The 55,755-nt window shown below is 67.6% G+C and carries 57 protein-coding genes, 1 rRNA gene and 1 riboswitch (1 of these 59 only partly in view); of the genes, 39 read left to right on the top strand and 19 right to left on the bottom strand.

All coding sequences use genetic code 11. The features are described 5' to 3' along the window. Positions 1-146, bottom strand: the 5' end (the start) of a protein-coding gene (locus tag F784_RS23220; protein WP_019587422.1) for a DUF6328 family protein. 313 nt of this gene lie to the left of the window's left edge; the window shows 146 of its 459 coding nt (coding positions 1-146); it begins with the start codon at positions 144-146; its stop codon lies beyond the left edge, outside the window. 85 nt (positions 147-231) lie between these two features. Between F784_RS23220 and F784_RS0114345 the strand changes: the two genes are divergently transcribed. Both F784_RS0114345 and F784_RS0114340 read left to right on the top strand, forming a co-directional pair. Then, the gene (locus F784_RS0114345; RefSeq protein WP_019587421.1) at positions 232-1,005 is read left to right on the top strand and encodes a Dps family protein; all 774 of its coding nucleotides are present in this window, start codon (positions 232-234) and stop codon (positions 1,003-1,005) included. 59 nt (positions 1,006-1,064) lie between these two features. Then, the gene (locus tag F784_RS0114340) at positions 1,065-1,556 is read left to right on the top strand and encodes a DUF4385 domain-containing protein (protein ID WP_019587420.1); all 492 of its coding nucleotides are present in this window, start codon (positions 1,065-1,067) and stop codon (positions 1,554-1,556) included. Positions 1,557-1,641: 85 nt separating this feature from the next. Here the strand turns inward: F784_RS0114340 and F784_RS0114335 are convergent, their stop codons facing one another. Then, positions 1,642-2,232 (bottom strand): molybdenum cofactor guanylyltransferase, encoded by a 591-nt coding sequence (locus tag F784_RS0114335; RefSeq protein WP_019587419.1) that lies wholly within the window; start codon positions 2,230-2,232, stop codon positions 1,642-1,644. A gap of 3 nt (positions 2,233-2,235) precedes the next feature. After that, positions 2,236-3,657: an aldehyde dehydrogenase family protein gene (locus F784_RS0114330; RefSeq protein ID WP_019587418.1), complete on the bottom strand. Its 1,422-nt coding sequence runs from the start codon at positions 3,655-3,657 to the stop codon at positions 2,236-2,238. A gap of 205 nt (positions 3,658-3,862) precedes the next feature. On the opposite strand from F784_RS0114330, the gene F784_RS0114325 reads away from it, so the two are divergent. The 3 genes from F784_RS0114325 to coaD all read left to right on the top strand — a co-directional run bounded on the left by F784_RS0114325 (position 3,863) and on the right by coaD (position 5,431). Then, entirely contained in the window at positions 3,863-4,306 is a 444-nt protein-coding gene (locus F784_RS0114325; protein ID WP_019587417.1) for a hypothetical protein, read from the top strand. Between the two features lie 67 nt (positions 4,307-4,373). After that, on the top strand, positions 4,374-4,925 hold the full coding sequence (locus F784_RS0114320) for an RsmD family RNA methyltransferase (RefSeq protein WP_019587416.1): 552 nt from the start codon (positions 4,374-4,376) through the stop codon (positions 4,923-4,925). Then, positions 4,922-5,431, top strand: a complete 510-nt coding sequence (gene coaD, locus F784_RS0114315; protein WP_019587415.1) for a pantetheine-phosphate adenylyltransferase — start codon at positions 4,922-4,924, stop codon at positions 5,429-5,431. Before F784_RS0114320 ends, coaD begins: the two co-directional genes overlap by 4 nt. Positions 5,432-5,675: 244 nt before the next feature. Here the strand turns inward: coaD and metK are convergent, their stop codons facing one another. The 6 genes from metK to F784_RS0114275 form a co-directional block, all read right to left on the bottom strand. Next, the gene (gene metK / locus F784_RS0114305; RefSeq protein ID WP_019587413.1) at positions 5,676-6,965 is read right to left on the bottom strand and encodes a methionine adenosyltransferase; all 1,290 of its coding nucleotides are present in this window, start codon (positions 6,963-6,965) and stop codon (positions 5,676-5,678) included. Positions 6,966-7,228: 263 nt separating this feature from the next. Then, entirely contained in the window at positions 7,229-7,693 is a 465-nt protein-coding gene (locus F784_RS0114300; protein WP_019587412.1) for a GNAT family N-acetyltransferase, read from the bottom strand. Between the two features lie 133 nt (positions 7,694-7,826). Further along, positions 7,827-8,066: a DUF981 family protein gene (locus tag F784_RS27600; RefSeq protein WP_026332486.1), complete on the bottom strand. Its 240-nt coding sequence runs from the start codon at positions 8,064-8,066 to the stop codon at positions 7,827-7,829. A 2-nt stretch (positions 8,067-8,068) separates the two neighbouring features. Beyond that, positions 8,069-8,458 carry a DUF981 family protein gene (locus F784_RS27595; protein WP_211211904.1) on the bottom strand — a complete coding sequence of 130 codons (390 nt, stop codon included), beginning with the start codon at positions 8,456-8,458 and terminating at the stop codon, positions 8,069-8,071. Positions 8,459-8,603: 145 nt separating this feature from the next. Beyond that, positions 8,604-9,074, bottom strand: a complete 471-nt coding sequence (locus F784_RS0114280; protein ID WP_019587411.1) for a DUF3809 domain-containing protein — start codon at positions 9,072-9,074, stop codon at positions 8,604-8,606. Positions 9,075-9,219: 145 nt separating this feature from the next. Further along, on the bottom strand, positions 9,220-9,489 hold the full coding sequence (locus F784_RS0114275; protein ID WP_019587410.1) for a DUF3248 domain-containing protein: 270 nt from the start codon (positions 9,487-9,489) through the stop codon (positions 9,220-9,222). A gap of 45 nt (positions 9,490-9,534) precedes the next feature. On the opposite strand from F784_RS0114275, the gene F784_RS0114270 reads away from it, so the two are divergent. Further along, positions 9,535-9,801, top strand: coding sequence for a hypothetical protein (locus F784_RS0114270; protein WP_019587409.1), 267 nt, complete (start codon positions 9,535-9,537; stop codon positions 9,799-9,801). Positions 9,802-9,805: 4 nt separating this feature from the next. On the opposite strand, the gene F784_RS0114265 is transcribed toward F784_RS0114270, so the two are convergent. Together F784_RS0114265 and rocF are read right to left on the bottom strand one after the other, a co-directional pair. Then, complete coding sequence (locus F784_RS0114265) at positions 9,806-10,012, bottom strand: hypothetical protein (protein WP_019587408.1); 207 nt, start codon at positions 10,010-10,012, stop codon at positions 9,806-9,808. A 10-nt stretch (positions 10,013-10,022) separates the two neighbouring features. Continuing rightward, complete coding sequence (gene rocF, locus F784_RS0114260) at positions 10,023-10,919, bottom strand: arginase (RefSeq protein WP_019587407.1); 897 nt, start codon at positions 10,917-10,919, stop codon at positions 10,023-10,025. A 266-nt stretch (positions 10,920-11,185) separates the two neighbouring features. Here rocF and F784_RS0114255 point away from each other — a divergent pair, with 266 nt between their 5' ends. After that, the gene (locus F784_RS0114255) at positions 11,186-11,824 is read left to right on the top strand and encodes a metallophosphoesterase family protein (RefSeq protein WP_051086986.1); all 639 of its coding nucleotides are present in this window, start codon (positions 11,186-11,188) and stop codon (positions 11,822-11,824) included. Between the two features lie 261 nt (positions 11,825-12,085). Further along, a complete protein-coding gene (locus F784_RS0114250; protein ID WP_040383258.1) occupies positions 12,086-12,499 on the top strand; it encodes a pyrophosphohydrolase domain-containing protein in 414 nt (137 codons plus the stop codon). Positions 12,500-12,554: 55 nt separating this feature from the next. Here the strand turns inward: F784_RS0114250 and F784_RS0114245 are convergent, their stop codons facing one another. Genes F784_RS0114245 through F784_RS0114235 form a run of 3 tightly spaced genes read right to left on the bottom strand, consistent with a single transcriptional unit; the run spans position 12,555 to position 14,429 of the window. Further along, positions 12,555-13,106 carry a single-stranded DNA-binding protein gene (locus F784_RS0114245; protein ID WP_026332484.1) on the bottom strand — a complete coding sequence of 184 codons (552 nt, stop codon included), beginning with the start codon at positions 13,104-13,106 and terminating at the stop codon, positions 12,555-12,557. Between the two features lie 40 nt (positions 13,107-13,146). Further along, positions 13,147-13,524, bottom strand: coding sequence for a hydroxyphenylacetyl-CoA thioesterase PaaI (gene paaI, locus F784_RS0114240; RefSeq protein ID WP_026332483.1), 378 nt, complete (start codon positions 13,522-13,524; stop codon positions 13,147-13,149). A gap of 53 nt (positions 13,525-13,577) precedes the next feature. Then, the gene (locus F784_RS0114235; protein WP_019587402.1) at positions 13,578-14,429 is read right to left on the bottom strand and encodes a MerR family transcriptional regulator; all 852 of its coding nucleotides are present in this window, start codon (positions 14,427-14,429) and stop codon (positions 13,578-13,580) included. A gap of 104 nt (positions 14,430-14,533) precedes the next feature. On the opposite strand from F784_RS0114235, the gene F784_RS0114230 reads away from it, so the two are divergent. Then, entirely contained in the window at positions 14,534-15,589 is a 1,056-nt protein-coding gene (locus tag F784_RS0114230; RefSeq protein ID WP_019587401.1) for a M42 family metallopeptidase, read from the top strand. On the opposite strand, the gene F784_RS0114225 is transcribed toward F784_RS0114230, so the two are convergent. Next, positions 15,586-17,106, bottom strand: coding sequence for a carboxypeptidase M32 (locus F784_RS0114225; RefSeq protein ID WP_019587400.1), 1,521 nt, complete (start codon positions 17,104-17,106; stop codon positions 15,586-15,588). The two genes, F784_RS0114230 and F784_RS0114225, sit on opposite strands and share 4 nt — an antisense overlap. A gap of 83 nt (positions 17,107-17,189) precedes the next feature. Between F784_RS0114225 and F784_RS0114220 the strand changes: the two genes are divergently transcribed. The 10 genes from F784_RS0114220 (at position 17,190) to F784_RS0114175 (ending at position 25,620) form a co-directional block, all read left to right on the top strand. Next, positions 17,190-17,714 carry an RNA 2'-phosphotransferase gene (locus F784_RS0114220; protein ID WP_019587399.1) on the top strand — a complete coding sequence of 175 codons (525 nt, stop codon included), beginning with the start codon at positions 17,190-17,192 and terminating at the stop codon, positions 17,712-17,714. 165 nt (positions 17,715-17,879) lie between these two features. Beyond that, positions 17,880-18,353 carry a hypothetical protein gene (locus F784_RS0114215; protein ID WP_157465269.1) on the top strand — a complete coding sequence of 158 codons (474 nt, stop codon included), beginning with the start codon at positions 17,880-17,882 and terminating at the stop codon, positions 18,351-18,353. Between the two features lie 66 nt (positions 18,354-18,419). Then, the gene (locus tag F784_RS0114210; protein ID WP_019587397.1) at positions 18,420-19,148 is read left to right on the top strand and encodes an SIR2 family NAD-dependent protein deacylase; all 729 of its coding nucleotides are present in this window, start codon (positions 18,420-18,422) and stop codon (positions 19,146-19,148) included. Between the two features lie 91 nt (positions 19,149-19,239). Continuing rightward, positions 19,240-19,438: riboswitch (FMN riboswitch) on the top strand. Positions 19,439-19,516: 78 nt separating this feature from the next. Further along, a complete protein-coding gene (gene ribD, locus F784_RS0114205) occupies positions 19,517-20,611 on the top strand; it encodes a bifunctional diaminohydroxyphosphoribosylaminopyrimidine deaminase/5-amino-6-(5-phosphoribosylamino)uracil reductase RibD (protein WP_019587396.1) in 1,095 nt (364 codons plus the stop codon). Beyond that, a complete protein-coding gene (locus F784_RS0114200; protein WP_019587395.1) occupies positions 20,611-21,258 on the top strand; it encodes a riboflavin synthase in 648 nt (215 codons plus the stop codon). The genes ribD and F784_RS0114200 overlap by 1 nt, the downstream gene beginning before the upstream one ends. Then, on the top strand, positions 21,255-22,466 hold the full coding sequence (locus F784_RS0114195) for a bifunctional 3,4-dihydroxy-2-butanone-4-phosphate synthase/GTP cyclohydrolase II (RefSeq protein ID WP_019587394.1): 1,212 nt from the start codon (positions 21,255-21,257) through the stop codon (positions 22,464-22,466). Before F784_RS0114200 ends, F784_RS0114195 begins: the two co-directional genes overlap by 4 nt. Positions 22,467-22,627: 161 nt before the next feature. After that, on the top strand, positions 22,628-23,092 hold the full coding sequence (ribH, locus tag F784_RS0114190) for a 6,7-dimethyl-8-ribityllumazine synthase (protein ID WP_019587393.1): 465 nt from the start codon (positions 22,628-22,630) through the stop codon (positions 23,090-23,092). A 155-nt stretch (positions 23,093-23,247) separates the two neighbouring features. Next, positions 23,248-24,663, top strand: coding sequence for a DUF512 domain-containing protein (locus F784_RS0114185; protein WP_425387115.1), 1,416 nt, complete (start codon positions 23,248-23,250; stop codon positions 24,661-24,663). A gap of 89 nt (positions 24,664-24,752) precedes the next feature. Then, positions 24,753-25,139, top strand: coding sequence for a large conductance mechanosensitive channel protein MscL (mscL, locus tag F784_RS0114180; RefSeq protein WP_019587391.1), 387 nt, complete (start codon positions 24,753-24,755; stop codon positions 25,137-25,139). 19 nt (positions 25,140-25,158) lie between these two features. Beyond that, the gene (locus F784_RS0114175; RefSeq protein WP_019587390.1) at positions 25,159-25,620 is read left to right on the top strand and encodes a DinB family protein; all 462 of its coding nucleotides are present in this window, start codon (positions 25,159-25,161) and stop codon (positions 25,618-25,620) included. A 95-nt stretch (positions 25,621-25,715) separates the two neighbouring features. Here F784_RS0114175 and F784_RS0114170 read toward each other — a convergent pair whose 3' ends face one another. Then, on the bottom strand, positions 25,716-26,930 hold the full coding sequence (locus tag F784_RS0114170; protein ID WP_019587389.1) for a vWA domain-containing protein: 1,215 nt from the start codon (positions 26,928-26,930) through the stop codon (positions 25,716-25,718). Positions 26,931-27,292: 362 nt separating this feature from the next. Between F784_RS0114170 and F784_RS0114165 the strand changes: the two genes are divergently transcribed. The 6 genes from F784_RS0114165 (at position 27,293) to F784_RS0114140 (ending at position 42,560) form a co-directional block, all read left to right on the top strand. Next, positions 27,293-27,790 (top strand): DUF11 domain-containing protein, encoded by a 498-nt coding sequence (locus F784_RS0114165; protein ID WP_019587388.1) that lies wholly within the window; start codon positions 27,293-27,295, stop codon positions 27,788-27,790. Between the two features lie 55 nt (positions 27,791-27,845). Next, positions 27,846-30,017, top strand: coding sequence for a beta strand repeat-containing protein (locus F784_RS0114160; protein WP_019587387.1), 2,172 nt, complete (start codon positions 27,846-27,848; stop codon positions 30,015-30,017). 126 nt (positions 30,018-30,143) lie between these two features. Continuing rightward, entirely contained in the window at positions 30,144-32,912 is a 2,769-nt protein-coding gene (locus F784_RS0114155; protein ID WP_019587386.1) for a DUF11 domain-containing protein, read from the top strand. A gap of 1 nt (position 32,913) precedes the next feature. Beyond that, entirely contained in the window at positions 32,914-37,638 is a 4,725-nt protein-coding gene (locus tag F784_RS0114150) for a DUF11 domain-containing protein (protein ID WP_019587385.1), read from the top strand. Then, positions 37,635-41,549, top strand: coding sequence for a beta strand repeat-containing protein (locus F784_RS0114145; protein WP_157465268.1), 3,915 nt, complete (start codon positions 37,635-37,637; stop codon positions 41,547-41,549). The genes F784_RS0114150 and F784_RS0114145 overlap by 4 nt, the downstream gene beginning before the upstream one ends. A 96-nt stretch (positions 41,550-41,645) precedes the next feature. Continuing rightward, a complete protein-coding gene (locus tag F784_RS0114140) occupies positions 41,646-42,560 on the top strand; it encodes a DMT family transporter (RefSeq protein WP_019587383.1) in 915 nt (304 codons plus the stop codon). An 8-nt stretch (positions 42,561-42,568) separates the two neighbouring features. Here the strand turns inward: F784_RS0114140 and F784_RS0114135 are convergent, their stop codons facing one another. Further along, positions 42,569-43,048: a hypothetical protein gene (locus F784_RS0114135; protein WP_019587382.1), complete on the bottom strand. Its 480-nt coding sequence runs from the start codon at positions 43,046-43,048 to the stop codon at positions 42,569-42,571. Positions 43,049-43,160: 112 nt separating this feature from the next. On the opposite strand from F784_RS0114135, the gene F784_RS0114130 reads away from it, so the two are divergent. The 7 genes from F784_RS0114130 (at position 43,161) to F784_RS0114100 (ending at position 48,200) form a co-directional block, all read left to right on the top strand. Further along, a complete protein-coding gene (locus F784_RS0114130; protein WP_019587381.1) occupies positions 43,161-43,805 on the top strand; it encodes a response regulator transcription factor in 645 nt (214 codons plus the stop codon). Between the two features lie 7 nt (positions 43,806-43,812). After that, the gene (locus tag F784_RS0114125; RefSeq protein ID WP_245557874.1) at positions 43,813-44,079 is read left to right on the top strand and encodes a hypothetical protein; all 267 of its coding nucleotides are present in this window, start codon (positions 43,813-43,815) and stop codon (positions 44,077-44,079) included. Beyond that, on the top strand, positions 44,076-44,921 hold the full coding sequence (locus tag F784_RS0114120; RefSeq protein ID WP_051086985.1) for a serine hydrolase: 846 nt from the start codon (positions 44,076-44,078) through the stop codon (positions 44,919-44,921). The genes F784_RS0114125 and F784_RS0114120 overlap by 4 nt, the downstream gene beginning before the upstream one ends. A gap of 144 nt (positions 44,922-45,065) precedes the next feature. Then, positions 45,066-45,920, top strand: a complete 855-nt coding sequence (locus F784_RS0114115) for a c-type cytochrome (RefSeq protein ID WP_026332481.1) — start codon at positions 45,066-45,068, stop codon at positions 45,918-45,920. Positions 45,921-45,961: 41 nt separating this feature from the next. After that, on the top strand, positions 45,962-46,627 hold the full coding sequence (locus F784_RS0114110) for a QcrA and Rieske domain-containing protein (RefSeq protein WP_019587377.1): 666 nt from the start codon (positions 45,962-45,964) through the stop codon (positions 46,625-46,627). Beyond that, positions 46,624-47,937, top strand: a complete 1,314-nt coding sequence (locus F784_RS0114105) for a cytochrome b (protein ID WP_019587376.1) — start codon at positions 46,624-46,626, stop codon at positions 47,935-47,937. Before F784_RS0114110 ends, F784_RS0114105 begins: the two co-directional genes overlap by 4 nt. A 65-nt stretch (positions 47,938-48,002) precedes the next feature. Next, entirely contained in the window at positions 48,003-48,200 is a 198-nt protein-coding gene (locus tag F784_RS0114100; protein ID WP_019587375.1) for a hypothetical protein, read from the top strand. Positions 48,201-48,416: 216 nt separating this feature from the next. On the opposite strand, the gene F784_RS0114095 is transcribed toward F784_RS0114100, so the two are convergent. After that, the gene (locus tag F784_RS0114095; RefSeq protein ID WP_019587374.1) at positions 48,417-48,665 is read right to left on the bottom strand and encodes a hypothetical protein; all 249 of its coding nucleotides are present in this window, start codon (positions 48,663-48,665) and stop codon (positions 48,417-48,419) included. Positions 48,666-48,802: 137 nt separating this feature from the next. Here F784_RS0114095 and F784_RS0114090 point away from each other — a divergent pair, with 137 nt between their 5' ends. From F784_RS0114090 to F784_RS0114065, 6 genes are all read left to right on the top strand, one after another. After that, on the top strand, positions 48,803-49,225 hold the full coding sequence (locus tag F784_RS0114090) for a HesB/IscA family protein (protein WP_019587373.1): 423 nt from the start codon (positions 48,803-48,805) through the stop codon (positions 49,223-49,225). 239 nt (positions 49,226-49,464) lie between these two features. Beyond that, on the top strand, positions 49,465-51,225 hold the full coding sequence (locus F784_RS0114085; RefSeq protein ID WP_019587372.1) for a peptide ABC transporter substrate-binding protein: 1,761 nt from the start codon (positions 49,465-49,467) through the stop codon (positions 51,223-51,225). A 116-nt stretch (positions 51,226-51,341) separates the two neighbouring features. Then, positions 51,342-52,337: an ABC transporter permease gene (locus tag F784_RS0114080; RefSeq protein WP_019587371.1), complete on the top strand. Its 996-nt coding sequence runs from the start codon at positions 51,342-51,344 to the stop codon at positions 52,335-52,337. Between the two features lie 10 nt (positions 52,338-52,347). Beyond that, positions 52,348-53,283: an ABC transporter permease gene (locus tag F784_RS0114075; RefSeq protein ID WP_019587370.1), complete on the top strand. Its 936-nt coding sequence runs from the start codon at positions 52,348-52,350 to the stop codon at positions 53,281-53,283. A gap of 81 nt (positions 53,284-53,364) precedes the next feature. Then, the gene (gene ruvC / locus F784_RS0114070) at positions 53,365-53,868 is read left to right on the top strand and encodes a crossover junction endodeoxyribonuclease RuvC (protein ID WP_019587369.1); all 504 of its coding nucleotides are present in this window, start codon (positions 53,365-53,367) and stop codon (positions 53,866-53,868) included. A 6-nt stretch (positions 53,869-53,874) separates the two neighbouring features. Next, positions 53,875-54,525 (top strand): PrsW family intramembrane metalloprotease, encoded by a 651-nt coding sequence (locus F784_RS0114065; RefSeq protein WP_019587368.1) that lies wholly within the window; start codon positions 53,875-53,877, stop codon positions 54,523-54,525. 241 nt (positions 54,526-54,766) lie between these two features. Here the strand turns inward: F784_RS0114065 and moaD are convergent, their stop codons facing one another. After that, the gene (gene moaD, locus F784_RS0114060; protein ID WP_019587367.1) at positions 54,767-55,441 is read right to left on the bottom strand and encodes a molybdopterin converting factor subunit 1; all 675 of its coding nucleotides are present in this window, start codon (positions 55,439-55,441) and stop codon (positions 54,767-54,769) included. Positions 55,442-55,621: 180 nt separating this feature from the next. On the opposite strand from moaD, the gene F784_RS0114055 reads away from it, so the two are divergent. Continuing rightward, positions 55,622-55,755: ribosomal RNA gene (locus F784_RS0114055) — 23S ribosomal RNA — on the top strand; the annotation flags it as partial.

Raw genomic sequence — 55,755 nt, 5'->3', positions numbered from 1 at the left:
CAGCGCTCGGAGGCCAGGATGTCGCGGAAATTGGTGTTGAACGGCAGGATGATCAGGAAGCTGGTGAGGACCTGTGCGCCCTGGAGCAGGATACGCAGCTCACCCAGCAGGGCTGACAGCCTGTCCGTCTCGGGCGGGTCGGTCATGGGAAGGTCAGCATAGCCAGCCCCGGTGGGCTGCGTGAAGAAACCCCCTATGGGCCTCTCCGGGCGGGCAGCGTAGCGTGAATCCATGACACGAGCGAGCAAGGCGACCAAGTCGGGCAGCACGGGCAAGACGGAGAGCGCGGGCAAGACGGGGACCCGGACCTCGCGCGGCAGGACCAAGGCGGCGCAGGAGGCCACGCCCCAGGAGAGCGCGGTACAGGAAGACGCCGTGCTGGCAAGCGGCGTGCAGGATCAGGCGGGCCAGGACCAGACGGTTCAAGATCAGGCCGTGCCCGAGGAGGGCGCCCAGGGGGTCGAGGCCCAGGGCGAGGCCAAGGCCGACGCCGCGCATCTGAACACGGTGAACAACCGCTTGGTGGACCACGGCTACCTCACCGAGGAGGAGTTCGGTACCGTCAGCGAGACGCTGCAACGCAACCTCGCCACCACGATCAGCCTCTACCTGAAGTTCAAGAAGTACCACTGGGACATCCGGGGCCGCTTCTTCCGCGACCTGCACCTCGCCTACGACGAGTTCATAGAGGAAATCTTCGACGGCATCGACGAGCAGGCCGAGCGCTTGGTGGCGCTGGGGGGCAGCCCGGTCGCGGCGCCGAGCGACCTCGAACGCTTCAGCCTCGTGCAGGTGCCCACCGAGACCGTCCGCGACGCCCGCACCCAGGTCGCCGACCTCGTGCAGGACCTCACCCGCGTTGCGCGCGGCTACCGCGACGACTCCAAGACGGTGGACGACGCCAACGACCCCGCCACCGCCGACCTGTACAACGGCTACGCCGCCACCATCGACAAGATTCGCTGGATGCTCCAGGCGATGATGGACGACGACCGCATGAACTGAGGGTCACGCGGGACAGAGGGGCTGCCAGGCTGTTCCCGGCAGCCTTTCTTTAAGGACTCATGCCCCAATTCGACTATTCCCTCGACTACGCCCACCTCGACCTGCGCGCTCACCCCGAACTGTACCGGGTGGGCGTGGGCGAGCAGGGCGTCCTCCTCGTGCAGCCGTACAAGTCCGAACTCCTGCCGCACTGGCGCTTCGCCACCCCCGACCTCGCCCGCCAGAGCAGCGAGACGATCTACCGGATGTTCCTGGAATACCTGGAGGCCGGGGACTTCGTGGGCGCCGATATGGCCCGCAAGTTCCTCCAGATGGGCTACACCCGCTCGCGGCGCTATGCCAACCATAAAGGTGGCAAGAAATACGACGGCCCCGTCCCCGACGATAAAAAAGGCCGCAGCGGCGCCCACGGCCGTCCCCAACTCCCCCGCTCCCCCGAGGACCCGGTGAAGGCCGAGTCCGCCCGCCTCTTCAAGGCGAAGTGGGACGAGGCGGAGGCCAACGAGGAATACGCCCGACTCAAGAAGGAGCATAAGGCGCGGTGCGGGTAGGGGTTGCAAGATCGGGCTGCATAATTTGACTTTCCCTGCATCCCACGCTATCTTCTTTTTATCACCGCCCAGAGAGGCGGCTTTTTTATTGCCCTTCCGCCAGCGCCGCGAGGTCGGCGGGAGTATTGACGTTCCGCAGGGCCTGGGGGCTGACTGCCCGGATGAGTGAGTGCGGTACGGTGACCGTGAGGGCTGGAGGGGCGGCGGCCCGCATCCGACGTTCCCCACCGTCCAGAAGCCGGGCCACCTGCTCCAGCAGATCGGTGTGGTACAGGGCGGCGAGGGGCTGCGGCCTTCCCTCGGCGTCCAGGGCGAGAACGGCGCGGGCCCCGGGGGTGCGGGCCTGCCCCAGCACCTCCCAGTACGCGGGGGTCAGGCGGGGCATATCCACCCCGGCGAAGGCGACCCAACCCGGCCCCCGTCCAATCTGTGCGGCATTCAGGGCCGCCTCCAGAGCCGCGAGGGGACCCTCACCCGGGCGGATGTCAGGCACTCTCACCCAGCCGGGCAACGTGTAACGCCCGGGTGGCGCGACGAGCAGGCGCAGGGGGCAAGATTCCAGGCTGGCGGCGACGTGTTCGAGCAGCGTCCGCCCCTCCAGCCGCGCCGCCGCCTTGTCGGTGCCGAAGCGGCTGGAGCGGCCCCCCGCCGTGATCGCTCCCACCACGCCCCGCACGGGTCAGCGCTCCAACTGGCGCTGCGCCCAGGCGACGAGGCGGGGGACGGCCCGGCCGTAGGGGGGATACAGCAGGCGGACAGTGCTGCGTTTCCCCTCATGCATCACCGCCCGCTCGTGGCTGAAGGTGCGGAAGCCGTACTCCCCGTGGTAGCGGCCCGTCCCGCTCGCCCCCACCCCACCGAAGGGCAGGTGCGGGTTGACCAGATGCACCACCGTGCCGTTCACGACCAGGCCGCCGCTCGTCGTCTCGCGCTCCACCCGGGTGAGCGCGTCCCCGTCCTCCAGGAAGGCGTACAGCGCGAGCGGCGGGTCGAGGCGGCGGATCAGGGCGAGCGCCTCGCCGAAGTCTCGGTACGTCAGCACCGGGAGGACCGGGCCGAAGAGTTCTTCCTGCAGCAGGGGCATGTCCGGTGTCACGTCCGTCACCACCGTGGGCGAGATGAAGCGTGTGGAGGGATCGAACTCGCCACCCAGCACAATCCGCGCCCCTGCCGCCACGCTCTCCCGGGTGAGGCGTTCCAGCCGTTCCACGCTGCGCCCGTCCACCAGGCGGCCGTACTCCGGGCCGCTTCGCAGCCGCCCCCCCGTCCCGAAGCGGCGCGCGACGACCTCCACCATCCGCGCCACAAGCGGGTCCCGCAGTTCCTCGGGCACGAGGACGTAATCCGGTGCCACGCAGGTTTGCCCGGCGTTCAGGAACTTGCCCCAGGCGAGCCGCTCCCCCGTCAGGGCGAGGTCGGCGCTCTGATGCACGAGGGCCGGGCTCTTTCCGCCGAGTTCCAGCGTGACTCCCGTGAGGTTGGGTGCCGCGGCGGCGAGCACCCGGCGCCCGACCTCGCCGCTCCCGGTGAAGAAGATGTGGTCGAAGGGCAGCGTGGTGAGGGCCTGTGCCACCCCCGCGTCCCCCTCGACGACCGCGACCAGGTGGGGCTCGAACACCTCCTCCAGCAGGAGGCGCAGGGCGCGGGCCGTCGCCGGGGCCTTCTCACTCGGCTTCAGAATCACCGTGTTGCCCGCCGCCAGGCTGGCGATCAGCGGCACGAGCGCGAGGTTCACCGGGTAGTTCCAGGGGCTGAGAATCAGCGTGACGCCGCGCGCCTGGAACTGCACCTCGCTGCGGGTGCCGACCAGGGTGGCGGGTGTGGGTACCGGGCGGGGGGCCATCCAGCGCGGCAGGTGCCGAAGGGCGTGCCCCAGCTCCTCCACCGTGGGATGGAGTTCCATGATCTCCGCCTCCGCACGGCTCTTGCCCAGGTCGAGCGCGAGGGCGTCGGCCAGCCGCACCCGGTGCCGCCCGATACCCGCCCGCAGGTGGCGCAGGATCGTCCGCCGCTCCTCGGCATTCGTCCCCGCGGCCCGCCAGCGCCAGCCCCGCTGCGCGTCGAAGAGGGCCTGAAGTTCGGGGAGGACGGGCTGTGTCATGAAAACCTCCGGGGATTGTGGGGTGTGGGGTCAGGCTATCCCACCGCACAGGCATATGGGGTCTGCCGAGGTTCGGGGACCGGTGAGCCCTCCCCGAACTTTTATCTTGTCCTGAGATTGCGCGCCCGCAAACACTGTCGAGCTTGCGGGGAGGGTCAAACTACCAGAGGTCACATTTGAACCCGTTTTCACCCCGGAGGTTCCTATGAAGAAGCTCTTCGCGTTCGCCCTGCCCCTCGTCCTCGCCTCCTGCACGATGACCCTGTCCGGCAGCCCCTACACCCTCGGCAAGCAGCCCGCCGCCGGGGACCTCAACCCCACCGGAACGGTGATGGGCAAGCGCTACGGCACGGTGATCATGACGGAGGCTCAGGTTATGGGCCTGAAGCCCAACCAGTACTACGTGGCGCACTACCACCTCCAGGGCACGGCGAGCCCCAACCCCTGTGAGAGCGGCGGAGCGCCCATCATGAGCAGCAAGATCGTGGGACAGACGGACGCGAACGGCATGCTGACCCTGATGGGCAGCGCGCCCCAGGCCGACGTGATGAACGCCACCTACTTCAACATCCACACCGCCAGCGACGCGGCGGGCACCCCGGCCGACCCGGGCGTGGCCTGCACGGCAGTGCAGATGCCGAAGATGTAACGTCCGCTCCCGCGCCCGCGCCCCGGTCCACTGCCGACCGGGGCGCGCGTGCGTTACCCTGCCTCCCGTGAGCGTTCGAATCCTGGGCGGCAGCGCGAAGGGCCGCGCCCTGAAAGTCCCCGCGAGCGCCCGGCCGAGTGGTGCCCGCCTCCGCAAAAGCCTCTTTGACCTGCTCGCCTCCCGGGCGCCGTCCGGTACCTTTCTCGATCTGCACGGGGGGAGCGGCGCCGTAGGCCTGGAGGCGGCCAGCCGGGGCTATCAAGTGACCCTCATTGAGAAGAACGCGGGGGCCGTCCGAGCCCTGGAGGAGAACGCCCGCCTCCTCGGCCTCCCCGTCCGCATCCTGCGCGGCGACGCCCTGGGCCTGCTGCCCCGCCTGGGCCAGTTCGACGTGGTGTTCAGCGACCCGCCATACGTGCAGGACATTCCCAGATTGACGGCGACGCTGCTCGCGTCCGGGGTGGTGGCCCCCGGCGGCCTGCTCGTCTGCCAGCATCCCGACAAGACGCAGTTGCCCGAGGTACCCGGCTACGAGCGCGAGGAACGGGTGTACGGCAGCAACACCCTCACCCTGTACCTCCGGGAGGGTGCGGCGCGGGATAACATCGGTCCCGCATGAACGCCGTCTTTCCCGGCTCCTTCGATCCCATCACCAGCGGCCACATGGACGTGCTGACGCGCGCCTCGCGCATCTTCGACCACGTGACCGTCACCGTGATGCACAACGCCCGCAAGCAGGGCAAGCACCTCTTCACGCTGGAGGAGCGCCTGGACATCCTGCGGGGGGCGACCGCGCATCTGCCGAACGTCGGCGTGGACTCTTTTGGCGGCCTGCTCGTGGACTACATGCGCCAGCAGAAAGAGAGCATCATCGTGCGCGGCCTGCGCGCCGTGTCCGACTACGAGTACGAACTCCAGATCGCCCACCTCAACCGTCAGATCGGCGAGGTGGAGACCGTGTTCATCATGGCCGCGACCCGCTGGAGCTTCGTCAGCTCCACGATGGTCCGCGAGATCGCCAGCTACGGCGGCGACATCTCGGAAATGGTCCCCCGGGCCAGCGCGGCGGCCCTGCGGCGCAAGTTCGCCGAGGTGTACGAGCGGCGGGCGGCGCAGAACGGGTAGGGGGCTGGAGCCGTGTGGTGGGCGGGACTGCCTGGTGGGGAGGTAAGGTCGCGCGGTACGGTGAGAGCCTCCTTCTCTTAACTCCAGAGCGGTGAAGTGGGGGGGGAAGTCCCGAAGAGCAGCAATTCGGGCCGCCTCTTTGAGGCAGGCGACATGGCCTTCTTGCCGCTCATCGAGTTCCCGTAAAGCGGAAGGAGGAGGCCGGGCACGCTCCCCCGCCTCCTCCCTCCCATGGTTCCTGCGCTCAGGCTTCCTGCTTCAGCCCCTCGGCAGCTACCCGCAGCGCCTCCGCCTGGTCGGTCGCCTCCCAGGGGAACTCGTCGCGGCCGAAGTGCCCGTAGGCGGCGGTTCGTGCGTAGATGGGCCGCAACAGGTCAAGCTGCGCGATGATCGCCTGGGGCCGGGCGTCGAAATGCTCGCGCACGAGTTCGGCCAGCCGCTCGTCGCTCACAGTGCCCGTGCCGTAGGTGTCCACCCGCAGGCTGACGGGATGTGCCCGCCCGATGGCGTAGGCGACCTCCACCAGCGCCCGCCGCGCCAGCCCCGCCGCGACGATGTTCTTGGCGATGTAGCGGGCGTAGTAGGCGGCCGAGCGGTCCACCTTCGTGGGGTCCTTGCCGGAAAAGGCGCCGCCACCGTGGGGTACGGCCCCGCCGTAGGTGTCCACGATGATCTTGCGCCCGGTCAGGCCGGTGTCGCCGTGCGGGCCGCCAATCACGAACTTGCCGCTGGGGTTGATGAAGAACTTCGTGTCGGGCGTGAGCAGTTCCGCCGGGATCACCGCGCCGATCACGTGTTCGATCATGTCCCGGCGGATGCGGTCCTGGCCCACGTCCTCGCTGTGCTGGGTGCTGATGACCACGGTGTCCACGGCCGTCTCGGTTGCCTCGTGCGGCTCACCATTGCGGACAACCGTGACCTGGGCCTTGGCGTCGGGACGCAGGTAGGCGAAGGCGAGGGCCTTTTCCTGCTCGGGGGTCAGCGTCTCGCCGCGCGCCCGGCGCTCCCGGGCCTCGCTGGCCGCCTTGCGAAGCTCGGCCAGTCGGCGTGTCAGCCTGTGCGCCAGGCTGATGGGCAGCGGCATCAGTTCCGGCGTCTCGTCGGTCGCGTAGCCGAACATCAGGCCCTGGTCACCCGCGCCGATGCGGCTGTGGGCGTTCTCGGGCCGGGCGCGCTCCTCCTCGGTCATGGCGCGCCACTCCTCGGAGAAATTCACGCCCCCGGCGATCTCGGGCGACTGCTCGTGGATGGCGACCAGCACGGCGCTGTATTCAGCGTCGAAGCCGTAGTTGGCGCGGGTGTAGCCCACCTTCATCACGGCGTCACGCACGGTTTTCTGCACGTCCACCCGCGCGCTGTGCGCGGTCACCTCACCCGCCACGACCGCCATGCCGGTGGTCAGCAGGGTCTCGACCGCCACCCGGCTGCTGGGCTCCTGGCGCAGAAATTCGTCGAGGATGCTGTCCGAGATGAAATCCGCCAGCTTGTCCGGGTGGCCTTCCGATACCGACTCCGACGTGTAAAACTTCTGCATGTTCGCTCCTGTGCGCGCGGGGAGGCGTCTCGCAGAACGGCCTGGAGAGGGATGTCGCCCCGGTCCCCGCACGGCCCACCTCGGCGGAGGTGGCACCGGGGCAGCGTAACGCACCGGCCCGCCCCGGGAAAAGGACAAAGGGCAGGGATGAGGAGGGGCCGCGTTGAGGTGACGCGGCGAAGCCTATCGGCCCGAACGTCGATGCTCTGGAACTGGCCTCAGCCCCGCCTCCCCGATTCAGGATCAGGCGTGGACGTGCGGGATTACCCTTCCAGCGGCAATTCGTAGCACAGGCTGTTCTCGATCCCCACGTAGTAGCCGTAGTTGGGAATGCGCCGGAAGCCCGCCGACTCGTAGAGGTGGACAGCCTCCGCCTGCAAGTCCCCGGTTTCCAGAACCAGCCGCCTGAACCCCATGAATTGCCCCCGCTCGATCAGGCCGTTCAAGATTTGGCGACCCAGACCACGGCCACGCGCCTCCGGGATCGTGTACATGCGCTTGACCTCCGCCGTGTCCGGCTCTATGCGCTTGAGCGCCCCGCAGGCCAGCAGTCTCCCGTCCTCCTCGACGGCCAGGAGCGCGCTGCCCTCGCCGGAGAGGATGGCCGGGTCGAAGGGCTCGGTGCGCTCGTCGGTGTCCTGGTAGAGCGCCCGCAACTCGCGCTGCTGGGCGTTCATCAGGTCAATTACGCGCCGGTCGGTGGGGGAGAGGTTGAGCAGGGTGGGCATGGGGCACGCTAACACGGCGTTCTGGAGTTCCCGCCGAAACGGCACTACTTCGGCATCGTATTGACGATCAGGCCGATGTGGGTGAAGTAGTTCAGGGCGCCGAACAGCAGCAGGGCGAGGCCAGCGAGGGCCATCACGCCCCCAGCACGGTGGGAAGCCGGGTGGACCGCGTGCGGCCCTGCGTCTGACGAACCGCCAGCGGAAAGAGCAGGGCGGCCACCCCGACCAGGGTAAACAGCCCGGACATGAAGATCGCCTCCACCCAGGGGTAGGCGGCGAAGCGCCCCGAGATGGGTTCCTGGGGTGGCGCCGCGAACAGACGATTCGTGGTGCCCGCAGCGGCGATGCCGATCAGGCCCAAGCCGAGCCCCACGATCAGGAACTCCAGGGGCTGGGCGGCGTGGAGACTTCCGCCATCAGGTCGGGGCTTTCGCGCAGGTGTTCGGCCCGCCGCCACAGGTAGAACGCGACCCCCAGCAGCAGGACGCCGAAGGCCAGCGAGGGCTCGCCGAAGATGATGTTGTCGAAGGGAAAATACTTGGCAAAAGGCCAGGTCAGCGTCATGTGCGCGCCCGTGAGGGTCAGGATGAAGCCCAGCACGCCGAAGTTGGGCGCCCAGGCCCTGGGGTAGAACATCTGCCTGAGCCCAGGCTGTCGCCCCAACGCCATCATGGAGAGGAGTGCCGCCCCCGCCGCCACCAACATGATGGTGTTGCACGTGGGCAGCTGCGTCCAATCGATTACCAACCCGCCCGATGCTGCCATAAGCCCTCCTCGCGGGTGAGCCCACGCCCGGGCGGAAGGGCTCCGGGGGTGGGTGTGCCTGCCCCCTTCTTCACCCGGGTTGGGGAAGAGAGTGGGGTTTCCCCAGCGGAGGTTCAGAGTAGCGGGGTGCTGGCTCCGGTGGCCCTCAGGTCCTCATCGCCTCCCAGATTCCGGCGGGGAGTTCGCCCGCGACGCGCTCCAGCGTGCGTCCGGCCGCGGCCCGGACCATCTTCTCGAAGGCCGCGCCGCCCCAGCCCTCGGCGGGGGGGGTGGTCAGGTGGGCGCGGAAGTGGAAGTGGAAGGTGACGCTGCCCATGTCGTCCACCTCCGCCTGCCCCGCCACCTCGACCCAGGCGCGCTCACCCGTGACCGGCTGCGGGGTGAGGGTCGCGCCCCCCGGCGTCACCGTCAGCAGACTGCGAAAGGGGAGGTCCACCTCGCCCAGCACGGGGACGGGGACGATCAGTTCGCCGGTTACCTCCTGGCGGTTAGCTTTCAACCCGCGTAGAAAGCGCACGCGCGCCAGGGCGACACCTGCGTCCCGCACGAACGCGAGCGCGGCCTCCTGCCCGACCGGGTGCGCGAGGGTGAAGGATTGGTGCGCCTCGATCAGCACGCGGGGATCACCGCGGTGGCTGGGTGGAGTGCGGGTTTTCCCTGCACCCCACCCGGCCCGAGCGGGACGAGCATCCGCCTGGAGAGCGGCCACAGTGGGGTTGATGGGACAAACCGCGTTCCATCAGCAAAAGGGAGGACCGCGATCAGTCCACCCACTCGATCACCAGGCGGTTTTCACTGAGCGCGGCCTGAATCTCGGCGTCGTTCGCGCTGCGCAGCCGTGGCAGGAACGCGAAACGCGGGGTGGCCGAGGCGTAGCCCAGCCGCACGACCACGTCGTCACTCAGCTCGTCCTTGCCGACGCGCCACACCAGCCCCGCGCCCAGCGCCTCCAGTTGCCGGGCGAGGTCCGGGGGCAGGTCGGGGGCGGCGCCATCCGGGGCAGCGCCATCAGGGGACGAAGGGCCAGTCATGCGGGTCATTGTACGTGGGGCGCCGGGGGGAGTAGAACCGGGGGCATGACTCCCCCCTCCCTCTCCTGGCGAGCCCTGGAAACCCGCGTGGGCCTGGACGCCCTGCCCAGCTTCCACCGCGCCTTTCTGGCCTGGCGCGGGGTGGAGGGCGCGGGCGAGATGCCGCTGCGCCGGGTCGGCCAGCGCGTCGAGGCCGAACTTAACCGGCTGGTGCAGGGCGGGCAGGCCCGGCGGCAGGGGGAGGACTGGCTGCTCTCGCCCGGCGCGCTCGACGGCTTCGGGGCGGCGCGGCCGTACCTGGAAGGCCTCTAACGAATCAGGGCCGGTCTTCCGGCGGCACCTCGACCACCTCGTAGAGCCACTGCCCGTCGGTAGCGATCCGGGCCGCCTCGTCCGCTTCCTGCGGGGTGGAGAAGACCCGGCGCCCCCCCGCGTCGTCCTCCAGCCAGTGGGGCTCGTCCAATACGGCGTCCTGGCCCTGGGCGTCCTTGTGTACGTATTGAAGGCGGACTGCGTAGGGCATGGGTCTAAAGCTACAGAATGCGCTGGCCCAACAGGCTGGCGGCCATCCCCACCATCACCTCGGCGGTCTGGTTGCGGGTGTCGAGCACGGGGTTCACCTCCACGATGTCCAGGCTGGTCGCCCGCCCCGACTCCGAGAGCAGTTCCATCAGCAGGTGCCCCTCGCGGTACGTCAGGCCACCGGGAACGGGAGTGCCGACCCCGGGAGCGACGGAGGGGTCCAGCGCGTCGGCGTCGAAGGACACGTGCAGCCGCCGCACGTCCGAGAGCCGTTCCAGCGTCTCCTCGGTGATGCGGGTGATGCCGAGCTGGTCCACATCCTTCATGGTGTAGGCCTTGATCCCGACCTCGCGTAGCAGTTCGCGCTCGGAGGCGTCCACGCTGCGGATGCCGATCATCACGATGTCCTCCGGACGCAGGATCTGGCCCCCACCCAGTCCCGCCAGGCTGGGGTCCCCCAGGCCGGTGAGGTGGGCGACGGGCATCCCGTGGATGTTGCCGCTGGGGCTGGTCTCGGGCGTGTTGTAGTCGGTGTGGGCGTCCACCCAGATCAATCCGGTGCGCTCACCCGTCCCGCCGCGCAGCATGTTGCCCGTCACCGTGCCCATGCTCACCGAGTGGTCCCCGCCCAGCGTGATCGGAAACACGTCGTCCGGCAGGGCTGCGACGCGCTCGGCTGTCACGCGGCAGGCCTCCAGGATGGGGTCCAGAAAGACCAGTCCCGCCGACGCGTGCTTGTCCAGCGTCTCGGGGAGGGCGACAGGCACGTCCCCCAGGTCGCAGACCGTGTGTCCCAGCCCGCGCAGCTTGCTCGCCAGATGCGCGTTGCGGAGGGCCGACGGCCCCATGTCCACGCCCCGGCGCCCCGCGCCCAGGTCCATCGGAATGCCCAGAATATTCACGTTCATGACTTCCAGGGTAGGGTGGGGAAGGGGCTATGCCTCACGGCTGCAACATTATTTTTCGCCGTGGCGTTTCCACGGTGGGCGGGCCCTCGGGCGGTGAATAGTCATGCTGATGTTGCCGGATGGGTGGGGAGGCACGGGTGGTCTTTCTTCACGCTTCACCCCCTACCGCCCCCGGCCCGGCGGAGCTAGACTTATCAGATCGCTTCACCGCCTGGAAGGGTCCGCGCCCCGCGCCGTCCAGACCGACCGGCGCGTCCCCCGTCCCCATGTCCGAACCCGTCCCCACCCACCCATCCGGCCCGCGGCGGCTGTTGCTGGTCGCGGACTATGTCCACCCCTTCATCTACCGCGAGGGCTTTCCGCGGGGGCTGCCGGAGGTGGACCTCGTGCTCGCAGCGGGTGACCTGCCGGGCTCCTACCTGGAGTTCCTGGCGAGCAAGCTCCCGGTGCCCGTCGTGTACGTGCGTGGCAACCACGCGAACGAGGACGTGAGCGAGGGGGAGAAGCGGGTGCCGCCCCGCGGCGTAATCGCGGCCCACGGCCGGATCGTGACCGCGGCGGGGCTCAGGATCGCGGGCTGGGGCGGCGTGCCGCGCTACAGCGAGAAGGGGCCCGGCCAGTACACCGAGGCGCAGGCCCGCTGGGGCCTCAGGTGGCTGGCCTGGCGGGCGCGCGGCGGTGTGGACGTGCTCCTGACCCATGCGCCGCCCCTTGGTCCGCACGCGGGCGCCGACTACGCCCACCGTGGCTGCGCGGCGATCACCGACTTCATGATCGGCCGCCACCCGCGCCTGGTCGTCCACGGCCACATCCACGAGTACGAGGGCCGCAAGCCCGACTACATCGACCCCGTCAGCGGCGCCGAGGTCATCAACGCCTACGGTTACCGAGTGGTGGAACTGTAGGAAAAGCTGGATTTCTTCGCCCAGTACGCCATTTTCCTTAAGGCCGAGTAGCCCTTCGGCACACGTGGTCCTGGCCGACAGGCGGCATACTGCGCCCTGGCCCTGAGGGGCCGGAGGGAGACGCCCACCTCCTACCAAACGGGCGCGCGAGCGGGCCGGAAGTAGGCCGCGAGCAGGTTCGAGTCCTGTCACCCGCATCCCCCAAAACGGCAGAAGGGAGCCCCCAATCGGCTCCCTTTTTCCTTGCTCTACCATCCGGGCATGACCCTGCCCCACAGCAACGCCGCCCGCCTGCGTGAATTTCACCGCGCCGTGGGCCTGACCTCGCCCGAGCGCCCCACTGTCCCCGCCCCCAGCCTCCTGACCCTGCGCCGCACCCTGATCCGGGAGGAGGTGGGGGAGGTGGAGCAGGAATGGGACCATCTGGAGGGGCGGCTACGGGCGGGCGAGGCTGTGGCACCCGCCGACCTCGCGCTGCTCGCCCACGAGCTCGCCGATCTGCTGTACGTCACCTACGGCGCTCTGGACGCCCTGGGCATTGACGCCAACGCGGTCTTCGCCGAGGTTCATCGCGCCAACATGGCAAAGCTCGGCGGCCCCAGACGCGAAGACGGCAAGCAGCTCAAGCCCGAGGGCTGGCAGCCTGCCGACGTGCGGGGGGCGATGGGGTTGTAGGGCGTGGGCAGTAGGTTGTAGGAGGATTTTTCCTACAACCTACTGCCCACAAGCTTTAGAACGGCGTTTCCTCTTCCGCGACCGCGACGGGAGCGGATCGGGTAGCGGGAGCGGGCTGGGGCCGGGCCTGTGCGGGGCGTGCGGCGGCACTCGTCTGGGCCGCCGGGCGGCTTCCCCCCGGAATGGCGTAACGCTCCTGGCGCTTGCCGCCGCGGAAAATGGCAAGGGTCACGTACTCGAACTCGCCGTCGGCCTTCTCGCGCACGTGGTCGGGGTCGGTGTTCTTGGCGCCCCGGCTGTACTTGACTGCGGCGGGCAGCTTCATCTTGCGGCTGTCCACAGCCTCCAGCTCACGGCGGCGGTAGGCGTGGCCCTTGTGCAGGATCATGTCCTCGCCCTCGGGGTTGGTCCACTTACGCGCGCCGATCAGGGTCCAGTCGAAGTCGGGCTCGTTCTCCAGCGGGAACTGGTAGCCGCCCACGGGAATGTCGCCGCTCGTCCAGCCCAGGCGGCCGTACTGGCGTTGTACGTCGAGCAGCTTGTCCGCGCTCTCCACGTCCACCGTGACGCGCGCCCCCAGGTCGGTGATGAATTCGATATGCAGCATCATGCCTCCTTACGTAAATAACATAACATAGATTGGAGGCTCAGGGTGGGGTGGAGGTCTCCTTCTCCCGCCGCGACACCGTCCCCGAAAACAGCGCCAGCACTTCCCCCTCCTCGCCCCGGCGGACCTCGACCCGGTAGGTTGCCAGGGTGCGTCCCACCCGCTCGGGGGTGGCGACCGCGACTAGCCGGTCCCCCTCCCGCGCTGGCCGGAAGAAACTGAGGTGCGTTTCCACGGCCACCGCCTGCGCCTCCAGGTTGCTGATGACCGCGAAGGCCTCGTCCGCCAGGCTGAAGAGCAGGCCGCCGTGCGCCGTGCCGTGCATGTTCAGGCCGCCCCGGGTCACAGTCAGGGTGACGCAGGTTCGCCCCGGCGTGGTCTCCAGCACCCGCATACCCAGAGTGTCGGCGTAGCTCATGGCGGCAGCGTAGCGCCCCCAGCCGGGGGAGGCCGGGGGCAGGGGAGCGAGGTTCAGCCCCGCGGGACGAACGGGTAGGCCACGTCGCCCGCCAGGTCGTGGTCCTCCAGGCTGTCCCAGGGCACCGGGTACATCGGGTACACCTCGCGGGGGTGCAGTTCCCCCGAGCTTCCACGATTCCGGGCGTACTCGAACACGGCGTCGTAGGCGCGCAGGATGTCCGGGAACACGAACTGGGCCTTGGTCAGGGTCACGTAGGCCTCCTGGTGGGCGGGTTCCTCGCGCACGGTTACGTCCTCGGGCACGGTCAGCGTCCCGCTTAAGGGCACGCAGACCTCGACCGGGCCGTCGCTGTCTGCGTTGACCTGTCCGTGGAAGATCACCAGGCCCGCGCCCGCCGCCTGCACCCCCGCCAGGGTGTACAGCCGGTCAAAGGCCCCCTTGATGAAGCCTTCCAGGTCGGCCACGTACAGCCGCCGGGAGAGGGTCGCCACCCGCTGGGCGGGCACGAAACGGTCCTGAACGTCGTAGGTCATGGTCATCTCGGTCTCTCCTTGCAGTTTCTCGATGAGGTACTGGGCCAGGCCGCGCCGCTGCCCGTGCGCCCGCTCAAGCTGCCCCCAGCACTGGGTCAGGCGTGCGGCCCGTTCCGGAGCCGGGGCGTCCAGCAGGGCTCTGATCTCACTCAGCGGAAGGTCGAGTTGCCGCAGCAGGCCGATCAGTTGCGCGGCCGCGAGCTGGCCGGGGTCGTAGTAGCGGTAGCCGGTCGAGGGGTCCACCCGGGCAGGCGGGAGCAGGCCCAGGTTGTCGTACAGCCGCAGGGCCTTGAGGCTCAGGCGTGAGGCGCGCGCGAACGCGCCGCTGGTGAGGCTGGTTGGCGTGTCCACCGTGCTCTTGTCGGTCATGCTGCGGTCACCCCCGGAGGCTGTTCCTATAGGTAGGGGCAGTGTGAGCTCTGCCCCAGGGGCAGGGTCAAGAGCAGGCTTGCGCCCCTGGCTATCATGCCCCCATGACCGTTTCCCCCGCCCGCCCGGTGTTCGACCTGCCGTACACCACGGACCTCCTCCTGCGCCTGCTGAACACGCCCAGCCCCACCGGCTTCACCGACGCCGCCGTGCGGCTGCTGGAGGCGGAACTGGACGCGCTCGGCGTGCCGCACCGCCGCAGCAAGAAGGGCGCGCTGACCTGGGAGGTCGCGGGAACGGCGGGGGCGTCTCACACCACCTTCAGCGGCCACGTGGACACCCTGGGCGCGATGGTCAAGGAGGTCAAGGAGTGTGGGCGGCTGCGGCTGGCGATGCTCGGTGGGTATGACTGGGCGACGGTCGAGGGCGAGTACGTGCGGATTCACCTTCAGAACGGGGCGGTCATGACCGGGACCATCGTGAACACGCGTCAGAGTACCCATGTCCACGGGGCCGCCCTGCGTGACCTCAAACGCGAGCAGGCGGTGATGGAGGTCCGGCTGGACGCCCGCACCTCATCCGACGCCGAGACGCGGGCCCTCGGGATCGAGGTGGGCGACTTCGTGAGCCTCGACCCGCGTGCGGAGCTGACGGACGCGGGGTACATCAAGAGCCGCCACCTCGACAACAAGGCGGCCGTCGCCGTATTTCTGGGCGTGACCCGCGCCCTGCTGGAACAGGCCCCCACCCACACCGTCGCCTTCCACGTCACCACCTACGAGGAGGTCGGGCACGGGGCCGCGACCGGGATTCCCGCCCACACCGATGAACTCGTCGCGGTGGACATGGCCGCCGTGGGCGAGGGGCAGACGAGCAGCGAGCATCACGTCACCCTCTGCGTGGCCGACAGCGGCGGGCCGTACGACCACGCCTTGGGCAACCGGATGCGCGCGGCGGCGCGGCGGGCGGGGCTGGACCTGAAGGTGGACCTCTACCCCTACTACTCCAGCGACGGCACCGCCGCGTGGCGGGCAGGGGGCGATTACCCGGTGGCACTGATCGGCCCCGGCGTGGACGCCAGCCACGCCTACGAGCGCACGCACACGGACGCGCTGCGGGCGACCGCCGAGCTGATGCTCGCGCACGTGCGGGCCGTTTAGTCGAGCGTCACCCCATACAGCGCCGCGTACTTCTCCCGCAGGTACGTCAGGTACGGCTCGACCGTCATGGGCTGCCCGGTCGCGCGCTCGACGAGTGCGTTGGGGGTGTACAGGCGGCCCGGCGCGTACACGTTCTCCCGCAGCCAGCCGTGCAGCCGGGTGAAGTCGGCGCGGGCGATGTCACCTTCCAGCCCCGGGTTGGCCCGCTCGGCGGCGGCGTAGAACTGGGCGCTGAGCACGTTGCCCAGGGTGTAGCCCTGGAACATTCCCCCGATACGCCCGAAGTACCAGTGGACATCCTGCAACACGCCGTTCACATCGCTGGGTGCGCGCAGCCCCAGATTCCCCTCGTAGGCCGCGTGCCAGGCGTCGGCGAGGTCACGGACGGCCAGGCGGCCCGAGAGCAGCTCGCGCTCCAGCTCGAAGCGGGTGATGACGTGCAAGTTGTACGTCAGTTCGTCGGCGTCCGTGCGGATCAGCGAGCGGGCGACGGTGTTGACGGCGCGGTGCATCTCGTCTTCCGTCACGTCGGCGAGCTGTTCGGGAAAGGCGTCCCGGAACCTGCCGAAGTAAGCCGCCCAGAAGGCCCGGCTGCGCCCGACGAGGTTTTCCCACAGCCGCGACTGGCTCTCGTGGACGCCCGCGCTGACGCCGCCGCCCAGCGGGGTACCCAGGAATTCCTCCGCCACCCCCTGCTCGTACATCGCGTGCCCGGACTCGTGCAGGGTGGAGTACAGCGCCTCGCCCAGGTCGTCCTCCTTCACCCGGGTGGTGATCCGCAGGTCGTGCTCGCCCAGCCGGGTCATGAAGGGGTGGTGCGTCAGGTCCTGCCGCCCGCGGGTGAAGTCGTACCCGTAGTCGCGGATCACGGCCTCCCCGAAGGCCAGTTGCTCGTGCCCCGGGTAGTGCCGGTGCAGGAAGTCGGTGCGGGGCGGCTTTGCTTCGGTGACGGCCTCCACCATCGGCACGAGCGCCGCGCGCAGGGCCGCGAACACCTCCCCGACCTGCGCGGCGGTCATGCCCTCGTCCGACTGGTCAATGAAGTAGTCCATCGGGTCCGCGAACTCCGGGAAGTAGCTCGCCGACTGGAGGCTGAGGTCCAGCGTCCTTTCCAGGTACGGCACCATCCGCGCGAAATCGTTGGCCGGGCGGGCCTGGGTCCACGCCGCGTAGCTCTCGCCCGTGTGGCGGCTGAACTCGGCGACGAATTCGGCGGGGAAGCGGGTCGCCTCCTCGAAGTTCTTGCGGGCCACCGCGAGCGTGCGGGCCTGCGCGGGTGAAAGGTCGTCGCGTTCCGCCAGGCTGTCCAGAACTCGCCCGTAGGCCGGATCGGTCGCCCGCTCGTGGCGCAGCCGGGAGAGGAGGGCCTGCTGCCGTGCCCGACCCGCCGCCGCCCCCGCCGGGAGGTACGTGCTCTGGTCCCAGCCGAGCAGCGAGCCGATCCCGCCCAGGTCGGCGAGTTCCTGAAAGCGGGTCTGGAGGTCGGTCCAGGCCGTGTCCGTATTCGTCTGAGTCACGGAGGCAGCCTACCCCTTCCGGCCAGGTCTGGCCCTCGCCTGCTGGCCGATGTGGATTCAACCGGGAGGGGCGACACTGATGCATGACCGACGAGCAACTCTCCCGCCGCCTCTCGTATCTACTGCGCCACGCGCCCGGGGAGATGGGCGTGACGCTGGAGCCGGGGGGCTGGGCTCCTGTTGAGGCCGTCTTGCGTTTCCTGCGCGTCCCCCGCGAGCGGCTGGAGCGGGTGGTGGCGACGAACAGCAAGCAGAGGTTCGCCCTGGAGGGCGAGCGCATACGGGCGAACCAGGGACACAGCGTCCGGGTCGATCTGGACCTGACGCCCGCCGCCCCACCGGCGACGCTGTACCACGGCACCTCCCCGGCGGCCCTGCCCGCCATCCACCGCGAGGGGCTGCAAAAGATGGGGCGGCACCACGTTCACCTCTCGCCCGATCGGGAGACGGCGCGGCGGGTCGGCGCCCGGCGTGGGTCTCCCGTCGTGCTGGAGGTCCGGGCGGGGGAGATGCACGCCGCTGGTCACGTCTTTTTCCTCAGCGCGAACGGCGTGTGGCTGGTGGGGGCCGTGCCGCCGGAGTTCCTGGTGTTTCCGCAAACCCTCTGAGTTCTCCCCGGCGACCCACATGACAGTCGCGCCCCGGGTGGCCCACCCATACTGAGGGTCCAGGAAAGTTCAAGCCAGCGGGTTCGCGCGGGCAGGAGGTCGGGCATCCGGGGCGCGCCCTCCTCGGAAAGGGGAAGCAAGATGCTCAAGTCGTCACTGGGTTCCATGTCCTCCTCCGGGCTGTCGCGCAGGGAGCGGATCGAGCGCGACCTCGCCACCATGTCGCCCGGGCAGCGGCGGTTTTTCGAGCTGGTGATCGGTATCACCCATGCCCTGTTCGTTCCGGTCTGGCTGTGCCTGTGCGCCGGGTGGGCGTGGCGGCGCCTGAGGCTGACCCGGGTGCGTCGCCCGCCCGGTTCCCCGTGCCCGGACCTGCCGCCCCTGCCCGACTTCGAGCGCCTGGACACCTCCGGGTACTGGCTGTACCTGGCGGGCGCGTACATCGCCGTGGTCCTGGGGCTGCTCTCGATGATCGGCCTGTGCTTCCTGCCGGTGCTCACGATCTTCTGGGTCTTCTCGACCCTTCAGGAGGAGGAAAGCTCGGCCCGCGCGTTGCTGGGAACGCTGGGCGCGGCGGGCCTGGAGGCGTTGATGCTGTGGGTGTACTTCCGGTACATGCGCGGTGTCACGAGGCCGTGACGGTGAAGTTCGCGGCGGAACGTTCGTGGGGAGCAGAAGCTGCGGGCCGCGCGTTACCCTGACCGCATGAATTTGGCCGAGGCCCGCGCCGCCCTGCGTTCCGCCCGCCGTGTGGCTGTGCTGACCGGCGCGGGCGTGAGCGCCGAGAGCGGCATCCCCACCTTTCGTGACGCGCAGACGGGGCACTGGGCTCGCTTTCGCCCGGAAGACCTCGCCAGCCCGGGGGCTTACCACCACGACCCCGAGACGGTGTGGGAGTGGTACGCGGGCCGCTACCGCGATGTGACCCGGGCACAGCCCAACCCCGCCCACCACCTCCTCGCCGAGTTGGAGCGCGAGAAGGGGGAGGGCTTCCTCCTCGCCACCCAGAACGTGGACGGCCTGCACGCGCGGGCGGGGAGCGCGCGGCTGGTGGAACTCCACGGCAACCTGACGACCGCACGCTGCGAGCTGTGCGGCACGGTCGCCCCCCTCCCCGCGCCGGAGGAGTTCACTCCCCCGCCCACCTGTCCGGTCTGCGGGTCCCGGATGCGCCCCAACATCGTCTGGTTCGGGGAGTTCCTGCCCGAGGACGCCCTGGAGGCCGCCACCCTCGCCTTTCAGGAGGCGGACGTGGCCCTCATCGTGGGCACGAGCGGCGTGGTGTACCCGGCAGCGGGCCTCGCCCTGGAGACGCGGCGGGAGGGTGGGGTCGTGATCGAGGTGAACCGTGAGGAGACGGAACTCACGCCCTACCTGAGGTTCAGTGTGCGTGATGTGGCCTCGCGGGGGCTGGCGGCGCTGATGGAACCGTAGGGCCGGAACTGTTCAGACGCGGGTGACATCGGTCCCAGAGGAGGACCGGGGGATGGTGTTAGGTTGATCCTGGCCCGCTCCCTGGGTGGGCCGCTTCCTTCGGGGCGGGGTGAGATTCCCCACCGGCGGTGATGGCGCGTAGCCTCAGCCCGCGAAGCCCGCGCAGATTGCAGCACGCGCAGGCCCGATCCCGTGAGACTCGGGGGCCGACGGTGAACCAGAGGCAGAAAGGCGCGGGGCCGTCCCCGGGCCTGGAGCCGCTGGCACAGTCCGGATGAGAGAAGGAGGAACGTCACCCCGCCTTCCCCGGCGGGTGGCGACAGCGTATGTGTGAAGTGAATGCTCCGCCCGGCGCTCGGGTGGAGGAGATGTCGGTTGGACCGGACACCGAGTTCATGGCCCAGGCCCTCCGGGAGGCCGAGCGGGGCCTGGGCCGCACCGCCCCCAATCCCCCAGTGGGCTGCGTGATCGTCCGAGGGGGAGAGGTCGTGGGACGCGGCTTTCACCCCCGGGCGGGTGAGCCCCACGCCGAGGTCCTCGCCCTGCGCAACGCGGGCGAGCGGGCACGGGGCGCGGCGGCTTATGTGACCCTGGAACCGTGCAGCCACTTCGGGAGAACACCTCCCTGTGCTGACGCCCTGATCGCGGCGGGCGTGGCCCGGGTCGTCGTGGCCGCGCTTGACCCCGACCCGCGCGTCGCCGGGCGGGGAGTGGAGAGGCTGCGCGCGGCGGGTAAGGCAGTCACGGTCGGTGTGAAGGAGGCCGAGGCCGTGCGCCAGCAGGCGGGCTTTCGCTCCCTCGTCACGCACGGGCGCCCCTGGGTGGTCTACAAGTACGCGATGACGCTCGACGGCAAGGTCGCGGCGATGGGGGAGGGCAACGGGGCCGTCACCTCAGTTCGGAGTCGGGGGCGGGTGATGCAATGGCGCGATGAGTTGGACGCCGTAGCAGTCGGTATCGGCACCGTGCTGAGTGACGATCCCGCCCTCACGACTCGGGGCATCAAGGGCGGGCGTGATCCGCGGGCAGTTATCTTCGACCGCCATGCCCGCACCCCCATGACGGCCCGCGCCCTCCGTCCCGGCACGATCATCGTCACGGCGCCCGGTGCCGAGACAGCCCACCTGGAAGAGGTCGGGGCCGTCATCGTCCGCGCCGAAGCCCTGCCTGACGCCCTGAGCGAGTTGCGGGAGCTGGACCTCTCCAGTCTGCTCCTGGAGGGCGGGCCGCGTCTGGCGTCCAGCTTCTTTGCCGAGCATCTGGTGGACGAGGTGCGGGCCTTCATCGCCCCCAAGCTCCTCGGCACGGGCCTGCCGCCCCTGAGCAGCGCCGCGCAATCCATGACGGATGCCCGGGGTTTGTGTGATGTGCACTTCGAATCCCTCGCCCCGGACCTCCTCGTCACGGGTCTGCTGAACGACATTCCGCGCCTGGAAGCCCCGGGCGTCCTGGGAGAACACTGATGTTTACCGGAATTGTGGAACAGGTCGGCCGCGTCACCCGCGCCGCCGAGCGGGACGGCACCCTCACCCTTACCATCGCGCCGGAGCGGATGTGGGCGGATCTCGAACTCGGCGAGTCCATCGCCTGCTCGGGCACCTGCCTGACCGTGACGGGCTGGGACGACGCGGGCTTCACGGTGGACCTCTCGCGCGAGACCGTGAACAAGACGGCCCCCACCTGGTACGAGGGCGCGCGGCTCAACCTGGAGCGGGCCATGACCGCCTCGGGCCGCTTCGGGGGGCACGTCGTCAGCGGGCACGTGGACGGCACGGGTGAGATTCTGGAGGTCCGCGAGGAACCCGGCGCCTACACCATGCGGGTGCGTGCCGCTCCCCACCTCGCCCGCTACCTCGTGCCCAAGGGCAGCGTCACGGTGGACGGGGTGAGCCTGACTATCGTGGACGTGGGCGGCCCGGCGGGGAGCCGCGCCGACCTCAAACCGGACGAGTTCACCCTGTGGCTGGTGCCGCACACCCTGGAGGTCACCACCCTGGGCAGCTGGCGGCCCGGCACGCTCGTGAACCTGGAGGCCGACCAGATGGCGAAGTATGTGGAGCGCCTGCTGGCAATGCGGGACTGGACGCCCAGGACGGAGGTGGGTGCGTGAGCCTCGCCCCCATCCCCGACCTCCTCGCCGAACTGCGCGCGGGCCGCCCGGTCATCCTGGTGGACGACGAGCACCGGGAGAACGAGGGCGACCTGCTTATGCCCGCTGGGGCCGCCACGCCGGAGTGGATCAACTTCATGGCGCGCGAGGGCCGGGGCCTGATCTGCGTGACCCTGACCCCCGAGCGGGTACGCGAACTCGACCTTGGGCCGATGGCGGGCGTGAGTACCGACCCCAACGACACCGCCTTCACCGTCAGCGTGGACCACGTTAGCAACTCCACCGGCATCAGCGCCTTCGACCGCGCCGCCACCATTCGCGCCCTGATCGACCCGGCTGCCAGACCCCAGGACTTCCGCCGACCCGGCCATATCTTCCCGCTCGTCGCCCGAGCCGGAGGAGTGCTGCGCCGCGCCGGGCACACCGAGGCGGGGTGTGACCTCGCCCGCCTAGCGGGATTCACTCCTGCCGGGGTGATCTGCGAGATCATGGGCGACAGCGGTGAGATGAGCCGTCTGCCCGATCTGCTGGCTTTTGGCAAGCGGCACGGGCTCAAGGTCGGCTCCATCGAGGCGCTGATCGCCTACCGCCTGGCGCACGACCCCTTCATGGCCCTGGTCGCCGAGGCGAGGCTGCCCACCGAGTACGGCGAGTTCCGGCTGGTCGGCTTCGAGGACAGCCTCTCGGGGGCCGAACACGTCGCCCTGGTGATGGGCGAGGTGACGCCCGAGCCCCTGCTGGTGCGGGTTCACTCCGAGTGCCTGACCGGGGACGCCTTCCACTCCCTGCGCTGTGACTGCGGCCCCCAGCGCGACGCGGCCATGCGCGCGATTGCCGGGGAGGGCCGTGGCGTCCTGATCTACCTGCGGCAGGAGGGTCGCGGCATCGGCCTGCTGAATAAGATTCGCGCCTACGGGCTGCAAGACGGGGGCGCCGACACCGTGGAGGCGAACCTGCGCCTGGGTTTTCCCGCCGACGCCCGCGACTTCGGCATCGGCGCGCAGATGCTGCACCTGCTGGGCGCCCGGAAGCTCCGCGTGCTGACCAACAACCCGCGCAAGCTGCACTCCCTCAACGGCTTCGGCCTGGAGGTCGCGGAGCGCGTCCCCCTGCACGTGGGCCAGAACGTCCACAACACGGCGTACCTCGCCGCTAAAGCTGCGAAACTCGGCCACCTGAGGAGTGAGGCCAACGCGAACGCCCGGTAGCAACGATGTTTTCCTCCCGCTCCCCTCGTAGGCGAGAGCTGGGAAGAGGGGCGGGGGATCTTGCTCGTCCCGGAATTGGTCCCCTGCCCCTCTTCCCAGCCGCATTTGTTCCCCTCCCCGCACAGTCCCCGCATCCCGACTTGACCTTCCCAGGAGTTCCCATGAACCGCACCGAGGCCAACCTGCTCGCCACCGACCTGAAATTCGCCGTCGTCTCCACCCGCTGGAACCACCTGATCGTGGACCGCCTCGTGGAGGGGGTGGAGCTGGCGTTCGTCCAGCACGGCGGCAAGACCGAGAACCTCGACCACTTCATCGTGCCCGGCTCGCACGAGATTCCGCTGGTGGCCCGCAAGCTCGCGGAAACCGGGCGGTACGACGCGGTGGTGTGCCTGGGCGCCGTCATCCGGGGCGACACCGACCACTACGAGTTCGTGGCGGGCGGCGCGGCGAGCGGCATCCTGAACTCCTCCCTGCACACGGGCGTGCCCATCGCCTTCGGCGTGCTGACCACCGAGACGGTCGAGCAGGCCCTCAACCGCGCCGGAATCAAGGCTGGAAACAAGGGAGCAGAGGCCACCCTCGCCATGATCGAGACGGTCAACCTGCTGCGGCAGGTGGGCTGAGGGGCCGAAGGGGAAGCCGTCTCACATCCACCCTCCCCGCCCCCTTGTTAAACTTCCCTGTTTGAACGGGGCCGTGCGTGTCCCGACTGGGGGATAACGTGACAGCAGCGCAGCAACTTCAGGAGCAGGAACAGATTTTTCCTGCCCCCATCAAAATGGTCGAGCCGGGCAGCCCCGCCGAGAGGGCGGGTGTGCGTCCCGGTGACCTGCTTCTTCGGGTCAATGGCGAACCCGTGACGGACGTGCTCGCCTACCGCCACCGCCTCTCGCAGGGACGGGCGACGCTGGAGATCAGCCGCCCCGCCTCGCGCCCCTCCGTCCTCAGCGGCGTGCTGGGCGTGGCGCAGGACCATCACATGCTCGCCTATGACCCGGCGGCGCCCACCTTCACCTTCGACGTGGAGTGGGAGGACCCCGGCCTGGAGTTCGAGGAAGTTCTCTTCGACGGCATCAAGAAGTGCGCGAACAAGTGCGACTTCTGCTACGTCCATCAGATGCCGCGGGGCTTTCGCAAGAGCCTGTACATCATGGACGATGACTACCGCCTGTCGTTCCTGTACGGCTCCTTCGTGACGCTGACCAACCTGACCGAGGGCGACATCAACCGGATTCTCGACGAGAACCTTTCGCCGCTGTATGTCTCGGTTCACACCGCCAACCAGGACCTGCGCCAGGACCTGATGAAGTGGTGGAAGCTCAAGGTCAAGGACCCGCAGGCCGTGCAGATCAGGTCCATGATCGAGCGGCTGGAGCCCATCGACCTCTACACCCAGATCGTCCTCGTGCCGGGGCGCAACGACCGCGAGCATCTGGATGAGACGGTCGAGTACCTGTCCTCCCGCCCCAACGTGATCTCAGCGGCGGTGGTGCCCATCGGCTTGACCGGGCACCGCAAGAACCTTCCCGATGTGCGGACCTTCTCCCGGGAGGAGGCGCAGGACACGCTGGCCCGCCTGAACCGCTGGCGCAGGCAGTTCCTGGCGGAGCGCGGCACCCGCTTCGTCTTCCCCTCCGACGAGTTGTATCTGCTGGCCGGGGAACCCCTTCCCACCGAGGAGGAGTACGAGGGTTTCCCCATGCTGGAGAACGGCGTGGGCATGATCCGCGACTTCCTGACGGAGGGGCTGCCGGACCTGCCCGCCGCGCTGCCCATCCCGCGCAAGGTGATTCTGGGGACGGGGCTGCTATTCGCGGAGTCTCTGGACCGGGCGGTGGAGCCGCTGCGCCAGATCGAGGGCCTGGAAATTGAGGTCCGGGCGGTGGAGAACAAGACCTTCGGGCGGGTCACCACGGTGGCTGGCCTGCTGACGGGCCGCTGCTTCCGCCACGCGGTGAGGCCCGGCGAGGCCGACCTTCTCATCGTCCCGCCGACCACCCTGCGTTACGGCACCGAGCTGATGCTGGACGACGTGAGCCTGACCGAGCTGCGAAACGAATTCCGCATGGATGTGCGGGCGGGCGGCGCGACGCTGGGGGAACTGGCCCGGGTGATTCTGGAGGGCGTCAGCTCCAGCGGCCACCAGTGGGGCATGAGCGCCCACGCGGTCAAGGAGGGGCGCGGGCAGGCGTGAGTCCTCGGTCCGTCGCGCCTCCCTCGCCTGTCTAGCCCAACCGTATCTTCCCCGATTGTTCCGCTTGCACCCAGGTGTAAAGCTCAACCATGGTGCGAGGATTCCGGGAATTTATCCTGCGCGGCAATGTGGTGGATCTCGCGGTGGGCATCGTGATCGGTGCGGCCTTTACCGCGGTGGTCAACGCCTTTTCCAACGGGTTCATCAACCCGCTGATCAAGGCCATCACCGGGGGTGGGGCCAGGGTCGGCGGGACCTTCACGGTCAATGGGGCCGTCTTCGATTACGGCGCCTTTATCACTGCGATCCTCAACTTCCTGATCGTGGCGGCCATCCTGTATTTCCTGGTGGTCACGCCCATCAATCGCCTCAACGAGTACTTCAAGCGGGAGGACAAACCCGCCGTGGCTGAGCCCAGCAACGAGGAAAAGCTGCTCGCCGAGATTCGGGACGAGTTGCGGCGGCGTCCCGGCTGAGAGGCACTATCCTGCCCGCATGCCCATTCCTGCCTCCGAAATCTACGCCCGCACCTTCCAGTCGCACCGCAGTGCCCTGATGGACCTCTACGCCCAGTTGCCCGACGAGCAGGGCGGGTTCTCCGCCTGGGAGGGCGGCATGAGCTTTATCGGCCTCGCCGACCACCTGGCGGGAAGCAGCCAGATGTTCAGTAGCATGATTGCGGGTCAGGCCCCTGCACGTCCGGCTCCCGGCGGTGGCAGCACCACGCTTCAGGAGGCCCGGGACCGTCTCGCCGCCACGACCGAGAGCGCCGCCGAGGCCATGCGCGCCCTGACGCCCGAGGACCTCGCCCGCCGGGTGCCCGCCTTCGGGGGCCGCGAGATGCCCGTCTCCGCCCTGCTCGACGCCCTGATCGCCCACGAGGCGCATCACAAGGGCCAGATCTGGATGATGGCCCGCATGGTGGGCGTGAAGCCGCCGATGTTCGTGAAGATGTAGGCAGCCGTCCGCGTTCAGCCATCAGAAAGAGAAGAGGGGAGAGGCCGCCGCGCGCAGACTCCCCCTCTCTTTCTTCTTTTGCTGACCGCTGACCCCTAATTCACCATCTTCGTCTTATTCGTCATGAAGTCCATCAGCACGTACTGGCCGATGTTGTACGGCGTCGTGAAGTAGGCCTTGCCCTTCGTCATCTCGGTGACCCGGCGAACGAAGCCGACGAGTTCGGGGTCGCGGGCGAGCATGAAGGTGTTGACCTGGATGCCGCTGCGGCGGCAGTTGGCGACCTCACGCAGGGTCGCCCCCAGCACGTAGGGGTCCAGGCCATAGGCGTTCTTGTAGATGCGGCCGTCGGGCAGCGTGAGGGCCGAGGGCTTGCCGTCGGTGATCATCACGATCTGCTTCATGTCCTTGTTCTCGCGCTTCAGAAGCTGCTGCGCGAGCCGCAGGCCGCCCGCCGTATTCGTGTGGTAAGGCCCGATCTGCGCCTGCGCGAGCTTGGACACCGGCACTTCCTCGGCGAAGTCGTGGAACAGCACGAACTTGACGCTGTCCCCCGGGTACTGGGTGCGGATCAGGTGGGCGAGGGCCAGCGCGACCTGCTTGGCGGGCGTGAAGCGGTCCTCGCCGTACAGGATCATGGAATGCGAGCAGTCGAGCAGGACGACCGTTGCCGCCGAGGAGTTGTACTCCGCCTGCCGGATCACGAGGTCGGACTCCTCCAGTTGGTCGAAGCCCTTGCCCATGATGTTGCCCAGCGTGGCCGTCGTGTCGAGGTTCAGGGTGTCACCGAACTCGTAGTTCTTCAACTCGCCGGTCATCTCGACGCCGGAGGCGTACTCGCGCGTGTCGTGGGCGCCCGCGCTGCTCCTCCCCAGGCCGCCCATCAGGTCGCGCAGGCTCTTGTAGCCCAGGAAGTCGATGCTCTTGTCAGTGAGCTGGAACTTGGCCTCGCCGCTCTGGCCCTGGCCGCCCCCCTGCCCCTCCTGGTCCTCGAACTCCTTGCGGATGAAGCCGTCCTGCTGGAGTTTGTCCATCAGGCGCTCAATCTGCTGGCCCAACCGGGTCTCGCGCACATCGTCGGCCTGCATCGCCTCGGCGAGCATGTCTTCGGGGATCATGCCGCGCTCGGCCAATGCCTCCAGAATGGCGTCGAATAGGTCGTCCATGCTCGGGCGCGCGTTGGGGTCCGGGTCGTAGGGGTCGTTCATGCCCTGGCCCAGCAGGGCTTCCTGAATCATCTGCATCAGCTCGCTGGAGTCGAGCTGGTCGAGTTCGCCCTCGAACTTGCTGTACCGCGTGACACGGGCCATAGGGGAAACCTCCGTACCCCTCAGCATGGCGCGGATGGGGCCGTGCGTTTGTAACACCCTGCCCTGCTCGGCGCAAGCGCAGATGACGGATACCCCCATCGGGGGGAAGACTGCGCCCGCCGTCCACCTTTAGCCCATCCTTTATCCAAGTTTAAGGAAACGGTTCCAGAAAAGCGTCGCCTTGATGGCGCTTTTTCCATTAACAGGGCAAATATTACAGAAGGGCAGCATCTGTGGACGTACACATTTTTCTCATCTTGGTAAGGGGCGTGTAAGAAATCCCTCTTTACCCTACGGCCAGTTGTCCGCCGACCCGGCAACGAGCCCGCGCCGCGGTCTTTTCGCCCCCGAAGGAGTTGTTCGTGAAACCCCATCTGCCCATCCTTCTGTTCTCGCTGTCTGCCGCAGCCCTGGCCCAGGGAAGCTCCCCCCTGACGCTCAGCCTTTCGCAGGCACTCGTCCAGGCGGTGACCGTGGCCGGGAAAACGACCGAAAAGCGTGTTCCCAACTACGTGAAGGTGCGCCCCAGCGACGTGCTCGCCCAGACCATTACGGCGCGCAACGTCTCCGCTCGTCCCCTGACCAATGTCGCAGTGCGGCTGCCCGTGCCTGCGGGCATGGTCTACATCGCCGCCGACGGCCCGGCGCCCGAGGGGGTTCGCACTGAGTACTCCATTGATGGCGGCAAGACCTTCGCCCCCGCCCCCCTTAAGAGGAGGGTTACGGTCACCGAAAACGGCCGGGCCGTCACCAAAGAGGTCGAAGTCAAGCCGAACGAGTACCAGGCGGTTCGCTGGACCATCGCCGCGCTGCCCGCTGGGACCGAGAAGACCCTGGGGTTCCGCGCCCAGGTGAAGTGAAGTTCTGCCCCACATGCCGCTCAGGGCCCGGTGCCCAAAGCAACAAGGAGAAGCCATGAAAGTAACCCCGAAGATCTTCGCCCTGATGGCCGCGCTGGCTGCGGGAAGCGCCCTCGCCACCTCTGCGGGCACCACGGCGGGCACCGGTATCCAGAACAAGGCTACGGCGACCTGGGATAACCCCGATACGGCTGTCGGCGGCAACCTTTCGACCGACTCTAACGTTGTGACGACCATCGTCAACGCCATCACCGGCTTCGACATCGTTTACAGCGACGGCAGCGCGGACGACACCTCAGCTTCCACGCCGACTGCCAACTACGACAAGGTGAACGTGTTGGCGGGCGAGACCGTGACCACCAAGTACACGGTCGTCAACAACAGCAACATCGACAGCTACGTCGTCAACATCACGGCGGACACGACGGGCACGGCCAATACCCCCACCAGCGTTCAATACTTCGCCGACGATGACAATGACGGCGTCGCCGACAGCTCCACCGCCCTGACCTCGGTCACGCTGGCAAACGGCGGTGTGAAGCGCATCGTTCAGGTCATCACCATCCCGAGCGGCGCCACCAAGGGGCAACAGTACTCGGCCAGCCCCAAGGGCACGGCGCCCGCGGGCAGCACGGGGGCCAGCGCCGTCAGCTTCACCGCTTGCAACGAGAGCTCCAACCAGAACACCGCGGGCACGGCCGCCACGAACGGCGACCTCCAGTACACCCGCGCGACGATCTACACTCCCACGCTGACGGAAGTGCCTACCCCTCCCGGGAGTCCCGTTATCATCCCGCCGACAGGTGACCCCAACCTGCCCAACAACCCAGTGAGCCCTCCCGGCACGCCTAGCGACCCGAGCGATCCCAGTACGCCCGGCTACGGTGATCCCACCCAGACCCCCACGCCGGGCAACCCGGGCACGTCCATCGGGGTTAACGGCAACGTTCAGACCGCCTATCCCCCCTCGGGCGTGACCACCGTGACCTTCAAGAACCAGGTCAACAACACGGGGGCGATGAATGACACGGTGAAGCTGTTCCCGACGGACAACACCGGCAACCCCATCGGCACCAACAACGGCGACGGCTCCTTCACGCTCCCCGACGGCACGGTCGTTCGCTTCCTCAGCAGCACGGGCGCCGCCCTGCCGCTCGTCGGCGGCTACCCTACGGTGACGGCTCCGGCGAGTGGCAGCGTCTCGTACCGCATCCAGGTCAGCAGCTTCCCCATCAGCTCCACCGACCCCGTGTCGACCACAATCCTAATTGGCATCAGCTCGGGCAACAAGGCCGCCGCGTTGGGGGTCACGGCGGACGCTACGACCACCGACCGGATTATGCCGCCCGGCCTGCTGTTCGGCGATAACAACAGCGGCACCCCGACGCCCGGCGACAAGGGGCCTGGCAACGCGTCGCAGTGGGTCGACCCCGCGGGCAGCGTCTCGGCCGCACCCGTCACCGACGCTGGGGTGAACACCGACGCTACCGCCGTCTTCCCAATGCTGCTCAAGAACACGGGTGAGTACAACGACACCTACACCCTGGACAACACCACCGTGACGTTTGCCACGACGAGCGGCGGCACCGCGACGACGCCTGTCCGCTACTACTACGCGGACGGCACCGAGTTGACCAAGAACAGCAGCGGCCAGTACATCACCAAGCTGGTTTCCAGCAACTCCAGCCTCACGGTGTACGCCGTCGTGGACGTGCCCTCGGCGGCAGCCGCCACGAACGGCACCACGGGCGGCATCAACCCCGATGTCGTTTTCAATCAAAGGGCCACGGCCAACTACAGTGGCGTGGTTGTGAACGACACCAACGACGAGATCGCCGTGAAGACGGTGGGCGGCGTGACCGTGAACAAGTACCAGAAGGTCGGCAGCGCGCCCAGCCAGGTGGCGGGAGAGAAGCTCAACGCCGACGCCAACCCTCAGGACACCATCTACTACGCCATCGTCGCCAAGAACAACTACAACACGGCCGTCAAGAACTTCTCCCTGAAGGACAGCCTGAACACCAACACGACCTTCGTGTCGGTCTCGGGCAGCGGCACGGGCACGGTGATCTACAGCACCAACGGCACGAGCTGGAGCACCACCGCGCCGACCACCGGCACCGACTTCTATGTGGCTGTGGACGACACGGCGACCACGGGCCTCCAGCCCGGCAGCTTGGCGTCCGGCGCCACGCTGACGATGAACTTCGTGGTCAAGGTCAAGTAAGCCCTTTCCGGCGCACCCTGCGGCTTTGCGGGGTGCGCCCCCTTCACAACAGCAGACTCTTCTTTTTTCCGCGCATTTGAGCGCTCCGATTCTTTTCCATCCCGTTTCCGCCCGAGGAGCCTTCTCTTGAAACACGTTCCCCTCGCCCTGCTCCTGCCTGGCCTGCTGGTGGCCGCCGTTTCCCTCGGAGCGCAGGCCCAGACGGTTCCGGCTAGCACCCCCGCCGGAACCCAGATCACGAACCAGGCGTCGGCCACCTTCGATCCCGTCCTGTCCGGCGGCCCCACGACCGCCGTGTCCAATATCGTGAGCACGGTTGTGCAGGCGGTGTGTGCGGTCAGTGTGGCGCCGAATGGCACTGCGCAGGCGCCTGGCCAGACGGTGGACCTGCTCCCGGGCGAGAACACAGTCTTCCACTACACAGTGGTGAACAGCGGCAACGACCGCTTCACCCTGCCGCTTTCGGCCCGGACGGAGGGGGGCGGCGCCTTCGCCCCTGGCCTGCGCGTGGTGCTGGATACTGATGGGAACGGTGTCTTGGACGCTGGTGAAGGTGAAGTCAATGCGGTGACGCTCGGGGCGGGCGAGAGTGCCAGCGTGCTCCTCGTCGTGGGGACTGGGGCCAACGACCGGAACGACACCTTTGTCAATCTCGTGGCGAGCTGCGCGGGCGGGCAGGAGGACGCGGACAACGTGAGCCGGGTCCACGTCGGCCCGCCCCCGCTGCTGACGGCGCAGAAGAGCTTCAGCCCGGCCCTGGTGCGCCCCGGCACGGAGACGACCGTGACTGTCACGACCCGCAACACCGGCCAGGGCGAGAGCCGGGAGGTCGTGCTCAGCGATCCCCTGACGGATCAGGCCGCGCAGGGCCTGCTCTTCGTGCCCGGCAGCGCGGGGACGACCTCCGGCGTGATCGAGTACACCGCCGACGGCGTGACCTGGGGCGCGGCGGAACCGGCTCATGTGCGTGGGGTGCGGGTGCGGGGGGCCACTCTCGCGCCGGGGGCGCAGCTCACGCTGACCTTCCGCATGCGGGCGACCGGGGCGGCAGAGAACCACGTCATCCCCAATGTCGCCACGGCGGTCACCGGGGGGCAGAGCGTGCAGGCTGGCGCCAGCGCGGACGTGCGCTACCAGCCTGCGGTGGCCCTCGGCCCCGTGGGCACGCCCGAGGTGCCCGAGAACACTCCGGCCGACACCCAGGCCAAACCCTTCGCGGTCGTGGGGCAGCAGGTGTGCTTCGACCACACCCTTAAGAACACCGGCGACGTGCGCGACCTCTTCACCGTCACCGCGACGTATCCCCAGGGAGGCGCGCAGGCCCGTTTCCTGGGAGCGGATGGTCAGCCGCTCGTGCAGCCCGTGGCGCTCGACCCCGCCGGGACGGCCCTGGTTCACGTGTGCTACGACGCCACGCAGGCTGAGCCGCTGGAGGCCCTGCTGACCGCGACGGGGGCGCGGGGTACGAGCAACACCACCCGCAACCTGATTGGGGCAGTCGAGGCGGGCCTGCCCGAACTTGTCAAGACGGTCTCGCCGGACCCCACGCGCACCGTCGCGCAGTGGGACACGCTGACCTACACCCTGAAGGTCCGCAACCCCTACACCCGCGCCCTGACCGGCGTGCGGGTGAGTGACCCCCTGCCCGCCCATGTGGACTTCGTCTCCGCGTCGGACGGCGGCGTGGCGAGCGGCCAGCCCGAGGCGCAGGTCGTGGACTGGGCGGTGGAGACCCTCGCGCCCGGCGAGACCCGCGCCTTCACCGTGACGGCCCGAGTGAGCCCCCGCGCGGTGGACGGCGAGGCGCTGAGGAACGTCTTCAACCTGGTCTCGACCGAATTGCCCACGCCCCTCCCCAGCAATGAGGTGATCAGCCCGGTGTGGAATGCCGCCCTGCGGGTGACCAAGGCTGTGAGCAGCACGCAGGTCACGCCCGGCGACCGCCTGACGTACACCTTGGGGATTCACAATCTCTCCGCCACGACCGCCATCGAGAAGGCCGTCGTCACCGACACGCCCGCCCCGGGCCTGAGCTACCTCCCGGGCACGAGCACCCTAGGCGGGAAGCCCCTCCCCGACCCCACGATCACGAACGGAGTGCTGCGCTGGGAGATCGGCACCCTGCCCGCGAACGGGGGCGCCGAGGTGACCTACCAGACCCGCGTGACGCCGCAGGCAACCGGCGATCTGCTCAACCGGGTGGAGGTCGTCGGCGAGGGGGCGGGCGGCGTGGCCCGGGCCATTGCCAGCAACGTCGCCACCGCCGTCACGCACGTGAACCTGCTTACCGTTGCCCCGCTGGGCGAGATCCTGGGCACCGTCTTCGTGGACCGCAACCGCAACGGCCTGTTCGACCCGGGGCTGGACACACCGGTCGAGCGCGCCCGCGTCCTGCTCGCGGGGGGACGTCTCGCCCTCACGGACGGGGCCGGGCGCTACCACTTCGCGGGGGTTCCGTTCGGGACGCAGGCCCTGCGGCTGGACCCCAACACCACGTCCTACCTCCCCCTGAACGTACCCCAGGACGGTGGGCTGGGTGGCACCCGCACCGTGCAGGTCCGCGGCCTGACGGGTGTGGACTTCCCGCTCGCGCCTCTGGGCGGGGACATTGCCGCTACCCGGCGCACCACCCTGACGGTGGGCGGGCTGCGCGTCGAGAAGAGCGTGCGGGCCAGCGACCAGGGCTACCAGGTGACGCTGCGGCTGAGCGCGCCCGCGTCCCTGCCGGGCCTCGACCTGGAAGACCCGCTACCTGCGGGCGCGACCTTGCAAGAAGGCCGTAATACCTTCGGCGGCAGCCTGATGCCCGGGGAGACGACCCTGACCTACCGCTTCACCTTCGACGGTGAGCCGGGGGCCGCCGTGACCGACCCGGTCGTCCACTGGAGAAATTGACGTGAACGCAGGTCTGAAATACGCCATCGCCACCCTGACCGCCCTGATCGTCTCGGGTCCCGCCTCGGCGCAGGCTGTCAGCACCAGCCTGCCCCTCACCACCGTGGGGGACCGGCTGCTGTGGTCGGTGGGCGACCAGGACCTGACCCTCGACGTGGCCGTGGGGGGGCAGGTGCGCCTTGACCTGTACTCCCCCCGCCTCGACCCCGCCGACTACCGCGCCGCCACGTCCTACGGCGACGAGGGGTACGGCGGGGCGGGGGAGGAGGTCGTCACCACCTTCGTCCTGCGCCGCGCCGACGGGCAGGAGCTGCTGCGGCGTGCCTTCCCGCCCGGCCCCCACGCCTGGGAGACCTTGCTCAATCAGGAGCTGCCCGCCGGGCAGTACCGCCTGGAGGCGGTCACGCAGGGGAATGGCAAGAACACCTTCGCCCTGCGGCTCAGCGGCGTGAGCGCCGCCGTGAGCACCGCGCGGCCCACCGTCAACGTCCGATCGCGCGACTGGGTGCCCGCCCTGACCGTGACCTCCGCGGGACCCGGCGACACGCTGCGGCTGTACGACGGTGACGGTCCCGGGGAGATGGAGGCCCGGCTGCGCGACGGGCAGGGGAGGGTCACGCCCCTGCCCGTAAGTGCGGCCCTCGCCTGGGCCGACCTGCCGCTGCCCGGGGCCGGGACGTACACGGTCGAGCTGCGCCAGCCGGAGGCGGCGCGGCAGTACAGCAATGCGGTGAGCTTCGCCCTGACCCGCCAGGGCGTCCCCGAGCCCATCACGATCAGCCGGGTGGACCAGACCGGCCTGCTGCGGGTGGCCGCCGAGCTCGTGCTGCCGGGCGGCGTGAGCCCCACCCGCGTGGACCTGACCATAGGCGGGACGGGCTTGCAGGTGGACGGCCGCGCTGAGGCGCGTCTTCCGGCGGGGGAGTACCCCGTGAAGGCTGCCCAGGTCGCGGGGGCGCAGGTCAGCGTGGACCGTCCCAGCGTCCGCGTGCCCCTGGGCGGCAGCGGGGACGTGCTGGTGCAGGTGCGCCCCCAGGTCGCGCTCGCGCTGACAAGTGACAAGACCGAGGTGTGCGAGGGCGACACCGTCACCTTGACCGCCCGCGCGAGCACGGGCTACGCGGGCGACCTGCCGCTTGACCTGGGCGTGGACGCGCCCGAGCTGAAGTTGGACGGCGAAGGCCGCCTCCAGGGCACCCTCAGCGCTGCCCGGCCCGGCGAACTGCGGGTGACGGGGACGGTCACCCGACCCGGCCCGCTCGCCGTCACCGCGCGTCTCGCTCCCTGGGGCCAGACCCAGGCCCTGAGCCTGGTTGTGCGGCCCGACGCGACAACCCTCCAGCTCGCCCGGCTGCCCCTGGCGGACGCGCGGGTGGGCGATGAGGTGGAGGTCCGGCTGCGGGTGACGAACACGGGGAGCCAGCCCACTCCCTACACGCTGCTCGACACGCTGGGGGCGGGCCTGACCGCGCTGAGTTCGCCGAGCTTCACCGGCACGCTGGCGGGCGGCGAAACCCGCGAGCTGAGTTACCGCGCCCGGGTGGACGCCCCCGGCACCGCTGACCTGGAGGCCCGACTGGAGACGCCGGGGTGCCCCCGCCCGCAGACCGCGCGGGGCAACTTGCAGGCCGCCGCCCCGGTGCCGACCGTCCAGACACTCCCTGTCCCCGAGCAGCCCGCACGGGCGAGCACCGTCCTGCTCCCCTTCGACGCACCTGTCCAAGCCCGCGAACTGGTGATCGCGCATGCCGTACCCGTCGCGGCGACCTATGTGCCCGGGAGTGGGCGGCTGGATGACCGGCCCCTCCCCGACCCCCTGCGTGGGCCGAGCGGGACCCTGTACTGGGTCCTCCCCGGGCAGACGCGCGGGGTGTTGACCTACGACCTCGCGCACACTTCCCCGCTCGGGGAGCTGGCCCGGCCATCGCTGCTCGTTCGCCTCGCGGGGGACCGCAGCGAGACGCTGATGGGCCGGATCGACGAGGCCGACTTGAAGGCCGCTCAGCCCCTTGCCGCCGAGACCGCCGAGGAGAACCCGGGCCCGATCAAGCTGCCCCTGGCGGGGAGCGTGATCCGGCTGCGTGACCGCATCAACGTGGTCATCGAGGTGCCCCAGGGGGAGCGCCCGGCTCTGACGGTGAACGGCACCCCCGTGGGCGAGGACCGCCTGGGCACCGAGGTCCAGGACAGCGTGCGCGGGGTTCAGCGCCTCACCTACGTGGGCGTGCCGCTGAAACCCGGCCCGAACGTGCTGCGCGCGGGGGCGGAGGAGGTGCGCGTCACGCTCGCGGGCGGCACCGCCCGGGTGGAGGTCACCCCCGAAGCCCTGGTCGCTGACGGCAGCACGCCGCTGCGTCTGAAGATCCGCACGCTCGACGCCTTCGGAACGCCCTCCGGGCAGTCCAGCCTGACGGTGCGCTCCAGCTTGGAGCCGCGCACGCCCGACGTCGTCCCCGGCGAGGCGGGCTATCAGGTCCGCTTGGAGAACGGCGAGGGCGTCCTCGAACTCCAGCCACAGAGCGCGCCGGGTGCCCTGCGCCTCGACGTTCTCCAGGGCGACGAGGTCCAGACCTGGCGCTACGAGGTCACCCCGGATCGCGGCCGCGTGGGGGTCGGCATACTGAGCGCGACCCTGGGTCTGGACGGCCACTTGGACGCAGGAGACCTGAGCTGGCGGGCGCGCGGCTACGTCGAGACGCCCGTCGGCGAGGGCAAGTTGTATGCCGCCGCCGACAGGGACGGCCTGCCCGGAACGGACAACCCCAATGTCCGCGCCCCGGTCTACGGTGACGCGAGCACTGAGGAGACGCCCCTTCAGGGCATCGACCCCGTCGCTGCCGTCTACGACCACCCGGCCTTCCGGGCCGCCTACCGGAGCGCGCCGCTGCCGGTCAGCGTCCTGCCTGTGGGCGAGCAGCTCACGGCCCTGACCGTGACGACGAAGGGCACCCCGGCCGTCTCCGCCTTTGTGGCGGCGGTGCCGGGTGACCGCGTCTCGGGGGTGGAGGTTACGCCCTCCGGCACCCGCATCCTGCGTCTCCCCGACGGCGGCCTCGTGGACAGCAGCGAGACGCTGGAGGTCGTGACCCGCGAGCGTGGCACCGGCAAGGAGTTGGGGCGACGGATCCTGGTGCGTAACGTGGACTACACCGTCGACTACCCCACGGGGATCGTCACGCTGGTGCGGGCGCTCGACCGGGTGGACGAGAACTTCAACGACGTGCGGGTGCTCGCCTCCTACCGCCTGGTGGGGAAGACCGCCGGGCGCAGCCTGGCCTATGGTGCCCAGATTCAACAGCAGGGGGAGACCTACAGTGTCGGCGCGGCGGTCGTCAACCTCGACGGCCGGACGACCTTCGGCGTGCGCGGCACCTTCGACGACGGCACCACCCGCGCGGACACCCGCCTCGCCTCCTCCGGCGGGCTGCAGGCGAGCGCGGACCTCCAGACCCGCGTCGGGAACGGCCCCGCCTCCTTCCGGGTGCGGTACCAGGACGCCAGCTACGCGGGCCTCGCGCCTTTCGCCGTCGGCCTGAGCGTGGGCGGGTCGTACTCCGCGCGGCTGGGGGGGAACCTGAACGCCACCCTCGACGGTGAGTATCACCGCACCCCGACCTCCACGGGCGGCAGCGTGACCGCCCGCGCCGACTCCCGCTTCGGCCCCTTCAGCGTGGGTGGCGGCCTGAAATCGGCCTTCGGGGACACCGCCGGGCTGGGGGCCGTCCTGGGCGCCGGGTACCACCAAAAGCCCCTCGACGTGGACGTGGCCCACACCCAGCCCCTGAGCGGAAACCTTGACCCCGTGACCACCTTCAACGTCCGCTACCGCCTGAACGATCAGGTCACCCTGGGTCTGAAGGACGAGGTCACCTGGGGCAAGAGCCAGACGGCGGTCCTGAGCCTCGACACCACCCTGGGCCGCACGAACTACGCCGTGGGGTACGAACTGCCCACCGCGAGTGGGGCGGGGAACCGGGCCCGTTTTGGGGTTTCCACCTCCCTACCGTTAAATGACCGCACCACTCTGGGGCTGCGCGGCAGCGCCCTCTACGATGTGGGAGCGGGGCAGGCCGAACTGGCGGGCGGCGCCGACCTGAACTACAAGGCCGAGACGTTCAGCGTGGCGGGCGGCGTCGACCTCACCCTCAAGGGGGGGCAGGCCAACGCCGTACTCCGCGGCGGGATCACCGGCAGCGTGACGTCCAACCTCACCCTGACGGCCGACGGCTTGGTCGCATTCGGGATGGGTGGTAACGGCCAGCGCTTGGCCCTGGGGTATGCCTACCGTAACCGCACCCTGAACAGCCTGGGCTATGCCCGCCTCGTGCGCGGAACGCTGGCGGGGAACAATCCCGAGTTGAGCACCGGCCTGAGTGCCGAGTACCGCCAGCCGACTTGGGCTGTGCGCGGCGGGGTGGACACGCGCACGCTGCTGAATGATTCGGGGAGCTTTACCGCTCAGGCCTCTCTCGGCGGGACGGCCTACCTGACCGACCGCTTCGGCGTGGGGGCGTGGGGCCGTCTGCTCACCCAGCCCTCGACGGACACGACGCTGCTTGGTTACGGCCTGGAGGCCAGTGCGCGCGCCCTGCCGGGTACCTGGCTGACCGCCGGGTACAACTTCAAAGGGTTCGAGGGCCTGCCGAGCGCAGGTACGTACACGAAACAAGGCGCTTACCTGCGCCTGGATTTGACTCTAGATGAAACCGTGGGAGGCAGGAAGTGAATACCCAGTCTGTCCAGACTATTCTTCATCGCCTATGGACAGTGTTTGTGCCAGCCATTGTTCTGATGACCCTCGGGGGTGCAGAGGCAGCCCCTATTCTTAACATCGTGCCGATTACCTGGAACGTGGTCGGCATGGACTCGAACAACTACGCAAATTCGGGGCCGAACCAATACCCTGTTGGCGCGCGTGTGTGTAATACTGGTGATCAGGCAGCCACCAACGTGGTTGCCACTTTTTACTTTGACGGTGCGGCCGCAACATCGACTACCGGGAACACCAACTCTAACATCTCCGTTGATGGGGCTAAAACCCTTAAGGTCGCCTCGCTCCCTGCGGGTTCGGGAAGCAACAGCTACGGTACTCAGTACAGCCAGACGACCACGCCCGGCAACTGCACAGATTTTTATTTCTTTGTGAAGATCAACCGTGTAAGTGGCGCCTTCTCGTCCAGGGTGAGCGACACGGCCACTTCCTCCCAGCGGAACACACAGTTGTTCTACATAGAGGCGACGGCGGACAATGTCGTGGGAGCGGTACAGACTCCCCGGCCACGCGAGCTTTATGTGGAGAAACTGCTTTCGCAGTCGCGCAATTCGCTGACTCCATCAAACTCAAAACCCACCCTCGGTCTGAGCGGCCCTACCACCGTTACAGTCGGACAAAGCTATAACTACACCTTAAAGGGCTCCACGGGCAACGGGGGTTACGAACAGCTTAACGTCTTTCCTATCTTCCCCAATGTCATCTTTCAGATTACAAACGTCAGCACCACTTATACCGCCCCCTCTGGTGGAGTGAACAGTACTCTTTATGCTGACGCCTGCGGCTGGCAGAACAACATCAGCGCTTCGACCTATCACAACAACGGAACCTGTGTCGGTCCCGCATATTATGTCAGTGGTGCCGGAAGTGACGTGACGAGTGTGTTTACGGTCAAGATTCTCAGCGCCGGAAGCGCAAGCGTCAAGGCCGTCATCAACGACTTCTCGGGCAGCAGCTACCATTACAACGCTGACTACGATTCCCAGCCGATTCTGGCAATCTCCGCCATCTCGCCGGATCTAACCGTGACCAAGACTCACACGGGCAACTTCTACGTGGGTCAGCCCGCCAGTTTTACCTTTACGGTCAAGTCCAGCGGTGCGGATGCTTTGGGCACCACGACGATCAGGGATACGTTACCCGCCGGGCTGTCACTGCCCAACGGCCCCGTGACGCTGACTGGCACCAACGCCTCCAATTGGCAGTGCTCCTCGGCCAGCAACGTGGTGACTTGTACGAGCACGAACGCCAGCGGAACGGCCTTGGTCACGGCGGGCAGCACCAGCACGTTCAACATCATGGGCATCACCGTGGGTTCAGCCGCCGCGCCGAGCGTCACCAATACGGCCAGCGTCAGCAACCCCAATGAGGATGCCAGCGCCAGCGGCAACAACAGCAGCTCGGACACGGTAACGGTGTTGTACCCGGCTGATCTCGCCATTAACAAGAGCGCGGCGGCGGCCATTGGCTCCGGCGGAGCCCTCAGCTATACCCTTCAGGTTTGGAACAATGGCGCGAGTGGTGCCTCCGGTGCGGTAGTCAGTGATACCCTGCCGGGCGGCCTGACGGGTAGCAGCGTTTCCTGCACAGCCAACGGCACGGCGACCTGCGGAACGCAGAGCATCACCAACGGGGTTATGGGTGCCACAACTGGCACTCTTCCCGTAGCGACGGTAGCGGGTGGCGCACCGACCGCAAATTTCCTGACCTACACGATCAGCGGAACGGCCCCGTCCAGCGGCACACTTTCCAACTCGGCCAGTGTGACCGTCAACTCGTCCACTACCTTCGATTCCGTGGCTTCCAACAACACGAGCGCGACCGTCACCACCCGGGTCGTTGATGCGGTCAATGATGCCGCCAGCCTCTCCTACACTGCTGCGGGCGCAACCGGAATGGTGCCGGTCCTGGCAAACGACACGCTGGGCGGCATTGCCGCCACAACAACAAGCGCGACCCTGACCATCACGAACAACGGGGGGATAACCGGTCTCGCGGTCTCGGGCGGTCAGCTCACCGTACCGCTCAACACGCCCATAGGCAACTACACTGTTACTTACCGGCTGTGTGACATCAGTGTGGCCAGCGCCTGTGACACAACCACTGTTGCTATCTCCATCGTCGCGGGTGTGAGTGCGGGAAGCGCCATCAATTGCGATACAGGCTTCTACCAGATCCGTGTCAACAGCACGACGAACGTGTCCTCTCTCTACCGTATCGTTCGGTACTCGCCTTACACCTCCATGCAGGTGGGAGGTGCGGCGGCCGTCGGTCTCAACAGTATGGGGTACAACCCGAAAGACGGCTTCCTGTACGCCTTTGCGTCAAGTTCCAACACCCTTTACAGGATCGGTCAGAGCGGCGCCCAGCCCCTTGGGACAGTGGCGAACATGCCAGCGAACTGGCAGCCGTCGGCCGGTGCGGTAGATGCCAACGGCGTCTTCTACGTCCTGCCTCAAAGCTCATTTGGCGCCCCCAACACCATGTACCGCATTGACCTCTCCCAAACGCCCTACTCGGCCACGGCCATTACCCTGACCTACAGCGGCGGGGCGAATGTGCCCCAACTCGGTGACTTCGCCTTCAACCCGAGAACGGGCAGCCTGGTCGGCCTGGGGGTGAGCAACGATCAGAACCTGTATACCATTGCATTCTCCACCTCCGCGAACACGGGGACCGTGACCCTCCAGGCGCTCTCCGGGTTCTCGGAAACCGTTTCGTTTGGCTCTGTGTTCTTCGACGCAGTGGGAGAGTTCTACGGCTATAACAACAGCGGCAGTTTCTACCACATCAACATCTTGAAACTGCTTGCCACTAGAATGAGTTCGGCAGACTCAACGGGCTCAAGTGATGGAGCGGCCTGCGCTTATCGCGGGGAGCGTATGGATGTGGTCAAGAGCGTGGCAAACGGTGGACGATTCACCCGCGTGTCACCCACCACCTTTGACGTTTCGTACACAGTCCTTGTGGGGAACACCTCGTCCGCGCCGCTGACCAACATCCAGCTCACTGACAACCTGGCGGCGACCTTTGCCACGGGTAGCCCCACGCTCTCTGTTTCTGCAGCGCCCAGCGTGACGAACGGAGCTTGCGTGGTGAACTCGGCCTTTAATGGAGTGTCGGATACAAGGTTGCTGAGCGGCACGGGTACCCTCGCTGCTGGGGCGAGCTGCACGATCTCCTTCACTGTGCGCGTGGTCTATCCCAGCGGCCCAGTTATCCCCGCTGTCAGCCAGAACAACACGGTCTTCGCCAGCAGCGTGACGACCACCAACGTGCCCACGCAGGAGGTAGGTCTGAATACGGGCTGGACGTACTGGTCCAATGGTGACATAACACCTCCCATCAACGTGATCGCTTCGGACATCTCGAATAATGCCTCGGCGCTCCCGGGTGTAGCAAACGGCGATCCGCAAAACCCCACCCCAATTACCCTGACGTGGGGACCATCCGTGACGGTCACGAAGGCTGTCCGCAATGTGACGATGGGGAGCGCTACCTCCACGACATCGGTGTCCGGTGCGCCGGGGAATGTTCTGGAATACTGCCTCACCTATAAAAACATGGGCGGCACCGCCCAGAACCTGAAGCTAACCGATCCGCTTGCCGCGACGCTTTCGTTCCTGCCGAACGCCTACGCTGTGGGCAGCGGCCTCTCGTGGGCTCAATATGCAGCTGACGGCACCACGCTCCAGGCACCCGTGTACCTCACGAATGCGAGTGATACCGATCAGGGCGCGTTCGGCCCATATACAAACGGCTCGGCGATCACTCAGAGCACAGTGCAGCTCGCCCTCCCGGCGGTGCCCGCTGCCGGAAGCGCGGGCAGCAGCGGCCAACTCTGCTTCCGAACGAGCATCAACTGATCGCTTGTAGCCGCACAGATTGCTCAGCCCGGGTGGACTCCTGTGAAGGAGTCCACCCGGGTACTCGGGGAAGCTCGTCCCCGTACAATTCCCTGCGTGTCCCCTCATACCCGCGGCCTCCTGCTCCTCGTCCTAGTGACTGGCCTGTGGGGCAGCACCTTCGCGGTGGTGAAGGAACTGGGAGAACAGTTGCCCCCCGCCGTGCTCATCGCCTGGCGCTTCCTGATCGCCACGCTGGCCCTGCTGCCCGCGCTGGCCCTGATCCGCAAGGCCAGCGCCGCCCCAGCCAAGCCGGGGCCCCCCATTTGGCGGGACGGCCTGATCCTCGGCGCCTGGCTGATCGCCGGATACGGCACCCAGACGATTGCCCTGCAGACGACCGGGGCGAACCGGGCGGCCTTTTTCACGGCGCTCAGCGTGGTACTCGTGCCGCTGTGGCTCATGCTGGCGCAGCGCCGCCCCCTGCCGCTGCCCCTCTGGCTGGCCCTGCCGCTGGCGGTCGCAGGGCTGGCCTTCCTCTCCTGGGAGGGCGGGGCGCTCGTGGTGGGGGACGCCTGGGCGCTCGCCTGCGCGGTCACGTACGCGGGGTTCATCGTGGCGCTGGAGGGCACCGCCTCCCGGCACGAGGCGCTGCGCTTCACCCTCGCCCAGCTCGCGGCGGTCACCCTGTTCGCCTGGGTGTGGGCAGCATTGTCCTCTCCGGGGCAGCTCTGGCCCCCCGCCCCAGCCTGGGGACCGCTACTGTACCTGGGCGTGGCCGCCACCGCCGTCACTACCCTGCTCCAGACGGTGGGGCAGCGCGCCGTCAGCGCGGCCGAGGCCAGCCTGATCTACACGCTGGAGCCCGTGGCTGCCGCCCTCTTCAGCTTCTCACTCATCGGCGAGCGCATTGGGCTGCGCGGGGCGCTGGGTGGGCTGCTGGTGGTGGGCGCCACGCTCCTGAGCCAGCGGGCCGGGCAGGCGCCGCACCCGGAAACGCCCGCGCCGCAGGTGGAGGGGCACCAGGGGTGAATTGGGGCCTAGCGGGTCTGGTCGGGCACGAGCAGCGTCCGCAGGGCGGGACCGGCCTGCCACACCCGCCGCAGGCCGCCCTTGAGCACCGAGTCGTTGACCGCCGTGTATACCACTGGCGGCAGGCTGGTGGAGGGGTAGACGCCGGTGCGCCCCTGCCCCCCGACCCGCACCTCGATGGGGAAGCCCAGCGTGAGCGTCGCCACGAGCACGCCCCCGAGGGCAAAGCCGCCCAGGGCTCCCGCCCCCCCCGACCAGGGGCCGACCAGGGACTCGCGCACCAGGCGCCGGGTCAGCACGGCCAGCACTGCGCCCAGTAACAGCGCCAGGACGGCGGCGGCGACCGCCCCGCGGGCGAGCAGGCTCGCCAGGAAGCAGGCCGCTACCCCACCCACGCCCCACACCAGCCCGGACAGGCCCCGCCGCGCGCCGAGCGCGGTGACAACGGCCCATACAGTCACGAGCAGGGCATCAAACCAGGTGATCACGGGGGGCAGTCTACCGCCCGGACTCTGACAGAACTCCTGTCGGCCGGACTGGGGAAGGCCCGATGGTGGGGAGGACTGCCGTCTGTGGCCCGTACGCGGCTAGACTGGGCTTATGATTCGCGTCCTCCTCGTCGATGACCACGCCCTGTTCCGCCAGGGCCTGCGGAGCCTGCTGGAGTCCGAGGGCATGCGGGTGATCGGCGAGGCGGCCAACGGGCGCGAGGCGATCCGCTACGCCGCCGAGACCCACCCCGACGTGATCCTGATGGACATCCAGATGCCCGAACTCGACGGCGTCAAGGCCACCCAGAGCATTCTGGAGATCGACCCGAACGCCCGGGTCATCATGATCACCATGTACCGCCAGGACCGCTACGTGTTCGAGGCGGTTAAGGCCGGGGCGCGCGGTTACGTCCTCAAAGACGCCGACGCGGCAACGCTCATTGACGCGATCCAGCGGGTGGCGGCGGGCGAGGCGCTCCTCGACGCCGACATGGCCCAGAACGTCCTGGACGACTTCCGCGACAAGCGCGAGGAACTGCCCAGCGAGAAGCACGCGGACCTCAACGAGCGCGAGACGATGATCCTCAAGCTGCTCGCCCAGGGGTTTTCCAACCAGGACATCGCCCTCAGGCTCGACATCAGCGAGAAGACCGTTCGCAACCGGCTGTCGGAGATTTTCACCAAGCTGCAACTGAACAACCGCACCCAGGCGGCCCTGTACGCGATCCGCGAGGGCATCGCCAATCTGGAATAGGGGAGACGTGGCCCGCCCTTCCGTGTCCAAGTCCCGTTCCCGATCCACCCAGTCGAACGCCGCCTTCCCCGTCACGTTCCGGGCGGGGTGCGCGCGGGAGTGGACCCTGGTCTCCACCGAAGCCGACCTCGCCTACACCGAGCAGGCCTTTCCCGAGTGCCCGGCCTGCCCGCACCGGGTCGAGCCAGAGGGTAACCTGCCCTTCTGCACCCTGCGCCCGGTGGGTTCAGCCCATCCCTTCGCGGCTCTGGCGGCCCTAGACTTGCCCGAGTGAATTCTCCTTTTGATCTAGCGGCCGAACTGCGCGCCCACGGTTACGCGGGAGAGGTGGGCGTCCTCATCACGGACCTCGCGGGTCGGGAGCTGTACGCCCTGAATCCCGAACGGATCTTCCCGGCGGCGAGCACGATCAAGGTGCCCCTGCTGGTGCGGGCACTTCACGAGGCGCAATCGGGCCGCCTCGACCTGCGGGAGCGGGTGACGGTGCGGGAGGAGGACCGGGCGGGTGGCTCGGGCATCCTGCACGAGTTCGGCCCCGGGCTGACCCCCACCTGGGAGGACCTGCTCACGCTGATGATCGTGGTGAGCGACAACACGGCCACCAACCTCGTGATTGACCGGCTGGGGGTGGAGTGCGTCAATGGGTGGCTGGACGGCCTGGGGCTGGGGAGCACGCGACTGGTCGGCAAACTCCAGCTGTCCCACGAGCGGCAGAACGAGGCCCAGCGCCGGGGCGAGCGCAACCGCACAGCGGCATGGGACCAGGTGAACGTGCTGGGAAAGCTCGCGCGGGGGGACCTGCTGGACCCTGTCCACACCGCCTTGGCCCTCTCCATCCTGTCGCGCCAGCAACTCCGGGACATCCTGGGGCGCCACGTTCCCCGAGGCACGGATGGCGAACTCCTCTACCGCGTCGCCAGCAAGAGCGGGGAACTGCTCGGCGTCCATCATGACGTGGGCGTGCTGTTCACCCCCCGTCCGCTCGTGGTCGCCCTGCTCTCCGAGGGGGGGCTCGACCCCCGTGAGCATCCCGAGAACCGGGACGTGACCCTGCTCGCGCGGGTGCTCTGGCCCCTGCTGGCGGCCCTGGGAGCCGTCGTGGCGGGGGACATTTAACCGCTCGGTCAGGCGCATAGTGACGGTGCGGAAGTCCGGGGTTTTTTGCTGTACAGCACGGCCAGGGGCGGCTTTGGGAGCGTGCTATGCTGGGCCGCATCCGGCCGCCCCAGCGGGCACTTCAAGCGCGAGGAGTAAAGGAACGTGGAGAGAAACGACGCTGTCATGCCCTGGGTCGCCATCGTGTGCGCGGCCATTATGTGGATTATCCTGCTGTTCCTGTTCAACAAGGAGACGGCACCCGAGCCCGTCGCGGTGGACCCCGCGGTAAGCGCCAGGATCAGCCAGGAGTGGCCGACCCTGGGCAAGCAGGTGTACACGACCGCCGGGTGTATTGGCTGTCACGGTGCGGAAGGTCAGGGCGGTGCGGGTGCCAGGCTCGCCGGGGACGAGAAGATCGTCAAGGACCCGGTGTATGTCCACACCATCATCACCAAGGGCAAGGGGCAGATGCCCGCCTTCACGCAGCTCAAGGAAGAGGAAGTCTACGCCGTCGCCAACTACGTGCTGCATTCCTTTGGCAACAACATTGAGGAACCCCTGACCCCCGCGCTGGTCGCCGCCGCGCAGACGAAGGTGGACCCGGCGGTCCTGAAAAACCGCTCGCGCTTCGTGCCCGAGGACATCAAGCTGCCGGAGATCTTCCTGGCGACCTTCATCATGGTGCTGCTGACCTACGGCCTGATCGGTCTGTACAGCGTCTGGGCCGAGGGCGTGGAGCTGCACCCCGGCATCCACAAGGTGCGCGCTACTCCGATTGCCACGACCGCGATGGTGGTCACGCTGGGGCTGAGCCTGCTGTTCAGCGTGCTGTTCGTGCGCCAGATGGTCGCCGACTACGCGGCCTGGGCCAACAAGGAGATGCCCAACGTGGCGATGGAGGGCTTCTACGCCGCGATGATCCTGCTGACCCTGGCGGTCGCTGTCGGCCTGTACAAGAAGTTCTTCATGGACGGCGAGGTACTCGTCGAGGACGCGAGCGGCGAGTTCCCCTGGTGACCGCCCCACGCCGACCCAGGAATTCACGGAGGTTTTGAACGATGACCCGCTACAAGAGACAGGACCCCGAAATCACCCGCCGCAAGTTCATCAACGTGGCGATGGGCACGACCGCGGCGGTGGGGGGCGTGAGCCTACTGAGCACGCTCGGCGCCGCCAACCCCATCTTCCGCCTCACCGCCAACAAGATGCCGCCCCAGGCGGGAGACATCCTCGTGCATGCCCAGGAGAGCAAGGAGGGGCAGCCCATCCGCATCGCCGACCTGGGAACGCAGCTCGTGCGTGCCTGGCCGCAGGGCAAGGACGAGAACGGCGAGCCCGTCATCCGCAAGGGTGACCCCAACAACATCCTGGCGCTCTACCGCTTCCCGAAAGGCCAGATCGTGGCGCCGACCAATCTCGACGCCACCATCGACGGCGAGACGGTCGCGTACAGCGATATCTGCACGCACGCGGGCTGCTCGGTCGGGGACAGCGACATCAACGCCGGGGAGATGAAGTGCCCTTGCCACTCCGGGCAGTACGACCCCAAGCGGGGCTGCATCGTGGTTGGTGGGCCGCCTCCGCGTGCGCTGGCCCAGTTGCCGATCAAGCTGGAAGGTGACAATCTGGTGGTGACGGGTTTCTTCCTCACGTACCCGTACCCGTACGCCACCGAAGCCGAGTGGGAGAGCATCAAGAAGGAAGTGGAGGCAGCCCGCACATGAACCAGTGGCTTGATGAACGTCTGCACATTTCACGCCTGAACGACAAGTTCCTGCGGAAGGCCTTTCCGGTTCACCACTCCTTCTTCCTGGGAGAGATCACGCTCTTCAGCCTGATCATCCTGATCCTCACGGGCATCCTGCTTGCGCTCTCCTACGAGCCGAGCAACTCGCTGGTGGTGAACTCCTTCGATCCGGGCAGCGCCGACAAGCCGAACCTGATTCCGGCGGCGTACCACTCGGCGCTGAAGATCAACGCCATGCCCTTCGGGGACATGCTGCGCCGAATTCACCACTGGACGGCGAACATCATGGTCGCCGCGGCGGTGATTCACATGATGCGCGTCTACTTCACGGGCGCCTTCAAGAAGCCGCGTGAGATCAACTGGTGGGTCGGCATGCTGCTGCTGATCTTCACCGCGTTCACCGCTGTGACGGGCTACGCGCTGCCCTACGACAACTACGCCTACAACACCCTCAAGGTGATCTACTCCATCGCGGCCTCGCTCCCCTGGGTGGGCGAGTGGGTCTCGCAGGCGGCGTTCGCGGGCAAGTTCCCCGGTGACGGCCTGATTCCGCGCGTGTACGGCTACCACATCATGCTGCTGCCCGGCATCCTGCTGGCGCTGACGGCCGCGCACATGCTGATCATGATCAAGCAGAAGCATACCCAGCCGCAGTACGCCAAGCGCATCGCCTACAAGAAGATCGTGGGCGTGCCGCTGATGACTCAGCAGACTCCCATCATGCTGGCGCTGACGCTGGTCTTCGCGGGCATCATCGTGCTGTTCAGCGCCTTTATCCCGGTCCACCCGGTCGAGTTCTTCGGGCCGCCCAGCACCACGCCGATCAACAACATCAAGCCCGACTGGTACCTGCTGTGGGTCTTCGGCGTGCTGGCAATCATCCCCAGCTTCGAGATCGAGATTCTCGGCGGCGTGATCAACTCCGAGTTCGTCGGTGCCATCGTGGTGCCCACGCTCGCCATACTTGCCATGTTTGCCGTTCCCATGCTCGACCGCAGCCGCGACAACCTGTACTACGCGGAAAACCCCACCAACTACCCGGTAAGGCTGGGAGCGGGCGTAGCCTTTATGGCGCTGTTGATCGTGTGGTCGGTGGCAGGATACAAGCCCGAACTGATCAGCGCGGGCATCCTCTCCAACACCAATGCCAACGCGGTGCTCTGGATCGCCACGTTCCTGATCCCCGCCCTGAGCTACTTCGCCGTGCAGGCTATCGTGCGCGGCATCCGCTCCCTGCGAGAGTCCGACGCCCGCGACCGCGCCGCCTTCCAGGCTGCCGACGACTGAACCTCACCTCCCGCTCACTGCTCGAAGCCCCGGTCACGCGCCGGGGCTTTTCCTATGCTGTGCCCGTGCAAGACTCCCTCGCGCTGCATCTGGCCCACAAGGCCCGGAACCTGGCTCTCGACGCTTTGAACGTGGAGAATGCCGACCCTGAAACCCTGCGGGACTTCGCGCGGACGGCCCTCCTGGAACTCGCTGCGCTCGGCCTGGTCTGCGGCGAGGAGGAGCTCGGCTGCTGGGCAGCGCCGCGCGTGCCGGGTCACTAGCCCTGCTGCAAAAGCCCCGGAAGGCCGAAGACCAGTCACGAGGGCTTTTGCCTTTGGCCTTGTATCCTCTGCATCCCCTCATCGCCCACTTTCGCCGAGGTTCATTGAGAGTTCGCCTGAGGGACGAGAAGCTCACGGGGAAAAGGCGCGTCCCCGGCCTGCTCGACCTGGGGTCAAGGTGCCGGGGACGATAGGTTGTTCGGAGAGCGGGTGGCCTCAGGCCTGGACGCGCCCGGGGCGGGAGGAGGGGCTAACCACCTCTCCCTGCTTGGCGCCCGCCGCGTAGCCCACCTGGGCACCGAACTGCCACGCGAGCTTGATCATGAACTGAATGGCTTCCTCGTCGCGCGTCTGGACAAGCATGTGCAGGTGTTCGGGGAGGCCTTCCGGGAGCGGCATGGCCCCAAGCTGCTCGCCATACTCCGCGCGGAGCTGCTCGAACCACTCGGCGTAGGGATTCGTCATGGCCCAATCCTAACATGACAGCACTCAAGGAATGTAAGCTTGAGTAACCACGCCCGGCCCCCAGTGTGAGCGTCTGGCGAGATGAACTTTGCTGGCGTGGCACTTTTTTCTTTCTCCAATGGTGTTACGCTTCACGCATGACGGCGACCCTCACCCCCGAGACCAGCGGCGGCGCCCCCGCCCACGACATCAGCATCAGCGAATTCGGCGCGCAAAAGGCCCTCGCCATCCTCACCCAGAGCGGGAAGGAAAATGCGGGCGTGCGCGTGTTCATCAAGAGTGGCGGGTGCAGCGGCTATCAGTACGGCATGGCGATCGACGACCGTGAACTGGAGGGCGACACCATCGTCTTCGACCGCGGCGTGAAGCTGCTGGTGGACCGCATGAGCCTGCCCCTGCTGCGCGGCAGTGAGGTGGACTTCGTCGAGAACATGATGGGCGGCGGCTTCACCGTGCATAACCCCAACGCCACCAGCTCTTGCGGCTGCGGCCACTCCTTCCGGACCGACGGTGGTCAGTCCCCGGATGGGCAGGGCAGCAGCGGTTGCGGCAGCCACTGAGCTTCCTCCCGCCTTCATCCCCTGGTGAGCCCACTGGGGGATTTTTCATTCCTCACCTTGCCGGAGGCTCCGTCCTCGTAGGCTCGCGCCGCCCAACTGCCAGAGATTAAGTCAATTCAGAAAAGCATGCGCATCTGATGCTTCAAACGTGAGATTTTGTATAGACGGTCTGGTTCCGACCTTTATACTGCGCTCACTGTTTAACCTAGGCCAAATGGCCCATCTGCACCGGAGGACTCATGAAGAAGATTCTGTCCCTGTCGGCATTCCTTCTCGGTACGGCCCTGGCAGGCCCGGCTAACAACAGCCTCGTGGTGGGCACCTCGCAGGAGCCGCCGAACGTCCTTGACTACTGGGCGACGAACAACCTCGCCATCAGCACCGAGGTCAACAACTACATGGCCGCGGCGCTCATCGGCATCGATAACGAGGGAGACCTCTACCCCGAGATCGCCGCGACGGTTCCCACGCTGGCAAATGGTGGCTACAAAGTGGTGAAGAACGCGGCGGGCGACGTGGTCCGCAACAGCGTGACCTACACCATCCGTCCGGACGCCAAGTGGAGTGACGGCCGGGCCATCACCCCCGCCGACTTCCAGTTCTGGCTGAAGGTGCAGAACGACGAGCGGGTGCCGGTGCCTGACCGCGATCCCTGGGAGAATGCCAAGATCACGGTGGCGGACAAGGACACCTTTACCATCACCTACGACCCGCCCTACCTGTTCGCCGATCAGGTCAGCCCTTCTGCGGCCCCCGCTCATATCATGAACGCGGCCTGGAACGCCTTCGACGCGGCCACCAAGAACCAGAAGGACGCCAAGGCCGTCAACGAGCAGTGGACGAAGTTCATCGGGCAGTTCACCACCTCGCGCAACCTGCCCAAGGTCGTCAGCGGTCCCTTCCGCCCCACGAGCTGGCGCCCCGGCAACAGCCTCTCGATGACCCGCAACCCCAACTACTGGCGCAAGCCCCAGGGCGGCGAGGACAAGTACGTCCAGACGGTCACGTACCGCTTCATCCCCAACACGAACACCCTGAAGGTGAACGTGCTGTCCGGGCAGATTGACGCGGTCAGCTCTGTCGGCCTGACCTTCGACCAGGCGCTCGACCTCCAGCGCAGTGCCCGCAACAAGTTCAACGTGTACTTCGTCCCCGGCGCGGTGTGGGAACACATCGACGTGAACACCCGCAGCCCCAAGGCTAAGGACCTCGACCTCGACGATCCCCGCATGCGCCAGGCGCTGCTGCTGAGCATCGACCGCGACGCGCTGGTCAAGGCGCTCTTCCAGGGCAGGCAGCCGGTGTCGAACAACTTCGTCAACCCGCTGAGCAGGGTCTACAACGAGAATGTCCGCGACTACAACCTGAACGTCGCGCAGGCCAAGCAGCTCTTCACGCAGCTCGGCTGGAAGCCCGGCAGCGACGGCATCCTGGAAAAGGGCGGCAAGAAGCTGATCCTGAGCTTCGGCACGACTGCTGGAAACACCACCCGCGAGCGCGTGCAGCAGATCCTGCAAAACCAGTGGAAGCAGGTCGGCGTGCAGGTCAACATCCAGAACTACCCGGCCAGCGTGTTCTTCGGCCCCGACTTCCTGAGCAAGGGCCAGGAGGGCAAGTGGGACCTGGCGATGTATGCCTGGACCGCCAACCCCATCTTCGAGCAGGGTGACCTGTTCAAGGCTGACGGTATTCCCACCGCCGCCAACGGCTACTCGGGCCAGAACTACTCGGGCTGGAACAACGCCGAGTACAACAGGCTGCATAAGCAGGCGCTGACCGAGTTCAACCTGGCCGACCGCATCAAGCTGATGGACCGGATGCAGACGCTTTGGAGCAATGAGGTCCCCTCGCTCCCGCTGTACTTCCGCGCCAACCCCTACACCAAGGTGCCCGGCCTGGTGAACTACACCTTCAGCGCCTACAGCCTGTACCCGAGCTGGGATGCCTACCGCATCGGCTGGGCCAGCCGCGGCGCGGTCGAGGTCAACAAGCAGAAGTAAGGGGCGTGGCTGCGGAGCAAGAGACGCTCGCTCCGCCGACCAGCCCAGTGGGGGGAAGCCGAAACGCTTCCTCCCACCTTGTTTTGCTCCCCGCCGCTTTTGAGAGGATTTCAGGTATGGCGACCTACGCTTTTCGGCGCGTCTTGCAGATGATCCCGCTGCTGCTGGTGATCAGCCTCGTGATCTACCTGCTGACCTCCTTGCAGCCCGGTGACCCGGTAGACCAGCTCACCTTCGGCAACCCCCGCATCACCCCGGAGGACATCGCCCGGCTCAAGGCCGCCTACGGCCTGGACCAGCCCTGGTGGACCCGTTACCTGTTCTGGTTGAGGCAGGCGTTGCAGGGTGATCTGGGCTTCTCGCGGGACTTCAACATTCCGGCCGTGCAGTTCATCTTCCAGCAGCGGATGCCCAACACGCTGCTGCTCACGGTGCCCGCGCTGATCCTCAGCACCCTCATCGCCGTGCCGCTGGGTATCTACTCGGCGATCCGGCAATACTCGCTGCCCGACTACGTGCTGACCTTCCTCTCCTTCGTGGCCTTCAGTGCGCCGGTGTTCTGGGTGGGGGCGATGGCGCTGTACTTCTTTGCGATCTTCCTGCCCAACGCGACGGGCGGCGTGATCTCCCTGCCTCCCGGCGGGCTCGGCGGCGACGTGCCCCCCGAGGCAGGCTGGTGGGCAGTCGCGCTCGACAAGCTGCGGTACCTGGCCCTGCCGCTCATGATCCTGATGCTGCGCGAGGTGGCGGTGACGACCCGCTTCATGCGCGCCTCCATGCTGGAAGTGATGACTCAGGACTTCATCCGCACGGCCCGCGCCAAAGGTCTGCCCTCTCGACGGGTGCTGTACAAGCACGCCCTGCGGAATGCGCTCGTGCCGATCCTGACCATCATGGGCCTCTCGATTCCCGGCTTGTTCGGCGGGGCCGTGATCACCGAGACCGTGTTCTCCTGGCCCGGCATGGGCAAGGCCATCCTCGATGCCCTGGTCAGCAAGGACTTCAACGTCGTGATGGTCTCGCTGATGCTGCTGTCTGTCCTAACGGTCGTGTTCCAGCTCGTCACCGACCTCGCCTATGCGGTCGTCGATCCCCGCATCCGCTACTCCTGAGGTCCCTGCCATGACTACGACTGCCACGCCGACTGCGGCCAGCCCCGTCAAGAGCCGCTCGACCCTCCAGATCGCCCTGCGGCGCCTCCGTAGGCACAAGGCCGCGATGATCAGCCTAGCCGTGATCATCCTGCTCATCCTGATAGCGATTTTTGCCTCCCTGCTGGCGCCCTACGACCCCAACACGCAGGACCTGGCGGGCATCTACGCGCCGCCCAACGCCCAGCACCTGCTGGGGCAGGACGACCTGGGCCGCGACCTGCTCTCCCGCATCATCTACGGCAGCCGCGTCAGCCTGATGGTGGGCTTCTCGGTCGCCATCATCAGCATCCTGATCGGCACCCTGATGGGCCTGCTCGCCGGGTTTTTTGGCGGGCGGACCGACACGGCGATCAGCCGCTTTATCGAGTTCATGCTGAGCCTGCCGACCCTGCCCCTGCTGCTCGTGATCAGCGGCCTGTTCATCAGCACGGACGCCCCCTTCATCGCCAACCTGCGTGACAGCCTGGGGGCGACCGCCAGCGTTTTCATCATCATCACGATCTTCTCCGTGTTCGGCTGGATGGGCACTGCCCGCCTGGTGCGCGGCGAGGTGCTGCGAATGAAGAACCTGGAGTACGTGGACGCCGCCCGCGCGCTGGGGGCCAGCAACAACCGCATCATGTGGCGGCATCTGGTGCCCAACCTGTTCGCCATCATCATCGTGCAGGCTACGCTGGACGTCGGCAGCGCGATCCTCAGTGAGGCGGCGCTGTCCTTTCTGGGCTTCGGCATCCAGCCGCCCGTCTCCACCTGGGGCAACATGCTCAGCAATGCCCAGGAGGTCGTGCTCCAGTACCCCTGGATTCCGCTGTACCCCGGCCTGGCGATCCTGATCACCGTGCTGGCCTTCAACTTCCTGGGGGACGGGCTGCGCGACGCCTTCGACCCCAAGAGCCGGTTGTAAAAACACAGAGGACGCGGGGCAGCGGGCCGGGGGAAAGGCTTTCTGCCCCGCGTCTTTGTGTTTGTGCCTTATCCTGCGGTCATGATCGTACTCGGCGTGGACCCCGGCCTGGCGAACCTCGGCCTGGGCCTGATCGAGGGGGATGCCCGCAAGGCCCGTCACCTGCACCATGTCTGCCTGGTTACCGAGAGTGCCTGGGTGATGCCGCGCCGCCTCCAGTACATTCACTCGGAGGTGGCGCGGCTACTCGCGGAGTATCAGCCGGAGGCCGTGGCCATCGAGGACCAGATTCTGCGGAGGCAGGCGGACGTGGCCTTCAAGGTCGGGCAGGCCTTCGGGGTGGTGCAACTGGCCTGTGCCCAAGCGGGCGTACCGATTCACGCCTATGGCCCGATGCAGGTCAAGCGCGCGCTGGTCGGCACGGGCCGGGCGGACAAGGAGCAGGTGATCTACATGGTCAAGGCCAGCCTGGGGCTGCGCGAGGTCTTTAACAACCACGCCGCCGACGCCCTCGCCCTCGCCCTGACCCACCTGGCGCAGCAGCCCATGCAGGCCGCCCTCGCGGGCCGACTCGCCCGCGCCTGAGCCCCCGTGCCGCTGGCCCTCTCCCTGATCGCGTCGGTGCTGCTGACGTTTGGGTGGCTCTGGTTCTTCGTGCGCCGAGACCGTCATCCCGAACCGCCTTGGCTGCTCGCCCGCACCTTTGGCTGGGGCATGGTTGCCTGGGCGGTCTCGGCGGCCTTTGAGGGCAGTTTCGAGCGCCTGAGCTTTCCCCTGCTGGTCATGCTGCTGTCCGCCGTGGTCGAGGAAAGCAGCAAACTCCTGGCGGCCAGTACCGCTGCCACCGAGCACGCCTTCGACGAGCCGATGGACGGCCTGGTCTACGCCGTGACCGCCGCGCTGGGCTTCGCGCTGCTGGAGAACGTGACATACACGCTGGGCTTCGGCGCGCACGCGGCGACCTGGCACGCACTGCTGACCACCCTGGCCCACGCCCTGTTCAGTGCTCCCCAGGGCTACGCGCTGGGAGGACGGCATCTGCGCGGGGGGCGGTGGTGGCGCTCCCGGGCCCTGCTGCTCAGCATCGCCCTGCACTTTGCCTTCAACGGGCTGCTGACGGGGGGGGCGAGCTGGCCTCACCTGCTTGTCCTGGTGCTGGTCGTGGGCCTGATGGCCCTGCTGGCGAGCCGTTACTACCGCCACTTCGAGGCCTATGCTCGGGAGAACTCCCAGCCGTCCTGATATCTGGAAGGGCTGGGAGCTGGGCCAGCTCGTTTGCGCCTACCGCTTCTGGGAGAAAAATTCACCCACGCCTGAGCAAGGCGAAGCATCCCGGGCGCAAGGTGTGGACCCTTCTCGTTGCTCGGGGTGAAAACACTTCTTTGGTCCAGTCGATTTAGGTGCTCAGGGGTGCAGAAGGTCAAAGGCAGAAGGCACTTGTGCTTGGCCTTCTGCTTTCTGCCTTCGCTGGAAGCTCAATGCTCTAAAGCGTAGGGTTCCCCGTCTGCCCCTCGACCCAGTGCTGTCCGTCCTCGTCGGCCTCGTGCTTCCAGATAGGCAGATGTACCTTGAGGTGTTCGATCAGAAAGTCGCATGCCTCGAGCGCAGCGCGGCGGTGAGGGCTCGCCACCCCGATCAGGATGCTCGCCTCACCGGGCAGGAGGCGGCCAATCCGGTGCTGCACGACCACCCGCAGGGTGCCGTATCGGGCACGGGCCCGCGCCGCCGCATCTCGCATCACCTTTCCGGCCATCGGCGCGTACCCCTCGTACTCGATGTACTCGACCTGTTTGCCCTTGTTCGGCGAGCGCACGGTACCCACGAAATAGGCTTGGGCACCGTGTTCGGGACGGACCAGGAAAGCGTCTGCCTCGGCTAACAGAAGAGGAGTGCCCACCACCTCGCAGCGCACGTCTTCGTCCGCACCACCAGCAACTGGAGGCAGGAAAGCTACTTCATCGCCCGGTTCAAGCACATGGTCGGGCGTGGCATACGCCTCGTTGACAGCCACCATACAGCCACGCAGGTTCAGGCCGTAGGTCTGCTCGACCTCAGCCGCCAACTCCCGCACCGTCGCGCCTTCGGGCGTCTCCAGTGTTGCCGTCTCCAGACCGGATTCGCGCCTCAGCCGGGCAAAAAACACCACATTGACCCGCATTGGCCGAGCGTAGCACGGGCGCCGGGCCATCTCAGACCTGAGACGTCGAATAGGGGGTTGACAGCCTGGCGAGTGGCCTGTATCTTTTCTGAGCCTCGGTTGAGGCGAGCAGCATGACAAGCGAAGGACGTGCGAGAAACGCGTAACAATACCCTCCTGTAGAGGAGGGGTTGAAGGAAGGGTCAAGATAGCAAGGGTCCACGGTGGATGCCCAGGCACTGGAGCCGAAGAAGGACGCGCTTACCTGCGAAAAGCCCCGACGAGCCGGAGAGCGGCATTGACTCGGGGGTGTCCGAATGGGGAAACCCACCTCG

This window comes from Deinococcus apachensis DSM 19763 (assembly GCF_000381345.1).
In the GTDB taxonomy this organism is placed as follows: domain Bacteria; phylum Deinococcota; class Deinococci; order Deinococcales; family Deinococcaceae; genus Deinococcus; species Deinococcus apachensis.
Note: the sequence above shows the minus strand (reverse complement) of the source record. Positions and strands in the feature narration are given on the sequence as shown.

Bases quoted from the DNA above. Each gene is read 5' to 3' on its own strand.
- F784_RS0114275 (WP_019587410.1), bottom strand. From the start codon at position 9,489: ATGACTGGCCCTTCGTCCCCTGATGGCGCTGCCCCGGATGGCGCCGCC.
- F784_RS0114215 (WP_157465269.1), top strand. From the start codon at position 17,880: ATGTCCTCCTCCGGGCTGTCGCGCAGGGAGCGGATCGAGCGCGACCTC.
- F784_RS0114185 (WP_425387115.1), top strand. From the start codon at position 23,248: ATGGTCGAGCCGGGCAGCCCCGCCGAGAGGGCGGGTGTGCGTCCCGGT.
- F784_RS0114235 (WP_019587402.1), bottom strand. From the start codon at position 14,429: ATGACCGACAAGAGCACGGTGGACACGCCAACCAGCCTCACCAGCGGC.
- ribH (WP_019587393.1), top strand. From the start codon at position 22,628: ATGAACCGCACCGAGGCCAACCTGCTCGCCACCGACCTGAAATTCGCC.
- moaD (WP_019587367.1), bottom strand. From the start codon at position 55,441: ATGCGGGTCAATGTGGTGTTTTTTGCCCGGCTGAGGCGCGAATCCGGT.
- F784_RS0114230 (WP_019587401.1), top strand. From the start codon at position 14,534: ATGACCGTTTCCCCCGCCCGCCCGGTGTTCGACCTGCCGTACACCACG.
- F784_RS0114220 (WP_019587399.1), top strand. From the start codon at position 17,190: ATGACCGACGAGCAACTCTCCCGCCGCCTCTCGTATCTACTGCGCCAC.
- ruvC (WP_019587369.1), top strand. From the start codon at position 53,365: ATGATCGTACTCGGCGTGGACCCCGGCCTGGCGAACCTCGGCCTGGGC.
- paaI (WP_026332483.1), bottom strand. From the start codon at position 13,524: ATGAGCTACGCCGACACTCTGGGTATGCGGGTGCTGGAGACCACGCCG.
- F784_RS0114255 (WP_051086986.1), top strand. From the start codon at position 11,186: ATGTCCGAACCCGTCCCCACCCACCCATCCGGCCCGCGGCGGCTGTTG.
- F784_RS0114175 (WP_019587390.1), top strand. From the start codon at position 25,159: ATGCCCATTCCTGCCTCCGAAATCTACGCCCGCACCTTCCAGTCGCAC.
- F784_RS0114200 (WP_019587395.1), top strand. From the start codon at position 20,611: ATGTTTACCGGAATTGTGGAACAGGTCGGCCGCGTCACCCGCGCCGCC.
- F784_RS27595 (WP_211211904.1), bottom strand. From the start codon at position 8,458: ATGGCAGCATCGGGCGGGTTGGTAATCGATTGGACGCAGCTGCCCACG.
- ribD (WP_019587396.1), top strand. From the start codon at position 19,517: ATGTCGGTTGGACCGGACACCGAGTTCATGGCCCAGGCCCTCCGGGAG.
- F784_RS0114330 (WP_019587418.1), bottom strand. From the start codon at position 3,657: ATGACACAGCCCGTCCTCCCCGAACTTCAGGCCCTCTTCGACGCGCAG.
- F784_RS0114095 (WP_019587374.1), bottom strand. From the start codon at position 48,665: ATGACGAATCCCTACGCCGAGTGGTTCGAGCAGCTCCGCGCGGAGTAT.
- F784_RS0114110 (WP_019587377.1), top strand. From the start codon at position 45,962: ATGACCCGCTACAAGAGACAGGACCCCGAAATCACCCGCCGCAAGTTC.
- F784_RS0114075 (WP_019587370.1), top strand. From the start codon at position 52,348: ATGACTACGACTGCCACGCCGACTGCGGCCAGCCCCGTCAAGAGCCGC.
- F784_RS0114300 (WP_019587412.1), bottom strand. From the start codon at position 7,693: ATGCCCACCCTGCTCAACCTCTCCCCCACCGACCGGCGCGTAATTGAC.
- F784_RS0114250 (WP_040383258.1), top strand. From the start codon at position 12,086: ATGACCCTGCCCCACAGCAACGCCGCCCGCCTGCGTGAATTTCACCGC.
- rocF (WP_019587407.1), bottom strand. From the start codon at position 10,919: ATGAACGTGAATATTCTGGGCATTCCGATGGACCTGGGCGCGGGGCGC.
- F784_RS0114130 (WP_019587381.1), top strand. From the start codon at position 43,161: ATGATTCGCGTCCTCCTCGTCGATGACCACGCCCTGTTCCGCCAGGGC.
- F784_RS0114325 (WP_019587417.1), top strand. From the start codon at position 3,863: ATGAAGAAGCTCTTCGCGTTCGCCCTGCCCCTCGTCCTCGCCTCCTGC.
- F784_RS0114160 (WP_019587387.1), top strand. From the start codon at position 27,846: ATGAAAGTAACCCCGAAGATCTTCGCCCTGATGGCCGCGCTGGCTGCG.
- F784_RS0114105 (WP_019587376.1), top strand. From the start codon at position 46,624: ATGAACCAGTGGCTTGATGAACGTCTGCACATTTCACGCCTGAACGAC.
- F784_RS0114340 (WP_019587420.1), top strand. From the start codon at position 1,065: ATGCCCCAATTCGACTATTCCCTCGACTACGCCCACCTCGACCTGCGC.
- F784_RS0114265 (WP_019587408.1), bottom strand. From the start codon at position 10,012: ATGCCCTACGCAGTCCGCCTTCAATACGTACACAAGGACGCCCAGGGC.
- coaD (WP_019587415.1), top strand. From the start codon at position 4,922: ATGAACGCCGTCTTTCCCGGCTCCTTCGATCCCATCACCAGCGGCCAC.
- F784_RS0114085 (WP_019587372.1), top strand. From the start codon at position 49,465: ATGAAGAAGATTCTGTCCCTGTCGGCATTCCTTCTCGGTACGGCCCTG.
- F784_RS0114170 (WP_019587389.1), bottom strand. From the start codon at position 26,930: ATGGCCCGTGTCACGCGGTACAGCAAGTTCGAGGGCGAACTCGACCAG.
- F784_RS0114080 (WP_019587371.1), top strand. From the start codon at position 51,342: ATGGCGACCTACGCTTTTCGGCGCGTCTTGCAGATGATCCCGCTGCTG.
- mscL (WP_019587391.1), top strand. From the start codon at position 24,753: ATGGTGCGAGGATTCCGGGAATTTATCCTGCGCGGCAATGTGGTGGAT.
- F784_RS0114345 (WP_019587421.1), top strand. From the start codon at position 232: ATGACACGAGCGAGCAAGGCGACCAAGTCGGGCAGCACGGGCAAGACG.
- metK (WP_019587413.1), bottom strand. From the start codon at position 6,965: ATGCAGAAGTTTTACACGTCGGAGTCGGTATCGGAAGGCCACCCGGAC.
- F784_RS0114090 (WP_019587373.1), top strand. From the start codon at position 48,803: ATGACGGCGACCCTCACCCCCGAGACCAGCGGCGGCGCCCCCGCCCAC.
- F784_RS0114270 (WP_019587409.1), top strand. From the start codon at position 9,535: ATGACTCCCCCCTCCCTCTCCTGGCGAGCCCTGGAAACCCGCGTGGGC.
- F784_RS0114210 (WP_019587397.1), top strand. From the start codon at position 18,420: ATGAATTTGGCCGAGGCCCGCGCCGCCCTGCGTTCCGCCCGCCGTGTG.
- F784_RS0114245 (WP_026332484.1), bottom strand. From the start codon at position 13,106: ATGCTGCATATCGAATTCATCACCGACCTGGGGGCGCGCGTCACGGTG.